This window comes from Stenotrophomonas sp. I18B00994 (assembly GCF_014145825.1).
Classification (GTDB): Bacteria; Pseudomonadota; Gammaproteobacteria; order Xanthomonadales; family Xanthomonadaceae; genus Stenotrophomonas; species Stenotrophomonas maltophilia.
The window spans coordinates 1-56,662 of sequence record NZ_JACIUW010000014.1 but is presented as its reverse complement, the minus strand read 5'-3'; the positions used below and the strand labels follow the sequence as shown (position 1 = coordinate 56,662).

Sequence of the window (56,662 nt, the reverse complement as noted above, 5' to 3'; positions counted from 1 at the left end):
ATCGGGGCGTATGGGAACCCGGGCGGCTTCGGCCGCCCGGGTTTTTTTCGTCATCGCCACCCCTGTATCCTTGGCCGATGAACACCTCCACGCCTGCGCCGTCGCGCGCCATCGGCCTGGTCGGTTTTGACGGTGACGATACGCTGTGGAAGAGCGAGGACTACTACCGCAAGGCCGAGCAGGATTACCTTGACCTGCTGTCGCGCTACGTCGACGTGCATGACACCCAGACCGCGCGCCACCTGCTGGAAGTGCAGCAGCGCCACCTGGGCACCTTCGGCTACGGCGTGAAGAGCATGACCCTGTCGATGATCGAAGCGGCCATCGACATCACCGGCCAGCGCATCGAAGCGAAGGACATCCAGCGCATCCTCGATATCGGCCACGACACCCTGCGCCACCCGGTCGAGCTGATCGACGGTGTGCGCGAAGCGGTGGCGGCCATCGCCGAGCACTACCCGGTGGTGCTGATCACCAAGGGCGACCTGTTCCACCAGGAAGCGAAGATCAAGGTCGCCAACCTGGGCGAGCTGTTCCCGCGCATCGAGATCGTCTCGGAGAAGGACCCGCAAACCTACGCCCGCGTGCTGGCCGAATTCGACCTGCCGATGCAGCGCTTCGTGATGGTCGGCAACTCGCTGCGTTCGGACATCGAGCCGGTGGTTACCCTGGGTGGCTGGGGCGTGCATACCCCGTACGCGGTGACCTGGGCCCACGAGACCCAGCACGGCGTGGCCGACGATGAACCTCGCATGGTCACCGCCGATACCGCCCACGACTGGCCGGCCGCACTGGCGGCGATCGAAGCCAAGGCCGCTGCGGCGGCCTGACAGGGCCCGGCGGCTGCGGCAGAATCGGGGCATGAATTACCGACTGCGCGTGTTGCTGTTGTCCCTGCTGCTGGCGCCGGCCACCGTGCTGGCCCAGCAGACCGCCGAGCGTTCGGCTGTGTATGAGGTGGCAACCGGCGACAGCTGGGTTGATGCCCAGCTGCAGGACATCAACCATTACGCCGAACGCTACCCGGATGCCTTTCTCGATGAGGTATCGCGCTATGCCGACGTGCCCCGTGGCTACATCAGCGCGCTGTTCACCACTCATGGCTGGCAGGCCGGGGACATCTATTTCGCCTGCTTCTGGGCCAAGGCCAGTGGCCAGACCTGCCGCGACAGCGTGCGCGCCTTCAGCCAGGACCCGGACGGCGGCTGGGAAGTGGTGGTAAAGCGGATGCCCACCAGGCCGGACAACCTGCATTACCGTGCCGTGCGCCACGCCATCGTGGCCAGTTACCAGCACTGGGACCGTCCGATCACCCTGGATGCCACCCTGAAGCGCCAGCTCAAGCGGTAGTGCCGGCCGCTGGCCGGCAATCGCACCCTTCCAGGCATCCGGAGATTGCCGGCCAGCGGCCGGCACTACCGGTTTGTTTCATGTTGCTCTGCATATCGCCGCCACCGCGCGCTCCGGCGACAATACGGGTCCGAGCTGTTCCCCCGTTCCCGTAATCGAGTGACTGATGAGCGCCTCTTTGGTTTCGCCTGATGTGATCCGCCGCCTGTTCGCACAGGCCATGTCCCGCATGTACCGCACCGAAGTGCCGCTGTACGGCACGCTGGTGGAACTGGTGGAGCGGATCAACGCGCAGGTGCTGGAGCAGGATCCGGCGCTGGCCGCGCAGCTGCAGCGCAACGACGAGCGTGCGCGCCTGGACGAAGAGCGCCATGGCGCGATCCGCGTCGGCACCGCGCAGGAGCTGGCGACGCTGCGCCGCCTGTTCGCCGTGATGGGCATGTACCCGGTCGGCTACTACGACCTGTCGGTCGCGGGCGTGCCGGTGCATTCCACCGCGTTCCGCCCGCTCACCGGCCTCGCGCTGGCGCAGAATCCGTTCCGCGTGTTCACCTCGCTGCTGCGTCTGGAGCTGATCGAAGACGCAGCGCTGCGTGCCGAGTCCGCGCGCATCCTCGAAGGCCGCCGCATCTTCACCGAGGGCGCGCTGGCGCTGATCGACCAGGCCGAGCGTGACGGTGGCCTGGCGCAGGCCGATGCCGAGCGCTTCGTCGAGGAAGCACTTGAAACCTTCCGCTGGCACGGCGATGCCACGGTCGACCTGCCGACCTACCACGCGCTGCACAACGCGCATCGGCTGGTGGCCGACGTAGTCAGTTTCCGTGGCCCGCACATCAATCACCTGACCCCGCGCACGCTGGACATCGACGCTGCGCAGGCGGCGATGATCGAACACGGCATGGCGGCCAAGGCGGTGATCGAGGGCCCGCCGCGCCGCGCCTGCCCGATCCTGCTGCGCCAGACCAGCTTCAAGGCACTGGAAGAGGCCGTGCATTTCCCGGGCGGCGAAGGCGGCGATGCCGGCACCCATACCGCGCGCTTCGGCGAGATCGAACAGCGCGGCCTTGCGCTGACCCCGAAGGGCCGCGCGCTGTACGACCAGCTGTTGTCGCAGGCCCGCGATGCCGGTGGCGAAGGCAGCACCGGTGGCGACTACGGCCAACGCCTGCAGGCGGTGTTCGCCAGCTTCCCGGATGACCATGACACGCTGCGCCAGGAAGGACTGGGCTATTACCGCTACCAGCTGACCGACGCCGGCCGTGCCGCGCCCGAGCGCGTGGCGGATCTGCCGGCTGAAGTGCTGGTGGCCGCCGGCCTGGCCACGGCCGACCCGATCGTCTATGAGGATTTCCTGCCGGTCAGTGCCGCGGGCATCTTCCAGTCGAACCTGGGTGGTGAAGAACAGCGCGCCTATGCCGCACATGCCAACCGCGAGGCCTTCGAGCAGGCGCTGGGCGTGGCGGTGCATGACGAGTTCGAGATCTACGAGCGGCTGCAGGCCGAATCGCTGGCGAGCCTGCGCATCGCGTGAAGGTAGAGCCGGCCGCTGGCCGGCTGTTGGGGAAGCCGGCCAGCGGCCGGCTCTACCCGATTCCGTAGCTGGGGTCAGATCCCTTTCTGGCAGAAAAGGGCTCTGACCCCCAACGCAATCAGCCCTTCATCGTTCCGGTATCCAGCCAACGCTGGTGCCACGACAGCGCTTCCGGCAGCAGGTGCGGGGTGTGCTTGCCGTAGCTTTCGCGGCTGGCACGGTCGAAGTAGTCCTGCAGCTGCGGACGGAAATCCGGATGCGCGCAGTTGTCGATCAGCACCTGCGCGCGCTTGCGCGGGGTCAGGCCACGCAGGTCGGCCAGGCCCTGTTCGGTGACGATCACCGACACGTCGTGCTCGGTGTGGTCGACATGGCTGGCCATCGGCACGATCGCCGAAATGGTGCCGTTCTTCGCGGTGGACGGGCTCAGGAACGCCGACAGGAAACCGTTGCGGGCGAAGTCGCCGGAACCGCCGATGCCGTTCATGATCCGCGTGCCCATCACGTGCGTCGAATTGACGTTGCCGTAGATGTCCACCTCGATCATGCCGTTCATGCCGATGCAGCCCAGGCGGCGCACCAGTTCCGGATGGTTGGAGATCTCCTGCGTGCGCATGATGATGCGCTCGCGGTAGAAATCGATGTTCTCCTTGAACGTCTCGTTGGCCTGCGGGCTCAGCGCGAAACCCGTGCACGAGGCATAGCTCAGCACGCCGTCGCGCAGCAGGTCGAGCATGCCGTCCTGGATCACTTCGGTGAACGCGGCCAGGTCGCGGAAACCGCTCTTGGCCAAGCCGGCCAGCACCGCGTTGGGAATGTTGCCCACGCCCGACTGCAGCGGCAACAGGTTCGGCGGCAGGCGGCCCTTCTTCACTTCGTGCTTGAGGAACTCGATCAGGTGCGAAGCGATCTGCTCGCTGGTCGCATCGATCGGGCTGAACGGGCTGTTGCGGTCCGGGCCGTTGGTGCGTACCACGGCCACGATCTTGTCCGGGTCGCAGCGCAGCGCGGTGTCGCCGATGCGGTCGTTGGCGTTCACCAGCGGAATCGGCTTGCGGTGCGGCGGCAGCGCGGTGCCGTAGTAGATGTCATGCATGCCGTCGACGCCGGCCGGCTGCCATTCGTTGACCTCGACGATCACCTTCTTCGCCAGGTCCAGCCAAGTCTTGTTGTTGCCGACCGAGGTGGAGGGCACCAGCGAGCCGTCTTCGCGGATGGCCGAGACTTCGATCACGGCGGTATCGATCTCGCCGTAGAAGCCGAACCACACGTGCTGGGCAACGTGGCTGAGGTGGATGTCGATGTAGTCCAGCTTGCCCTCGTTGATGCGGTTGCGCGCATCCGGGTCGCTCTGGAACGGCATGCGCATGGCGATGCCATCGGCCTTGGCCAGCGCGCCATCGAGTTCCGGCGCGGTGGAGGCGCCGGTCATCAGCTTGATCTGGAAAGGGTTGCCCTGGGCATGCACCGCTTCGATGCGGCGGGCCAGTTCGACGGGAACGGCCTTGGGATACCCGGAGCCGGTAAAGCCGCTCATGGCCACGGTTTCACCGGGCTGGATCAGCGCGGCTGCGGCCTCTGCGGAGACCACGCGGTCACGGAGACGCGCGTTGGCGATGCGATCAACAGACATGACGACACGTGTTGCTGGGGGGAATTCCGATTATCGGCCATCCTCATCCGTACGGGGGGTTCTACCTTCGTGGAATGGCTTTTCCCCGGGGGCTCACCCAAACCCGTCGGTTTTGTTTTGCAGTGCAGCGTGCAAAGTGCTTTCGCAGCCCGCACGATGGCCCTGCATCCCGACGTGGGGGAGGGAGCAGAGCCCGCTGGCAGTTCGCTGCAAGCGGGCTTTTTTATTGCCTGTCGCCCAGTATGAATACGCGGCCTCCATTGTTGGTAATGCCGGCCACTGGCCGGCAGATCCGTTGACTTGGTAGTGCCGGCCGCTGGCCGGCAGATCCGATGATGCTGCCGAAGGTTACCGGGGTTGCCGGCCAGCGGCCGGCACTACCGGGTCCGTTGCGTCCCGACCGGGTCGATACAATCAGCCCATGACCCTCGCCCCCGCTGATCTGCCCGCCTCCCTGCAGCCTCTTGTCGACCGCGCCCTGGCGCGCCTGGCCCAGGTCCTGCCCGAGCCCATCCCGGCCGACCTGCTGCCGTTGCTGACCCGGCTGGCGGTGACCAGCGACTTCGCGCTGGACACCCTGGTGCGGCAACCGGCGCTGCTGGCGCAGCTGGCCGCGCCCGGTTGCCCGCCGATCCCGGCGCCGGTGCTCGATCCGCTACAGCCCAGCGACTGGCCGGCACAGCTGCGGCGCTGGCGCACCGCCATGTCCACGCGGCTGATCTGGCGCGACCTGGCCGACCTCGACGACGTGCCGCAGACCCTCGCCGGCGCCACCACCCTGGCCGAAGACTGCCTGCGGCTGGCACTGGACGCCCTGCAGCAGGAATTCGCCCAACGCCACGGCGTGGTCCGCGATGGCGAAGGCACCCCACAGCAGCTGGTGGTGTTCGGCCTCGGCAAGCTCGGCGGCGGCGAGCTCAACTTCAGTTCCGATGTGGACCTGGTCTACGCCTACCCGCACGGCGGCGAATCCGACGGCGCGCGCGCGCTGGCCGCCGAAGAGTATTTCGCCCGCCTCGGCCAGCGCCTGGCCAAGCTGCTGGACGAAACCACCGTCGATGGCTTCAGCCACCGTGTCGACCTGCGCCTGCGCCCGTTCGGCAGCGCCGGCCGCGTCGCGCTGTCGTTCGCGGCGATGGACCAGTATTTCCAGCGCGAGGGCCGCGACTGGGAACGCTACGCGTGGCTGAAGGCGCGCGCGGTGGCCGGCGACATCGCCGCCGGTGAAGCGTGGCTGCAGACCCTGCGCCCGTTCGTGTACCGCCGCTACCTCGATTTCACCGCGCTCGATGGCCTGCGCGAAATGAAGGCAGCGATCACCGCCGAGGTCGCGCGCCGCGAGTTGCACGAGGACATCAAGCGTGGCGCCGGTGGCATCCGCGAAATCGAATTCCTGTGCCAGGCGTTGCAGCTGATCCGCGGTGGCCGTGAACCGGCACTGCGCGAGCGTCGCCTGCTGGTGGCGCTGGATGCACTGGTCGCCGCCGGACAGATCGCGCCCGAGGATGGCGCCGCACTGCGCGAGGCTTACCTGTTCCTGCGCCGGCTGGAGAACCGCTTGCAGATGCTGCGCGACGCGCAGACCCACGTACTGCCCAGCGACGCGCTGGACCGCGAACGCATTGCCGTCGGCCTCGGCTATGCGGACTGGAACGTGCTGCGCGCGGCGTTGGCCGAGCAGCAGCAGCGCGTCAGTACTGAATTCGCCGCGCTGCTGGCGCCGCGCAAGGGCCAGGCCGCGCCCGACGCGCTGGCCAATTACTGGCGCAGCCTGCCGGAAGGCAGCAATGCACCGCTGCTGGCCGAAGCCGGCTTCCTCGATGCCAACGGCGCCGACCAGTCGCTGCGTGATTTCGCCCAGGGCACCGGCGTGAAGTCCTTGTCCGATGCGGCGCGTGCGCGGCTGGATCGCGTGCTGCCGGCACTGCTGCATGCGGCCACGCGCTCGCCACAACCCGACGCCGCGCTCAAGCGTGTGCTTGGCCTGCTGCAGGCGGTGCTGCGCCGGACCAGCTATCTCGCGCTGCTGGACGAGCAGCCCAGTGCGCTGGCGCGGCTGGTGGATGTGCTGGCGCGCAGCGCGCTGCTGGCCGAGCGCCTGGCGGCGTATCCGCTGCTGTTGGACGAACTGCTGGACGTACGCGTGTCCGGGCCGATGCCGGATGCCGCCGGCATGCTGGCCGAGTGCCAGCAGGTGTTGGCGGTGGAGGATCCCGAATCCGCGCTGCGCTGGCTCAACGAAACGCGGCTGGCGCTCAGCTTCCGCATGGCGATGGCTACGCTGGATGGCCGCCAGGGCGCGGTGGACAGCACCCGGCAACTGGCCGAGCTGGCCCAGGCGGTGGTCACCACCGTGCTGGCGATGGCCGAAGCGGACATGCGTGCGGCACACGGCGTGATTCCTGGTGGGCGCTTCGCGATCATCGGCTACGGCAGCCTCGGAGGGCTTGAGCTGGGCTTCGGTTCCGACCTGGACCTGGTATTCCTGCACGACAATCCGGCCGGCGTGGAGGCCAGCGATGGCGCACGTCCGCTGGAACCGGGGCGCTGGTATGCGCGGCTGGCGCAGAAGGTGATGGCGCTGCTCGGTGCGGTCACCGCCGCCGGCCGTCTGTACGACATCGACGTGCGCCTGCGCCCGGATGGCGGCAAGGGGTCGCTGGTGTCTTCGCTGGCCAGTTACACCGAATACCAGCGCGAACGTGCGTGGACCTGGGAACACCAGGCGCTGGTGCGCGCACGCGGCGTGGCCGGTGATGCCAGCCTGCTCGCCGATTTCGAACGGGTGCGTTCGCAGACGCTGGGGCGTGAGCGCGACATGGGTGTGCTGTATGCCGACGTGCTGAAGATGCGCGGCCGCATGCGCACCGAACTGGACCGCAGCGATGCCGCGCGGCTGGACCTCAAACAGGGTGCCGGCGGCGTGGTGGACCTGGAGTTCCTGCTGCAGACCGGCGTGCTGGCGCGCAGTGCGCAGCACGTGGCGTTGCTGCAGCCTCGCGATACGCCGTCGTTGATCGATGCGCTGGCGGTTGTCGGTTTCCTGCCGGATGCGACCGCGCAGGCACTGCACGGGGCACATGCCACGCTGTTGGACGTGGGCCTGGCCTGCACGCTGGATCGGCGCCCGCGGTTGGCGCCGACCACGCCTGCGATTGAAGAGGCGTGTGCCGCGATTACGGCAGCGTGCAGAGCCGCGGAGTTGCCGTTCGCCTGACCGGCAGCGATGGTTGGGCAATGGCCTGCTTCTGGTAGGTGCCAACCTTGGTTGGCACAACCCATCAGCGTTCATGACCCCGGCAACAGCGTGCCAACCAAGGTTGGCACCTACCAGAGCTATGGCCTGGCGATGACCTGCCGTTGGTAGGTGCCAACCTTGGTTGGCACAACCCGTCAGCGTTCATACCCCCCCGGCAACAGCGTGCCAACCAAGGTGGGCACCTACCAGAGCATGTGCGGTCAGCTGGTGGCCCGCAGCGGCGCCATCTTCCACAACAACGCGCGGAACGGGGCCAGCAGGCAGACGCCGATCGCCAGCTTCACCGCCAGGTCGCCCGCTGCCCAGCTCACCCACGGCAGGGCGGAACCGGCAAACGCGATCGACCAGAAAATGGTGGTATCCACCGTCGCGCTGCAGGTGGTGGCCACCATCGGTGCGCGCCACCAGCTGCCACGACGCAGGCGGTCGAACACGGTGATGTCGAGCAGCTGCGCCACGATGAAGGCCGAGCACGAGGCAACGGCGATGCGCGGCGTGGCCACCCACACCGACAACACCACCGCCACCAGGAAGCCGATCCATGCCACGCGGCGCGCCGGGCCCGGGCCGAAGCGGCGGTTGATCAGGTTGCTGACCAGGAACGCGACCGGATAGCTGAAGGCACCCCAGGTCAGCCAATCGTTGATCGGGTACTGCACCAGTACGTTGGACAGCAGCACCACCGAGCCCATCGCCAGTACCGCCAGCACCAGGGCGCGGGCGGTCAGCGGGGCAAACACAGGGGCAGGACGCACGGACATGGCGAGCCAGGGGGACAAAGGGGATCGCCCATTATCCGCCCGGCCCGCGGCAAAGCCAAAACCGGTCGTTCAGCTTTACAGCGCTTCGCTCATCACGTCGCCAGCGGCGTAGGCGGTGGGCACGTAAGCCAGTGCCTGGCCCTGCGCGCTTTTCACGGTCCAGCCGGCACCGGCTTCGGTGGGGTCGAAGTGTACCTGCTGGCCGACCACGAAGCCTGCCGCCTGGTCTTCGTGCACGTGCGCCGGCCAGCGCAGGGTGGCGGTCTGGTCGGCCTTGTCCGGCACCTGCAGCTGTACCTGGCGCTCGCCCTCCGGCGTGGTCTCCACCTTCTTCACCTCCATCGGCGGCAGCGGCACTGCCTTGGTGCGCGTGGCCCGGCCGTTGCGTTCGCTGGCCTTGAACGGCGCCTTGGACAGTTCTGACAAGCCCATCGAGGCCGCCAGTGGCAACGACAGCACCACGAACGACGTCACGATCACGCTGGCCTCGCTGCTGTTCAACTGCGGCGCGGCGCCAGCATGGACAGTGGGCGCCAGCAGCGCCGAGAGCAGCAGGGCGGACGCGGGAATGCGCAGGCAACGGAACATGGAGACCTCCTGGTCAACGTGGGGGCGGCGGCTCAGCGCCGGGTATCGAAAATGTCGCGCGGGCCGGTGGCCTTGGGCAGGTATTCCAGCGGGCGGCCCTGGTTGTCCTTCACCTGCCAGCCCTGGTCGGTGCCGGTCGGCTCGAAGTTCACGGTCTGCCCCACGGTGAACTGCACGGCGGGATCGCCGGGGCGCTTCGGCCACTGCATCGACGCGGTGTTCTGCGGGTTGTTGGCATCGCGCAGCAGCACTTCGCGGCGGCCGTCGACGGTGGTGGCGATGGCGCTCACCTGCATCTGCGGCAGCTTCACCGATGCGCCGTGGCCGGGCGGCAGCCCGGCATCCCGGGCTTCCTTGGCAGCGGCGGCGCGCGCGGAAGCCACCAGGGGCGCGGACATTTCCAGGCTCGGCCCCTGCGGGCCCGGGTCCTGCAGGATGATGATGCGGCGTTCGGCATGGGCGGTGTTCGCGCCGAGCAGGCCGGCAATGATCACCATCGACATCAGGGAAACAGGCAGCGGACGCATGTCGTTCTCCTCGCGGGATTCAGGGTGTAGCGGCAGCAGCACCGGCCACCGGCACATGGGGGATCACCAGTTCCTGCTGCAGCTGGCTGCGCTGGTGCAGGAAGTCGAATACCGATTCCACCGTCACCACCGAATAGTTGCCGGAAATGCGTTCGCCGGCGGGGTGGTCGGTGGTGGTGGCGTTTGCAATGAACAGGCGTGCACCCACGCGCTTGCCCAGGCCGATATGCAGCACGCTGGGCTGGTACTTCTGCTGGCGCAGCCACTGCTGTGCCTGTTCGCGCTTGACGATGGCCGGCGCACCGTCGGCCTGTGCCATCGCTGCCGCCAGCACCTCCAGTACCCACTGGTTGGAGTTCTGGTAGTCGGTGGCGAACGGGTAGGCGACCACGTTGTACCTGGTCTCGTGCAGCGCCTTGGGCTGGATCGACGGCGACACCAGCATCGCCTTCAATGCAGCACGCAGCGGCGCCGACGGCACGCCGATGCGCAGGTCGGTATGCCCGCCGCTCTCGCCGACGAAGTTGCCCAGCCCTTCGTGGTACAGCTGCGAGCTGTCGGTCTTGCAGCGGTTGAGCAGGTGCATCGCGCGCCAGCGGCCATCGTCCTCGCGCAGCAGGAAGGCCAGGTGGCTGTGGCGCAGGCCGTAGCGGCTCAGATCCTGGCCGCCACGTGCGGCGACCACCACGTCCACATCGGGCAGCGCATCCAGGCGCTCGGCGGTGGTCCAGGCCACGTCCAGCATCGCCGCCTGCGAGGCGACGCTGGGGTAGCGTTCGCGGCACTCGGTGCTGTTGGCCCATGCCGGTGCGGTCGCCAGCAGGCTGGCGATCAGCAGGGCGGCGCGGGGCAGGCGGGAGAAACAATCCATGTCGATACCTTCAACGGCGGGCAGGCCAGCGCGCCGATCATACGCCGGTCAGCGCAGCAGGCGGTCCAGGCCCTTGCGCTGGAGTTCCTTGTCGCAGGCGTCGCTGATCGGGGCCACCGGCAGCGGCGGACGCTGGCCAGTCTTCGGATCGCGCAGCGCCGGCTGTTCGCGGTACGCGTCCAGCTGCTGCTGGCATTGATACGAGATCGGATCCAGCTCGGTGGGCGTGGTGGAGCAGGCAGCGAGCAGGGCCAGAGGCAGCAGGAGCAGGGTGCGCATGAAGACGTTCAGCGTGATGGGGGACGCTGGACTCTAACCGCACAGTCGGATCGAAATGTTCAGAAAACGCTGCGCACCCGGTAGTGCCGGCCGCTGGCCGGCAACGTCAGGATCTTCGGTAGCGCGTAGAGCATTGCCGGCCAGCGGCCGGCACTACCCCAATGCCAGACGCTGTTTCACTTCCGCGGCCACCCGCGCGGTCTCGCGCAGTGGTTCGATGCGGTCGTACTGCCAGTCCAGCCAATGCGCCTGCAGCCGCCCACGCTCGCGCAGCTGCTGCTGGAAGCGCGCCAGCCGGCCTTGCGCGGTATCGGCCAGCGCCACCATCACCGGCATGCGCGTGGCGCAGGCTTCAGACAGCAGGTTCACCGAATCGGGCGAAACCACCACGCGGTTGGCCCAGCCGAGCAGGCCGCCATAAGGATTCGTACCATCGCCGCCGTCGCCCCAGATCACATGCGGCAGGTCGGCGAACGTCGCGCGCAGGATCTCGGCCAGGGCGGGCGGAGTGCGTCGCGAGGTGGTCGCCAGCAGGCTGCCGCCTTCGCTGCGGATCTGCCTGGCCAGCGCCTGGAACACGCCCACCATCGCCGTTTCATCCCACGGCGCCAGCGGCGTCGGTCCACCGACAAGCAACGCGGTGCGCGGGCCGGGCAAGGTACTGAAGCCGGCGAACGCGGCGCGGCCCCAGGCCAGCCAGTCGTCGTCCACCGGGTTGAGGCTGCCGAGCAGGGTCAGCACGTTGCTGCCACGCAGGGCATCGTGTTCGGGCACCACCACCACATCCCAGTGGCGTGCGCCGATGCGCGGGTCGAGGATCTGCACCACCTGGCTGCCACGTGCGCGCAGCACGCGCAGTGCGCCGGCGGCCTGGCGGCCACAGCCGATCGCCAGCGCCGGGGCCTCGGCGGCCAGTGTCGCGAAGGCCTCGCCGTAGCCATTCACATCACCCGGCAGCCGCCGCGGCGACAGCCAGCGCCAGGGTGCGCGGGGCTGCAGGACCAGCGGTCGGTGGGTGCCCTGGCGCAGCGCCGAGGCCAGCGCGACCGCCTGGCGGACATTGCCCGCACGGCCGTCAGTGACCGTCCATGGCGCGCTCGATCGTTTCACCATTGGCATTAATTCGTTTCAGCCCTGCTGGGTGTTGCAACAGTCGCGACACTCTACACTGCGGCTCGTCGTTTCGCCCCGCGCCGCCCGCGGGCACTGACTTCCCTTAGCCGCCCTGGAGATCCACCGATGTCCCACGCGCTCGACGCTGCTGCCCTCGACCAGCTGTTCCGTACTGCCCGCACCCAGAACGCCTTCCTCGACAAGCCGGTCCCGGCCAGCCTGCTGCAGGAACTGTACGACCTGGTGAAGTGGGGCCCGACCGCCGCCAACACCACGCCGGCCCGCTTCGTCTTCGTCACCTCGAAGGAAGCCAAGGCCAAGCTGGCCCCGGCCCTGTCCGAAGGCAACCACGACAAGACCATGGCCGCTCCGGTCACCGCCATCATCGGCTTCGACCTGGACTTCCACGAGAAGCTGCCGTACCTGTTCCCGCACACCGATGCCAAGGCCTGGTTCGACGGCCCGCAGGAAGGCCGCCACGAAGCCGCCCTCCGCAACGGCAGCCTGCAGGGCGCCTACCTGATCCTGGCCGCGCGCGCGCTGGGCCTGGATGCCGGCCCGATGTCCGGCTTCGACCCGGCCAAGGTCGACGAAGCCTTCTTCGCCGGCACTTCGATCAAGTCGAATTTCCTGGTCAACCTGGGTTACGGTGACCCGGCGGGCCTGTTCCCGCGTCTGCCGCGCCTGTCGTTCGACGAAGCGGCGCGCATCGCGTAAGTCGCTGTATCGGTTTCGGGCCTGCTGTCCCGTGGCAGGCTCTTGCTGCACCGTGTACCCACCCTACGATCCGGAGAGTTCCTCAGATGAGCGCCACCCGTAAACTGCTGCTGCCGCTGGCCCTGACCCTGGCCATCGCCGCCTGCTCCAAGCCGGCCGACACCGCTGCCCCGGCTGCCGATGCCGCCGCCCCGGCCACCACCGAGCAGGCCGCCACCCCGGCCGCCGATGCCGCCGCTGCCGCGCCGGCCGCCGAAGCGATGAAGATCGCCTCGGGCACCTACAAGCTGGACCCGAGCCACACCGACGTGCTGGCCCAGTGGAGCCACTTCGGCTTCTCGAATCCGAGCGCGCACTTCGGCAACGTTGAAGGCACCCTGGTGTACAACGCCGAAGACGTGACCAAGTCCACCGTGGAAGTGAAGCTGCCGCTGAGCGGCCTGAACAGCTTCACCGCCAAGTTCGACGAGCACCTGAAGAGCGCCGACTTCTTCGACGCCGCCAAGTTCGCCGATGCCACCTTCAAGAGCACCAAGGTGGAAGCGGCCGGCACCAACAAGCTGACCGTCACCGGCGACCTGACCATCAAGGGCATCACCAAGCCGGTCACCTTGGACGTGACCGTCAACGGCGGCGGCGAGCACCCGATGGCCAAGGTTCCGGCCGCCGGCTTCGATGCCACCACCACCCTGAAGCGCAGCGATTTCGGCGTCGGCGCGTATGCCCCGAACGTCAGCGATGAAGTGAAGATCCGCATCACCACCGAAGCCACCGGCGAAAAGCCGGCGGCTTGATGCACCCCGCTCACTCGTCGTGAGAAGGCAGAAGGCCCGCTGAAAAGCGGGCCTTCTTTCTGGGTGCCGGTAGAGCCGGCCTGCATCTGGTGGGTGCGGACCGTTGGTCCGCACGATCCCTCAGCGCAATGCGCCCAACCATGCCACGCACGCTTCGCTCGGGCTCTGCTTGGCCTTCACTGCCAGCCCGCTCACGCGCACGAAGGTCTGTGCGGCCTGCGCCACCACCTGGCGTGCGATCAGCGCCGCCTGCTTGGTCGCGGCCTGCTGCTTGCGCAGTTGCACGATGTGCACCGACGGCCGGCCCACCGGCGCGTACTTCTGGTCGCGGCGCAGTACATCGGCCACCTGCGCCACTTCGAATTCGGCCTGCAGGTAGCGGTGCTGTGCCTCCACCAGCTCACGCAGCGGCGTGCGCAGTGCGGCGGTGTCGGCGAAGGCGGCCAGTGCCGCATCGCAGGCGGCGTCATCGGCAAAGCGGGTACGCAGCGCATCCACGCTGGCCAGGGTCAGTTTGGCCATGTGGGCCTCGTTGCTGCAGGAAAGGAGCGCGATTGTCGCATTGCTTGGCGTGTTCCGGAGCGGCGGTCTTCCGTTTGGTAGAGTCGACTGTTAGTCGACTGCTCTTGGCGCGATACGGGAAACCCCCGCGCTGCGCGCGATAGTCGACTAACAGTCGACTCTACTGGCTGGTGTTTGAGGCGCAGCCGCAACCACGGAAGGAAGACCCATGCAGGACGCGCAGTACTGGTTGAACGAATTCTGGTCGGGCCTGAGCGTGCTCGATCTGCTGGGCGGCAGCGTGCTCGGTACGCTGTTTGGCCTGGTGCTGGGCATCCTCGCCTGGCGCGGGCTGCACCGCCGGGGTTGGTTGCAGCGGCGCAAGCGCTGGCATCACTGGCTGCTGGCCAGCTATGTGGTGGTGCTGCCGCTGGCCACCGCCTTCTTCGGGCTGCAGCTTGGCTTCACCGCCGGTGCGCACCGCGCGCTGTTCAAGCAGCTCGATCATTTCCAGCCGCACCTGCAGACCCTGGTGGAAGGCTGGAGCGAGGGCTTCACCGACTCGCTGGACGACCCGCGCATGCGCGAGGCTTTGCGCAGCCAGGGCACGGTGGACGACGTGGCCGATACCATCGCTTTGGCCTACCTCAGCGAACATCCGTTGCCCGGTCTTGATCGTCTTGGCAACGGCCCGTTGGCACGCGGCACCGGCTGGGTGATCGGCAAGGTGCGCGAAGGCCTGCTGCGCGGCATGGTGGAAGACACGCTGGTGGACAAGGCCGGCACCCTCGGCCTGGAACCCAAGGTGATGCGTGAAGCGCTGACGATGCATGTGGATGAGCTGCTGCACACCCGTGGTGTGCTGCGGCTGGTGAAGGCGCAGATCAACGGCATGATGCCCGGCGTGTACTTCGGGCTGCTGTTGCCGTTGTTGATCATCGCGCTGTTGGTGGCGCTGGAGATCCGGGCCGCGCAGCGGTTCGGGTGGGCGCAGCAGGTGGTAGTGCCGGCCGCTGGCCGGCAATTTCAGGTTCCTGTCGAAGGTTCATGAGGTTGCCGGCCAGCGGCCGGCACTACCTGTCGGAGGGCGTGCGGATGCTGGCGCTGGAGATCTAGGCCGCGCAGCTGTTTGGGTGGATGCGGCCGGCACTACCTGTTGCAGGGCGTGCGGACCAACGGTCCGCACCCACCAAGCAGGGTCCGCACCCACCGGCTGCCCGGTCAATCGCCGTCGGTTTCGTCCGGGTGCGCCTTCCAGTAACCGGTCGAGCGGATCCAGTCGCGCGGCACGCCCAGGTGGCCTTCGATGAACTTGCGCATCATCCGTGCGCGGCGCGATTCGGTGGCGATCCAGTAGAAGACATCGCCGTCCGGGGCCTCGAAGTCGGTCAGCATGTCTTCCAGCAGCGTGCTGCTGGCGGCCGGGAAGCCATTGCGCTCCAGCCAGTGGATACGCACGTTCTCGTACTGCGGCAGGTCCTGGCGTTCGGCCTCATCGCTCACTTCAATGAAAGCCTGCACCTCGGCACCGTCCGGCAGCACGTCCAGCCAGCGGGCGATGGCCGGCAGCGCGGTTTCATCGCCGATCAGCACATAGGCGTCGTAACTGTCGGCCACCACGAACGAGCCGCGCGGGCCGCCGATCACCAGCACGTCGCCCGGCTGGGCCTGCTCGGCCCACGGCCCGGCAATGCCCTGGTCGTGCAGTACGAAGTCGATGGCCAGCTCGCCGGTCTCGTGGTCCCACCAGCGCGGGGTGTAGTCGCGGGCGGGCGAGGGCTCCTTGCCGTCGGGGTAGCTACGGCCTTCGGCGGTCAGCACCGGCAGCACCATCTCGCCCGCAGCGTTGGGGAAGAACAGCTTGATGTGGTCGTCGGCGCCGGGCGAATCGAAGCCGGCCAGCTCGTCGCCACCCAGCACGATGCGGCGCATGTGCGGGGTGACCTCTTCGGTGCGCAGCACGTTCAATTCACGGAAGCGCACATCCAGGCGCAGGCGCGTGTTGTTGTGTTCGGTCATGGGGGTTACCTGTAAAGGTGTCGCGCGGGGGCGCGCGGCGTAGGGAAGACCTGGCTGGAGTCAGTCTGGCTGGGTCATTGAAATCGGTGGGCTCTCGCTGCCGGCGGTACCGTTGAGCAGGGCCGAGGCCCGGGTCAGCAGCGCGGCCACTTCGTCCGCCTCGCCCTCGGCCCAGCGGCCGTGGTGGTGCACCAGCGCCCGCTTGAACTCGCGCAGGGCACTGGCCAGCGGCGGCGGCAGCGAGGCCTTGGTGATCTCGCGGGCACGGTCGAAGGCACGCCGCTGCGCCAGGCGCACCTGGGTGCGCTGCACCTTCAGCTCGAACTCGCCGGCGGCGGTGATGCGGAAGATCCGCTTGCCGTCCACTTCCTCGGCTTCGATCCAGCCGGCCTGCTCGAAGCTGGCCAGCAGCGGGTACATGGTGCCGGCGCTGGGCGTGTAGGCCTGCATGAACTGGTTGCTGATCAGCTGCATCAGCTCATAGCCATGGCGGGGTTGTTCGCCGATCAGGGCCAGCACCAGCAGGCGCAGGTCGCCGCGGCTGAGCACCCGCGGCTGGCCGTTGCGGCGCGGCACTTCCGGATTGGTGGAACGGGCTCTGGGAGAAGCGGTGCGGCTCATTTCGATATATCGGTAAACGAGTGTGCAAACGATATATCGATATATCGAAGACGACAATCACCGATCCGGCCACAAGCGGATCAGTTTTGGGCCACGGCCAGCCCCGCGCACGGCAAAAGGGGCGCCCCTTGCGAGGCGCCCCGGGCAACACTGTGGAAGGGAGCGAGGCAGGGCCAGACGGCGGACCGAAGCGGGCGAGGCCAACACTCGAGGCCTACCCTGAGGGCAGGGTGGGGGCCAATCCAGAGGCAGGTGCGACACGTTGTCGCCGGTTCAGCGCCCGCACGCGCAGCCGATACAGGTGGGCATGGCGCTGCCCTACAACCGTCATCGGCAGCGGTAACACTGCGTCCTGCACATGGGCGCAGCGGCCCGCAAGCGACAGCCCGCGCAGCCACCAAGGCCCGCCGCAGGGCCTTCAGCGGGCCCGGCAAGCCCCTTGCGGACACTGGCCGGTTGCATCCATACGCCTGCGTAGCCAAGTGACGAAAGCCCTTGGTGCGCTACACTTTGCGGTCTAGAAATCTATACAACAGTCGCGCGCGTGCGTGCGGTTATGGGAGCGCTAATGAACTGGTTGAACGAGGTGCTGAACAACGACCCGAATCCTGTGGAAACCCAGGAGTGGATCGAGTCGTTGAAGGCCGTTATTGATGTCGAGGGCTCCGAGCGCGCGCATCAGCTGCTGGAAGGCATGGTGGAACTGACCCGTCGTTCGGGCGCCTACCTGCCGTTCTCTCCCACCACCGAATACGTCAACACCATCGAACCGCAGTTCGAGGCCAAGAGCCCGGGCAATGCCGAGCTGGAATGGCGCATCCGTTCGATCATCCGCTGGAACGCGATGGCCACCGTGGTGCGCGCCAACCGCAAGCCGGGTGACCTGGGCGGCCACATCGCCTCGTTCGCCTCCGGCGCCACCCTGTACGACGTGGGCTTCAACCACTTCTGGCGCGCCCCGAGCGAAAACCACCCGGGCGACCTGCTGTTCATCCAGGGCCACAGCGCCCCGGGCATCTACGCGCGTTCCTTCCTGGAAGGCCGCATCAGCGAAGAGCAGCTGGACAAGTTCCGCATGGAAGTGGACGGCGGTGGCCTGTCCTCGTACCCGCACCCGTGGCTGATGCCGGACTACTGGCAGACCCCGACCGTGTCGATGGGCCTGGGCCCGCTGGCCGCCATCTACCAGGCGCAATTCATGCGCTACCTGGAAAACCGTGGCCTGATCGAGAAGTCCGACCGCAAGGTGTGGTGCTTCATCGGCGACGGCGAGAGCGACGAGCCGGAAACCCTGGGTGCCATCGCGCTGGCCGGCCGTGAAGGCCTGGACAACCTGATCTTCGTGGTGAACTGCAACCTGCAGCGCCTGGACGGTCCGGTGCGCGGCAACGGCAAGATCATCCAGGAACTGGAAGGCGTGTTCCGTGGCGGCGGCTGGAACGTGATCAAGCTGCTGTGGGGCGGTTACTGGGATGCCCTGCTGGCCAAGGACACCAACGGCGTCCTGAAGAAGCTGATGATGGAAACCGTCGACGGCGAATACCAGAACTGCAAGGCCTTCGGCGGCGCGTATACCCGCGAGCATTTCTTCGGCAAGTACCCGGAAACCGCTGCGATGGTGGCCGGCCTTTCCGACGACGACATCTGGCGCCTGAACCGTGGTGGCCACGACCCGCACAAGGTGTACGCCGCCTACCACCAGGCCGTGAACACCAAGGGCATGCCGACCGTCATCCTGGCCAAGACCGTGAAGGGTTACGGCATGGGCAGCGCCGGTGAAGCACTGAACCCGACCCACCAGACCAAGAAGCTGGACGACGAAGCGGTGCGCCACTTCCGCGACCGCTTCAACATTCCGGTGACCGACGCGCAGCTGGCCGACGGTCAGGTGCCGTTCTACCACCCGGGCCCGGATTCGCCGGAAGTGCAGTACCTGCAGGAGCGCCGTGCCGCGCTGGGCGGTTACCTGCCGCAGCGCCGCCGCAAGGCCGACAAGACCTTCGTGGCGCCGAAGCTGGACGCCTACGAGCGCCTGCTGAAGAGCAGCGGCGAGCGCAGCTACTCCACCACCATGGCCTTCGTGCAGAGCCTGAACATCACCCTGCGCGACAAGGAACTGGGCCCGCACATCGTGCCGATCGTGGCCGACGAAGCCCGTACCTTCGGCATGGAAGGCCTGTTCCGCCAGATCGGCATCTACGCGCCGTTCGGCCAGAAGTACAAGCCGGTCGATGCCGACCAGCTGATGTTCTACCGCGAAGACCAGAGCGGCCAGGTGCTGCAGCAGGGCATCAGCGAGCCGGGTGCGATCAGCTCGTGGATGGCCGCCGGTACCAGCTACTCGGTCAGCAACGTGCCGATGCTGCCGTTCTACATCTACTACAGCATGTTCGGCTTCCAGCGCGTGGGCGACATTGCCTGGCAGGCAGCGGACATGCGTACCCGCGGCTTCCTGCTGGGTGGCACCGCCGGCCGCACCACGCTGAACGGTGAAGGCCTGCAGCACGAAGATGGCTTCAGCCATCTGGTGGCCGGTGGCATCCCGAACGTGCGCAGCTACGACCCGACCTTCGGCTTCGAAGTGACGGTGATCCTGCAGTACGGCACCAAGCGCATGATGGAAGACCAGGTGGACGAGTATTACTACGTCACCCTGATGAACGAGAACTACACCCACCCGGAAATGCCGGAAGGCGCGGCCGAAGGCATCGTCAAGGGCATGTACCTGCTGACCGACGCCGGCAAGCCGAAGAAGGGCGAGCTGCGCGTGCAGCTGCTGGGTTCGGGCACCATCCTGCGCGAAGCCATTGCCGCGGCCGAGCTGCTGGACAAGGACTTCGGCGTGACCGCCGATATCTGGAGCTGCCCGAGCTTCAACGAACTGCGTCGCGATGGTTTCGACGTGGAGCGTGCCAACCGCCTGCATCCGGAAGGTGAGCAGCGCAAGGCCTACGTGACCGAGCTGCTGGAAGGCCGCCAGGGCCCGGCGATTGCCGCCACCGACTATGTGCGTGCGTATGCGGACCAGATCCGTGCGTTCGTGCCGATGTCGTACACCGTGCTGGGTACCGATGGTTTCGGCCGTTCGGATACGCGTGCGAACCTGCGTCGGTTCTTTGAGGTGGATCGCTACTACATCGCCCATGCCGCGATTGCGGCGCTGGCGAAGGAAGGGAAGATGACCGCGAAGGATGTGGCCCGGGCGATCAAGCAGTACAAGATTGATCCGGAGAAGGCTAATCCTGTTGGGGTTTAAGGGGACCCAAGCGATTGAGCGTATCAAGGGGAGGGCCAAATGGCCTTCCCCTTCTTCGTGGTGCCGCACCAACGTGAGATGCTGCGTCAGGCGAAAAGGAATTTCGAAATGAATGTTGATAAGAAAGCTGTCTTGAAGCTATTGGCACGCCTTCGGCGAGGAACCAAGAAGCTAATCGTTAACTACGTCAAATTGCCTTGGATCCTCCGTAGTGTCCAAGCGGGCTCACCTCCGTACAGGGCTACGGTACCGCGACGATTTGTCTCGAAGATGCAGGCACTCAAGACAGCTCTAGGCTCTCAGAGATACCGCGTGCGCGGAAGGATCGAGCCTCTGACGCCCGCGCATCTGATAGGCAGTAGTTATAAGCAATATAGGGCTGAATTACAGCGGGCGCTTCGACTGCCGAAGGTCCGGAACATTGCAATTACAGGCGGGTATGGTGCCGGGAAGAGTAGCTTTATTCAGACGTTTGCCTCAGAGCACACCGAATACAAGTACTGTTTCGTCTCCTTGGCTGCGTTCAATAGTGCTCAAGGTGGCTATCCTGAAAAGGCACCCGGCAGCTCGAGTGATTCAACATCTAAGGAATCTATAGAACAAATCGAGGCCACGATTGTCCAGCAACTACTGTACTCGGTGGAAGGTAAGACCGTTCCGCAAACACGGCACAAGCGGATCAGCCACGTATCGAAGTTGTGGGCGTCCTTCTACTCCGTGCTCGCGCTTGCAACAGTCTTGGCGCTTGTTCGACTCTTTGGGCTGCCCAAAGACCTAGTGCATCTGTCCAAAGAATTTCCCATATCTCAAGTCCTCGAGTCGAATCTGCTGTACACGATGACCGTTTTACTGCTGGTCGCATTCTTGGTGATTAGGAAGGCTGCGATCGCAGTGTTGGGATTCAACCTTCAGGGTTTGACTTTGAAGGGCGTGACGATGGCTCCAGCCTCAATCTCTTCAGTTCTCCATAAGCAGGTGGATGAAATCGTCTATCTCTTCGAAAGAAGCAAGATAGATGTTGTCTTCATCGAGGATCTTGATCGATTCTCAGATTCAAGTCCATTCACGCGGCTCAGGGAAATAAACTTCATCGTCAATACCTCGCCGGCGATTCGTCGCCCAGTTTATTTTGTTTACCTGATAAGGGGCGATCTATTTTCCGCGGAGGATGGTGTAAAGTTCTTTGACTACGTTCTTCCCATAATTTCGGTAATCAACACGGATAACTCCCGGCAGATGATGATTAACGTCATGCGGGAGCGAAAGTGGGCTGTGACTTCAAGGCCGAGTGAGGCGCTAATAGAAGCGGTTTGCTATTACGTAGATGATATGCGGCAGCTCTTAAACATAGTTAATGAGTATGACCTGTTTAGGAGAGTTGCCGGTGGAAATGAGTACCTGAGCGTCGACAAAATGTTCGGTGCAGTGGTGGCCAAGTGTCTCTATCCGAGGGAGTACTCCAGGCTTCTGAAAGGCGAAGGCCCAATCTATGATATGATAAAGAGCTACATACCTTGGTCAGTGAATAGAGAGCTTGAAGGGGCTGCAGAGGTCGCGGCACTTGAAGCCGAGATTGACAATTACACCGCGGGTCTGTCGCGATCCGAGAGGGAGTACAGAGCGCTGGCATGGATGGCTGCCTCTGACCAAGAGCAAGCATATGAGCTAGAGACAATTACGATCCCGAGTGGAGAAATGCTGGGCTTTGCTGCTTTCGTGAATCGGGAATCCGTAGTGAGCATTCTCGAACAGAACGCCTTGCTCAGCCTCAATTTCCAGTATGTCGGGGTTAGGTCTGTAGAATCCAGGCGATTGATCGGTGATGGGGTGGGCTCGCTGCGTGCACGCATTGCTTCTGCAAGAGAGGTTGCAAATGGAGCGCATCGCCGGCTTTCGATTTTGCGAGGAAAGTTGGCAGATGAGCGAGTAAGCGCGCTCTCCCAAGCAATTGTCCATCCTGAGTTTGCAAACCACGTTGCCACTCTCGAAGGTGCTAGGGCGCTTGGGCCACTGCCCTACTTAGTATCTTCTGGTGTATTGGGCGAGGACTACTTCGACTACTCGGGGTTCTTTTACGAGGGATCCGTGTCCCGTTCCGACAAGGCGGTGTTGCTGCGGATAAAGGCCGGTGAGTTGCTGCCTGTGGATACTAGGCTGGACAGTCCTGTGGAGCTTCTGAAGCGTCTCACGGTTGCGGATCTCAGGGCGGGGAGGGCGCTTATCACTTCCTTGGCGGAGCGGGTGTTCAATGTCGACCCGATTCAGACCCCTATGACGGAGCACGAGCGAGCGACGCTTGCTGATGTCTCCACGCATTCTGGAAGGCTGGACTTGGCATTAGTTGGGCTGTACGGGAGCGCGAGTTTCCACCGCCTAATCCGCTCCGCTCTTGCCGATAATGGAGCTGTCTTGATAAGACTTCTAACAGGCGAGTACCAATGCGCCAGGAGTCCTTGGAGGGAGCGCGTGTCTGCCTCGATGATTAGCTCCGGTAGGGCGGGTCCCGCAAACTTGGACGACTTTGATACAAGCGCGCTTGACTCAATCATTTCAACCACCGCGGACGCGACTTCATTTGCAAAGGGAATAACGAGTGAACCGGAAGCTAAAGAATGGTTGGATGAAAACGATACGTGGATAAACTCGCTTGATGAGAATATTGATAGGGACGATGTCGAGACGCTGCTTCGACTCGATGTTGTACGGATCAACCTTCACAACCTTAGAGTGTTAGCGAAGTCATTTGAGATGAGCTGGTTTGATTCGGCTATATCACTTCGAGAGCTACGCCAGCTACCACGCGGTCCACTACGTAAGAGCATTCTCCGCAGTGCTGCTACGCTGGTAGAGGCCCTGTTGGAGCAGGACGGGCCAGTGGACGATGATCCTGTCGATGTTCAATGGGCACTGTCCAAGCTGGGCAGGCATCCAGAGTTGCGAGAAAGGTTGATTGAGCATGCTGCATTCTTGCTTCCGACGCTGAGTGAAGTGGAGCAAGGGTTATGGGTCCCACTTGCATTGAAGCATCGCATTAAGCCGACTTGGGGAAATATCAATCTGATCACGGGGACGCTCAAGGATCAGGAGTTGCGTGATTCCATTAGCGGTATGCTCCGAAGTCCTGGTGTAGAGGCTGGACTGACCGGCGACATCGATAGCCTCATCAGCATGAGCCACGGACAGGTTGGATCAATGATCACAACGATGCTGGACCTCGAAGGTGAGGTCCAGCTCTTAGTAGCGAGAGCGCTCGGTGAGACCGGCGCGATACGTTTCGCCCCAGAGTCCGCCGTTCCAGAGCTTGAAGGGGAGGCGCTAGAGGCGCTTGCTACAAGTCTTAACGGCAGGTGGTTGAGCTGGCTTTTTATGAGGCTTCAGCTGACTAACGGGCTTGCAGCGGCATCCTATCTCGCAAGTTGTGCAGATGATGTAGCTCTGACTGAAGGAGGATACGAGATTGTCTCAGAACTATTGATTGAAGCGATGGGACTAGTCAGCAGCCCCCGCAGCTGGCTCCACCTCGCGCAGAGTTGCCTCGGCCGGACGACTGGCTGGACGCAAGCGACTGGGGAGCGTTTCCTTGAGTCTATTCAGATTATGGACTTGCAGGTGGCTGGGGCAGCCAACTCGGTACTCGCGTTGCCCGGAGCTCGAGAAGTCTTCACCAGGGCCGCATTGAAAAGCTCCTTAGGGATTCTCAGTTCAATGGTGTCGAGCTTGGATTGGTCCTTGGTGAGGCCAATTGTGACGGGGGCTGCCAACGGTGCCATGTCCAAGCTCCTTAGTCCAGGAGGTCAAGTTTCAATTGAGAACAGTGAAGCTGGCAGAAATTTTGTTGACGCGCTTTACAGAAAATCGCTGATCAGGAAGCCGATAAACAAGGCGAAGAATATTTCGATTCAGTCATCTGCTAAATTCTGAAGCTTTCATGCCGATTCTCAACTTGCAAGCGAAAAGCATGATTTCAAGGCCAGTACTTCAACATTAATTATGGATTGCTGCAGGAGTTCGTCCCGCTACACTGCTCGCAGCACAACGGAATGGTGGAGCGGGTCTTTTGAACAATGAAGACGCATGTGTGTATCGGCATTGCGTCGAGAACCAGGTGCACGCCACGCGGGTAATCACTGACTGGATTCCCTTCTACAATAAAAAACCCCCTCACTAGGAGCTGAAGATGACGACTCCGGATGTAATTTGTGTTGATGCATCAACCGCATTACCCGAGCAGAAGCCGGTGGGTCATTGCAGCCCCAAGCTGAACTCAACTGGGGCGGCAACTAGTTTGAAGTGAGGGTCGGCTACGAATGCCGGAACCCGGCTTCCTCGCACCGTTCGGCAATGGTCCGCAGTCTCCTGAGATCTCGGTCAGCGACAATCATCGCGGCTGTCTGGATGGAGATAGCTCTACCAAGCAAGCTGCGCTCCTGACCAGACACATGTCCGTCCAATAACGGCCAGTTGTAAAGTGCTTGCCAATACCCACTGGTAGATCGGAACACAACCTCCTGTTGCAGGCTGATGCCGTCGTCCATCAATCCTTCGGCTCGAGCCAGTCGCTTCCGCTCTCGGTCTTCAGTCTGGTCGACAGACCACGCCAGGACGGCTTCTCCCAAGGCAAACTTCGTCGAGGATAGCTTGGCCCAGCAGGCCTCCTTCTTCGCCCACTCGCCGACGTTCGAAGAGCCCTCGGGAAGATCCTTGATGGCAGACTGAGCCATCACCGCTGCGCGAGTGAAGGCCTTCATGAGAGTTGGATCAGCCTCCTGTCTCTCCCAGACACGAACAAGATTCGGTTCTCGACCGGCACTTCTAATGCAATGGAAGATCAGTGACCACGCGTATGCCACGATCTGAGGTCTGTAGTCGCCTTCATACCATGTGCCTCGCCCACTCGAGACAGCGGCCTCCCCGGCCTTCCACAGAAGAGCCATAGCTGCCACGCGCTGGTAGTAACCGTCGCCGTAGTTTGGACTGATCTCATCCCAGTACTGGGCATCAGTCTTGTCGCGCTTCGAGGAAAATTTGCCAGCAAACTTGATGAAGTTCTTCTGTGCACCCAATGCGACCCAATGGGGCTTCCCATCTAGAACGCTATCGAACTTTGCCAGGTCAGTCTTGTTGACTACCTGCGAGGCGGGGTACTCAAGATCAAACTTTGTCTTGCCGGCACCAGTCAAGTACATGCGCTCGTTCTGATACTGGCCCCGTGCGCGCTCATAGAACCATTTGCTTTGAACGCGTGTGTCTGCTCGCGCTGGAACCATCATCCGGCGAGATATTTCCTCCATACGCCTGTGTACGGGGTGATTCGCAAAGAAATCTGCGATTGCGACCTTATTCTGAGTATTCGCGTACTCGGCAATCTTGGGTACAAGTTCATTGGTTTCATTCGAGCCGATAATCGTCAGCTTCATGGGGACTGAAACCTGTGCAAGACTCAGTCGATCCTGTCGCCTCGCTCTAAGTATGCTGGCAGTAGTCTGGCCTCCATTCACGATCTGCAGATCGCTGATGGAGGTTACGCGTGTGCCAAGCGGCCCGACCTCCACCGTTGCCGAGGCTGCAGTGGCGGCGATTCCGTTGTTATAGGCGAAGAAGAGCTCGGGCGCGTCCTGAATAGTTCCCCTTATCCCCTTGTTGACGCCGCCCTTCATGCCAAGAAATGATCTGACGTTACCTTCGAGCAGTCTGCTACCGAAATGCTCGAAGAGGTTCGCCAGCACATCACCGTCGACTACACACAAGTAGGAGTTGAGAGATTCAGTCTTGGAGGCTTGTATGCAGGGAATGCCGGCGGTACCAAAGTCGGCAAGCTCTATCTGCACTATCTCGCGTTCACGCGATGAGAGATAGACCGCCTTGAGGCGGCTCAGGTCCCAGATATGCAATTCCGTCGGAACGCCAGACACGATCGATCTGGATTCACGCCGGTAGCCCTTGCTCAGAAGCTGGTTGGAGAGCACATGTAGGCGAATACAGGAGATGGAATCACAATAGGAGCGCAACGTAGTCGCAAGTTCGTACGCCGGGCTGGACTCTGTAATTTCCTGATCCAGCCCATCGTTGAGCGACGCAGACACAAAGTTCTCCAGCCAGCCGCGCATCTGGTCAATCTCTGCGGTGGACAGGGAGCCTGCTTCCGGGTCGTCGTTCCACTTTCCTACGACCACCGAAATGGACCTGTCGGACTCATCGAGAGCGGAAAAGCCATGGATCTTGCTCTGACGCGACTTGGAGAGCTGCCGAGTATCGTCGGCAAGAATCATCTCGCCGAATGCCGGATCTTCCTGCAGCCTATCGGCAACTTCGGTCACGAATGCAAGTGTGTCGACAAGATGATCGGAGGCTGCGCGCCTTACCACCAGCTGCCGTAGCTCGATGCCAAACTCCGAGTCATCCATGTGCTGGGCTCCGAGCTGCACGGATTGAGTGGAGCGAGATAGAGTAACTCGCGGTGACGATGCCAGTAGGAACATCCGACTCGGTTATCCGGGGAAAGTCGCCTTCTACCTGGAACGTCTCCTCGGCAAGCGACTCATACGCAATTGAGTCGTATAGTGCGTGATGGACGTACCCCGCCGACAGAAGACGATCCCGGAATGTGCCGAGGGCGGTGGGACTGTCGGCCAGATGACTTTCAGCCTTCAGTACCAGTGCGTTCAACGTCCACGCTTGGGGCTCAGTCGGAGCTGCCTGTCGGAGTGTCCAGATGCTGAGGCTTAGAGCGCGATCAGACTGCAGTTGTTGAAGTGAGCTGATTGAGACGAGCTCTGCACTTGGGCTAACCGCCTTGATCTCGAATGACTCTGTGGAGAATATGTAGTCCTGATCGCTGCCGGTAGGTCCCAGCCAGGAGAGCACGATTTCATCAGACTGAAGTCGGCCTGCTCTTAATTGCTTCAGTAGGAATAGAAGCTCTGCCGTAAGGCCCTTGACTTCGTGCGGGTCAAGAAGGCCATCAGGACGAAGATTGAAGAGCTTCTGCCAAAGGCGAATTCGCGACACTGTCTCTGCTATGACCGCCTTATCGTCAGGGCAATCTGATATGGACTCGATCAGATCACAGCACAGTCTGGAGAAGACACTTCTCAGCTCAGCATCCTTGAGCCGAAGGAACATAAGCCACGATCCGACTTCTGGCCGTTGCTGGCGGAAGTAATCGATGGAATTTGAACGGATATCGACTGCAGGTGGGGGGGAGGTGGTCTCGACTGCAAACAGGAGGTTTCCAGACGAGTCCACTCCTCCGAACGTCCCGACTCGGGAGCTGTCATCCGTACGGAAGATGACGTGAGCATGCGACGATGGCGCTGCGGCTGCCTGACGAGTGACTGCAGAGTGCCACACCTCCTCCAAGCTACTATTCATCGGCGTCATCCTCGTCCTCACTCAGGCCAATGTTGTCTAGGTAGACCTTGTTCACTCTGTAGGTGACTGCAGTTGACTCGGTATCGGTGTAGGAAGGGAACGAAAGGCTGACGGCAACCTTGACGTCACCGCCCACGTCATCAACAGGAGCGGTCTTCTTCTTCGGGTCATCGCTCCCTGATTTCGCTTCGATCAGGTGGATGATGATTAGAGGCGAAGGCCGGTAGAGACGATAGGCTCCGCCAGGAATGGATTTGGTGCCAGTCTCCTGCTGTTGCTTCCACGCTTGCTCGGCTTCAGCGACTACCTCCGCTTCAAGACCTGCCCGTTCATCGCCCGCCTCGCCAAGGCGATGCTTGTTGATGCGCGCACTCGTTGCGGCCTTTGAGCGCAGACGCTCAAAGGACCTCTTGCGCGTGGTTGGCTGGGCGTGCGATCCATCTTTGAGGGCGATGGAGACGGCATCGACAGGGGCGCCGCTCCCTTGGACAACGCATACATCCCATTTATCCAGTGCCGGAACCCGGGCGTCCTTGATGAACGAGATCAACGGTTGCTCGCCTGTCTTTGCGTCAGGCAAGAATCCCTGATTGATTGGGGAAATTGTAAGTGCAGACAAGTACAGCGCAACATCGGCGGAACTCACGCTCCTCCACACGAATCTGTTGCTCTCTTCTGACGCAACTCCCAATCGACTGACGAACTCCGCAGTAGCTTCCAGGTTTCTCCGATTGACAGTGGAATCCCGCAGAAGTGCGGTCGTCTCGATCAGTGTGCTGCTGAACGAGACGCTCAGATCAACATCGGATGAGTTCCGCATTTTGTTCTTGGCGGTGACGAGCAAGAGCTTTGGATGGGAGCGTACTCGTATTCCGAAGCGGCTCGGTGGAAGGCGATTGACGTACATGTGGCGGAGGTCAGCTCTGAGTTCGGAGACAGCCTCGGCGATATCTGCAAACCAGTCCTGCGCGTCCTCATGCATCCACACGCGGCAGAGGTCATCATACCCAGTCCGATAGCCAAACCAGCGGGCCATCTGGAGAAGGGTGTCATAGGCTTTGGAGTGTCTATAGAAGTAGCTGACACATAGCCCCTCCAATGTCAGGCCACGCGAAAGCGTCAGTCCGCCGACCGCGATGACTCTGCGGCCCTTCTCGGTGTTCTTGTACTTCCGGTAGTTGAGCTTGCTCTCCAACTCGGTCTTCTGATTGATGGTCAGCACCTTGATGGAGGCAATGGAGTCATGGAGCTGCCGCCTCACGACATCCCAGGAGAACTCAACTGAGAGGTACTGATCATCGAAGACCCTTCGAAGATCCGCCAGAACAGGGTGCTTAGGCCAGAGATCATCCGCCGAAAGATACTGACGTACGTCATTCAGAACAGAGTAGAGATGCCCTTCAATTGATTCCGCTATCCGACCCTGCACGTCTGTAAATCGAGAGACATTGACGAGCATGGATCGATGTTTGAGTGGCTCTTCCCTGAGATCTCGAATCGCGCAGGATAGGAGGAAAGTCGAGACCGCGTCCTTGAGTGACTGGGGGAGCGAGTCGACTGCCAGCTCCTTGGTATGCCGCGCAGGAAAATGATCTTCAGCGTCATCCATCGTCACTAGCTGATGCTGCTGGCTGCCTTCGTCAGTGAAGATCGCGCTTGCGCCAACGTAGTTGGTAGGGGCCTTGAGGCTGTAAATGAAGTTGCTGGGGAACAGATCGTTCCGCTCTGAATCCGGGTTGATGAAGATGTTCGCAAACGGAGTCGCGGTATAGCCCACGTACGAAGAGCGCCTGAAGAGCCCGATCAGTTCCCTGATCAGAAGGTTTATCTTGGCTGGGTCTTCGTCTTTCTTTGCATTGACGGAAGCATTGTCAGCTTCATCGTCGATCAGCAACAAGGGGAGATCAAGCTGGCCACTGGCTTGGGCTCCTCGCTGAGACTTCATGAACTCAATGAGGCGCTTGAGCGGAGTCATGTTCTTCTTCATCACCAGAAGAACCGGCTGCGAAAGGTTCTGGAGCGGTATGCCCTTGAGCGATCTTTGATTCGCGGTCAGGAAATCGGAACTCACAGACGTCAGAACATTTGGCACGATGTTGTCGCGGAAACGGCCGGCACCGAGGACCTTCGTGCGAACACCATCCATGACATCGTTGCTGTCCTCTCCGACAAAACCCTCGTCCATTCGTTCCTGCGACTGTGAGCGGAGCTCCTCGATTGTTCCCGTGAGAAGCACGATGATCTTGTAGCCTGCGTCCGCGGCTTTGTTGATCAAACCGCAGTAGTTTCCAGTCTTTCCTGACTGGACATCGCCCATGACCAGGCCATACACCTTCCACGGCTCAGAGTTTGAGGGATTTCCGCACTCGGTCAGGACGTTCTCTGTATCTTCGTCGATGGCACGAAGAATTGAAGGTGTCAGACCCTGGCTTTTGAGCTGCTGCTGATAGGCCTCCCAGTAGGCCCACTTGATCGAAGCCTTGGCATCAGCAACCCATGGCTCCTGATCGCCACTGGTCAATCCTTCGCCGGGACTCATGGTCAGGCCGATTTTTGCCTCAAGAATTTTGCGGGTTGGCTCAAGGTCTATCCCCGGAAAGACCATGGAGAGCTTGACCATGATGTCGTTGAGGAGATCGTCCGTGAGATCGCGGTCCCCGAGAATGCCCATTGCGGTCACAGAAAAATCAGACATTTTCAACTCTCTCCTTGAGAAGGCCGTGCAGATTTGGGTGCCGTGCCAGCGGGTCTATCTGTAGAACTGCATCAATTCCGCGACCTGTGATGTCCATCAACGTAGTGGCAATGCGGGTGAGCTCATCCAGTTCTGACGCCGGAAGCCCCTTCCTTTGGTCGCTGCACATGTCTGCATAGATGGCTTCGTAGGGCAGAGATACTGATAGAGACTTCAATAGTGTTAGCAAGGCGTTGCTGGTTGCGTGTGAGCCTGGATCCAGAGCTGCGTCAACAAGGGGATGCTGGACATTGATCTGATACGTGAAGTTGCCATGGGACGGCTCGACGCGTTCCCAGAGAGGCACTATTCCAAGTCCTTGCTTCTTCCTGCCGGCGTACTGGATCGCCTTTCTGCTCTTGTCGGCAAAATGCGGAATGAGCTGCCTCAGTCTCTCCCGGATGACATCCGGTGGGTAGGCTGCCGACTTCTTGATATCAAGAGACCATAGTTCGTCAAACGAATTTGGTATATCTACCTGGACTCTAGTCAACTTGTAGAACTCTTGCTTGGGGACGAGTCCGAACCAAGTACCCCAGATGACCAAACGACGTCCGCGATACACATAGAATCCTTGGGTTCCCCGTAGCCCCTCTGATCCACCCGCCATCTCCAACTCGTCCAGCGACAGACTTCCCACAGGGGGAAGGATGAACGGGGCCACCGATACGACTCCTTTGGCATGAGAGATCGTTTGGCCTTCGAGCTCCTGTCGGTGTGAATTACCACCAAGAAATGGGTCGCGTTGCGGAAGACGAAGCCCGTTGACGGAAATGGACACCGCAGGCTGGCCTCGCTCTCCCTTTGTGAAGCGGTGGAAGACCAACGCGAGGTGCTCATAGAGCGGTGCCATCCGCGTTGTCATCTCTTTCCTTGCGTCGGCAGCACCCGAGGTAAGGCGGTCAAGCTCCTGCCACACGACGAGGGTGCCGGACGCTTGATCCTGGAGATTCCGGTACAGGGGAAGAGTCAGAAGGTCATCTTCATCAGGGACGACCACCCTCCAGGCAGACAGGTCTCTTACTACATCGAGATCCCACGCCCTCGCACTTGTCTGCCCGTCCTTCTTGCTGACGACAGTGAGCTTTCTCGACTGTGACAAGGAGGCGGTCTTCAGGCCAAGTCCAAACCTTCCGAGGTCGGCTGACCTCCGACTATCCGTTGGATTGGTGCTGCCATGGCGCATCGCATCAGTCAGTTCCGACGCTTCCATCCCGTAACCGTCATCAAGAATGGCTACGTATGGACTGCTGGATGCATCATAGTGGATGCCGATGTTGAGTGCGCCTGCGGAGAGGCTGTTGTCAATGATGTCCGCGATCGCAGCTTCCACGGTGTACCCCACCGCCCGCATTGATTCCATCAGTGAAACCGGGTCCGGGATCACTAGAAGTGTCTGAGGCTGTTTCATCTCAATATCCGTTGAAATGTCTGGGCGCCAGTTCTGATCGGGGCAGTATTGTTGCCGTCAGCCTTGGGTCTGGCGCGCTCGTGCTAGTGCTATGAATTCGCGCACGGAAATCAGCTCAACACGCTGTTCTGGCTTGAACGAGCTCTGCAAGGGCGTAGGGATGACCAAAGTCAGCGACTTCACGCGCATCTCATCCGTCTGGTGCTTGGAGATGGGGGCCTCCAAGGTCAGCAGATGCTTCTCTGGAATCCGGTCAGCTTCGGCGAGAACCTGTCGCCATCTATCCTTGCAGGTTGATTTGACTCCAAGCATCAGAAGGCGGCTCGGATCAAATCCCGCATCCTGGTAGCTGCTCTGGCTTGGGAACAGGAAGTCCGGTTTTGAGCGGTTCTCTGTTCTGCCGGTCCTTGAGTAATGAATGCTGTTCTGAGTGAATATCTGTTCGAGGTGATTCTCAAGGGTCAGCCCGACGCGACTTTTACGTCGGTTCTGTACCGAGAGGGAGTAGGACACGAATGCATCCACGTCAGCCTCGCCGCGAGAGGTGACGAATCCAGCCGTGAGCCGCTGCGAAACAATGTGCCGCTCCAAGGCCCTGAAAAGCTGCTCCTCTTTTTCCATCCACGTCAGAAGCGTGCTGTCTGGATCAAGTCGTGCATCGATCCCCGCGCACTTCGACCTGCTGAAAGCAGAGAATTGAAGTGTGGTAGGGAAACCTCCCTTGAATACAGCGAGCATCTCGTCGAGATGGCTGTCATCCAGCCACCCGATATCAATGCCAAGGCTCTCAAGAATGAATCGAGACGCATAGCCTAACTGTTGACTATCAAAGTCACCCTCAGACTTGATGTCGTAATTGGATCCGTCTGCGTGGATGGCGAAAAGCCACTGAACCTGTTCGGCAATGCTTGATCCTGCCTTCGCAACGATCACAAGTAGCGACTTGTCTTGGCAGAGCGCGATGACGAGGAGATCTCCTGCCGCGTAGCTCGCTGATACCGCTGTACTCGGGAAGTAGAGGCGGTACTCATCGCGCATTACGCCGCGCTCCTCTCTCGCCTTCTGTCGTGCGTCATACCAGGTGAGTACGGCATCTTCCACAACGGGCTCGTTCTGGCCGTCGGTGAGGTACATCATCTTCGCAGGGTAGGGCACCCGTTCGCTAGGCTCCCCGAGCATGGCGCGTAAAGCTTTGACGCCATTGAACTCGTGCTGATTGGAGCGGAGAACATTAGCCTCCACCTCAGTCAGCCTCTTTGCCGCTACACCTTGAAAATACTCCGACAAACGTCCCTGTTGCATGTCGCCCCCTGTTGGCGTCAATTCAACCTGTCAGCTGAGAATATCACTTGCGAGTTGGTCAAACACTCGTTGCTGCACTGCTTCAGACTGACCCCTTAGCGAACACTCCCAGACTGTCAGAACGCGCCAGCCTATGGCCTCAAGCTCAGAGGTAACGCGCTGGTCTCGCGCTCTGTTCTTGCCAATCTTATCTGCCCAGAACTCCGGGCGCGTCTTCGGCAGTCGGTATAGCCGGCAATCATGCCCATGCCAGAAGCAGCCGTGCACGAACACAACGGTCCGATACTTCGGCAGCACGATGTCGGGCCGGCCAGGCAGCTTCGCACCACCCAGTCGATACCTCAGCCCTCGAGCATGGAGGGCCTTGCGGACAAGGACCTCCAGCTTGGTGTTCGAACCACGGATCCGCGACATCTGCGCGGACCGCTGCTCCGGGGTAAGGCTGTCGACCAAGGTCAGGCCTTGGCCTTCTTCTTAGCCGGCTTTGCCGGCTCCGAATCAGCCTTCTGGAGCAGGTGAGGAACCATGATGCGGGCGACTTCAGCGACCACCGGCACAACCACCGAGTTTCCGAACTGCTTGTAGGCACGGGTATCTGAAACTGGAATGCGGAAGTTGTCATCAAAGCCCATCAGACGGGCGCACTCGCGCGGCGTCAGTCGGCGCGGGTTCTTCTTCGGCCCTTGGGAAATGAGGATCTCCGAACCATCCTTGTAGTAGCGCGCGGAGAGCGTACGGCAGGTGCTTTCAGGGGTCACCAGGCCGAAGCCGAAACCGTTGCCCTTGTCCCGGTGCTTGGTCGCATAGTTCTGCAGGTACTCCCAGAGCTTGTCCGACAGCGTGTACTTGTCCAGTACCTTGCCCTTTGCACCACCGATGTAGGGCTGATCCTCCCCCTCACTACCATCCTGCTTGTGCAGAACGGAGGCCATACGGGGCGAAATACTAAAGTCAGGCAGTTCGAGGTCGTCGAAAGTGAATGCGGTCTCTTCGCGGAAGCCTACGATGATGATTCGCTCGCGATGCTGAGGGCCGAAGTGCTTGCCGTTGATGACCTTGGCTTGCACGTGGTAGCCCAGCTCGTTCTTCAGCACGTCCATGATGGTCGAGAACGTGCGGCCCTTGTCGTGGCTCATCAGATTCTTCACGTTCTCCAGAAGGAAAGCGCGAGGACGCTTGGCGTCAATGATGCGCGCCACGTCGAAGAACAGCGTGCCTTGGGTCTTGTCTGAGAACCCGTGGGGACGGCCGAGGGAGTTCTTCTTGGACACGCCCGCGATGGAGAATGGCTGGCAGGGGAACCCCGCCAGCAGCACGTCGTGATCCGGCACGTCGTTCTCATGGACCTTGGTGATGTCCGAGGCGAAGACGTGATCAGGACCGTCGTGGAAGTTGGCCTTGTAGGTCTTTACGGCGTAAGGATCCCATTCGCTGGTGAACACACAGCGGCCACCCTGCTTCTCGAACGCGGTACGGATGCCACCGATGCCTGCGAACAGATCGATGAATCGGAACTGGCCCTCGCCGGACGGCGGCTCGCCGAAGGGCAGAAGGCGCTGGCGGATCGCATCGGCGATGTAGGGCTTGGGTTCTGTCTCGCGCAGCTGCCAGCGGCGGACCGTCTTCGGATCAACTCCCAATGCCTGGGCGACCTCCTTGGGGCTGAAGCGCTGGAGGGAGAGGTCGATCAGTTCGTACGCGTTCATGAGTGCTCCGGGAATTCGGGGGACAGTATGTCCAATTTCTTCCCGTGGGGAAAGCGATCCTTCCAGCGGGCTGGCTCTTGGCAACTTAGTGATCCGTCCTGCTGGATCTGGTCACCAAGCCACCCCGCGGGTGCGAACGATCTCCGGCTCGTTGAGATCGGGCGAACCATAGCTGTTGCCGATCTCAAACGGTGCGACACCGCTGCGTGAGGATTCGTCCTGGAGCAGACATCAGTGGCACATCGACCGGCCGGGAGATCGGTCTTGTAGGCAGCAGAGAGCATGAGCGCTGGGGCCTTCGCCGTACAGCACGGTGCTAAAGGTTCCGCTGTTTCGGCCGTAACCACCAATACGGCAACTTGGATGTTGCCTATCAATTCACATTGAACTGAAGAAGGATGGATATGGCTGTTTTTTCATCGTTGGGCGAATTGGTCAAGCGCTTCAAGTCATTGGGTGCGAGGACAATCGTGTTCAAGCCGCTTGAGGAGAACGACAACAGAAAGCAGCAGATCTACGTCGGAGACTCTCTAGAAGCTGTCTATCATCTTCCAACGCATTGGAGACACGAGAAGGGTACCGATGGAGAAATCCAGAAATCGGATCTCAACCTGCGTTGGGTGGACACGACGAGAGAGGAGCGGGCTCCCGAAGCGAAGCTGATCTTCTATCCGCAATATCCCGAAGTGAGACTTTCAGGGGTCCTGTCAGGCTGCCGCCTCGCGCCGCGAGAACACTTGCAGCCAGTGGCAAAGCCGGACCGGAAGGGATACGACGAACGGGTGCTGTTCCTCGGTATCAGCAGTGACGGCAGGGTAGTCGCTCATCTCGCTCCTGCCGGAAGTGCACTCTCGGCCGAAGCGCGGGGAATAGAGGACCAAGACTCACTGTTTACACAACTGATCTGACAGCACAGTCTTCGCGTCGCGCCTGCGACGCTGTCGAGGTGAACGGCTCCCGTGCGTGTAAGCAGCGCCAAGGTGGTATCAGCCTGGTGGCACACGCTGCTTTGTCATCCTGGATGCCAGTGACGGCTTTGCCTCTGTGCCAATCGATACGCACTATAGTTCCGGCACAATCCGCGAACTCCAATGCGACAGCAGCGGCAAAACGCACGGAACACCAATCTCCCTATCCGCATACAGCACAATCACAAGCTGCTCCAGAGAGTTGTCCACCATCATCACAGGTGCACCGTTACAGCTGACCTCAAAGTACCTCTCTCCCGCGTAGCGCGCGTCCTGTACCAGACCCTCGTGCACAAGTCGAACGGCTTCCTCGCGCATGACAGCAAACTCAGCGTCGGATACCTTCCGAAACGTCCGCAGATCCAAGCCAGCCTTGGGTACATGCCGGCTCGCGATCGCCGCAGCCACCGCCGCTAGCAGCACAGCGCCATAGATCACAGGCTTCATTGGATGCTCTGCAGATGAGGGGCGGACTAGAAGGCGAACGGTCAGTCGGTAGCCCGTTGATTACCGGCAGTCACGCGACAGGTGACCAGGTCCAACTGGGCTACTCCCGCACCTGCAACCGCTCAGCCACCTGCGCAGTCAACGCCACACACGCCATCTTCAACCCTTCCATCACCCGATCCCCCAGGTACTCCTCGGGCGCGCCGTTCTGTCGCGTGCGCTCCGCAGCCAGCATCAGCTCCGCCACCACACGGAGCCCGGCCAGCGCGCAATCCGCATCCGCCAGCTGAAGACACCGTCCAGGCAGTTGATGCCGTTCCGGCCAAGGCTGGCCGTCCGCAGCCGCACCGGTTCCGATGCGGTGTAGCGTGGCGACGAAGGCGTTGGGATCGACGGATGGTTCGCGCTCGGGTTCGGCGTTGTCCGGATCGTACTGCGCGTGCAAGGGACGGAAGTCCGATGTGTTCATGGCAATGCTCCGTACAGGACAGATAGCAGCGCCACCAGACAAAGGTGGCGGACGGTGCGTGGCTCGAAAACCGGTAAATGCCAGACCGGCGGGCCCGAAGGCCCCCACGCACCGCCCGCCATGGAACGCGAACGGATTGCCAGCCGGCGCCACCCGAAGGTGACGCCGACTGACAAGCGCATACAGCTGGCATAAACACGGGTTTTCGAGTCCCGCGCCACCCTTTTCCGGTGGCACGCCAAGAGATACCCGCGCAGCTGCCAAATGCCAAGAAACTGCAGAACCGACGATTGCCAGTCCTGACGCTTTCGGCATTGTCGCACACGGTGTTAAGCCGGCAAGCGATTGCGCCGCAAGGGTCTTGAAGCGCTTGGCGCTATTAGCTCCAAGCGCAGGAACGCCCGCAGCCAGGGCAATGGCCTAGGGCCAATCGCGACAGATTAAACCAGCGGTTCAGCCGGGCGGCGCTTCGGCCGTGGGCGCGAAGGTCAGGCGGACCCGAACTCGCGCATGCAGCGCGACGCCCTCAACCACGACCGGACCAAAGCGCCACCTGTCCACCGCGGTAAGGGCCGCACGATCAAGCTCCCGTAGTCCGCTGGACCGCGCCACCATCACGTTGGAAACGTGGCCCAGCTCATCCAGTTGAGCAACCCGCACCACCTGCATGTGAGCCTGCAGGAAGGTATCGGGCGGCGTGGCAGGGGCCGTTGAATACTCAATGGCAGGCGCCTGCCGCAGCTCGAAGCTGAGGTTGTCACCGCGCTCTACGAACACTTCAGTGGAAACCTGCGGGTCTGCCGCCACGGTCATGGCGGGTGTAGCGCCCAGCAGCATCAGAACGAGGTTCAGTGCCAGGGCGGTGTTGAAGCGGGGCATGCGTGGTTTCCATTCCGGCGCGCTGCCAGCATAGCGGCCATCCCTTGGCATCGCTTGCCTTGAATTCCGGCGTGCGGGATTTCTGCGCGGCTCACATAGGCGCGCCCGGCCGTGGCCTCAGCGCATCGTCGCGCTCCAGGTCGTAGTCGCTGCCGAACGCCAGCGCCGCCTCGCGCGGCGGCAGGTCTGCGTAGCAGCCCAGCAGGTACTCATCCATGCCGGCATCGCTATGGTCGATGGCGAACAGGTGGAGGAGCTCCTTGTCAAAGGCTTCCAGCCATGTGGGGTGGATCTTGGTCATGGGCATCCTCCAGTGGGGACGGGGGGAGGCTTAGGCCTGTCTCAGCGGCTGTGACGGTGCGGCCCCGCCCAAATTTGGCGGGGCCGCATCCGCTTCGCTTTCGGCCGTTGATCAACTCGTATGGCAAGCTGCAGCGCAAGTGGCACAGCCATTCGACTGCCGGTACCACCTCCGGGCTTCAGCCACAGCCGTCCTGCAGCTGGTGTGCAAGCCGAGGTCCTGTGTGGACTGGGCGCGAGCAAGCCAATAGCATCCCTGTTTATGCACCTCATGGTCTCCATTGGCCTGCGGCGTTCTGTTCACAAAGTAGCGGTCCATTTACTACCCCCTATGCGTGTACGGTAAGCGCACCATTGCGCGTGGTCGACTTTGATCACTCCCAGTCGCAAGAGCCGCGACGCAGCGAACTTCGTCGCAGAATCATCTGCGGCCGGGGTGTATAAGTACGGGCGAAGGCGACTTCAACGGCTTCGATGAGCCTTGGAAGAGGAAAAGCGATGTTTCGACAAGGAAGATGGTTGGTCTGCCTGGCCTTGGTACTGTCAGGTTCCCTGCTGGGTGGCTGCCGAGCCAGCTCCGAGGCGGTACCCGGGCCGCGCGCCCCGGTAGAGAACGGGACCCTGGTGCCCTTCGTCAGGTCGCTGCCGCTGGTAGCGATGACCACACCCATGGTGGTCGAGTTCACCCTACCGCCCCCAGGGAAAAGTTCCTCGCCAACCTTGTTTCTTGGAATCCGGGTGGGTGGAGAAGACGGGCTGAAATCACTGAATACGAGCCGTGAGATCCGCAGTATGGGCCTACCCGCCGAGGTGAAACTGGAGCGGCTGGAGGCGCAAAAGCGCATTCCTGTTCCGTTGGTGAGGGTGGAGTCGGTGGCAGGCACGCCCGCGCGTATTGAGCCCATCGGACCCACGGGCCGGGTGGAAGGCGGGTGGTTGGATGACGTCGATCATCAGTCTCTGCAGTCAGCAGGATTGGAGGCGCCTGACAGGCACCACACACAACTTGCCCTCGCTTGGGCTCAGGAACTGCAGCCTGGCCACTACAGGCTGAGTATGCAGATACTGAAGCCTGATGATCGATTGGCGGCCACGCAAGCCGAGTTGCTGGTGGCCTACGTTAACAAGTCGAAATAGGAGTGCGTCATGGACGACAAGTACACAGTCACAATCTTCGTTGCCGCTCCCGGCACGCCGCTGCTGGCGGGAGGGACATCCAGCGCCGGCCACGTCTACTACAAAGTGGCGCATGGCAAGGACGAGGTGAGCTTTGGCTTTGCACCCATCGAGCATGGCGTCGTGACTGGGCCTGGAATGGTCTACAACAATGACGCCGAGCAGTACAAAGACCCGTACTACACGCGGACGATGGAAATCAGCCAGCGGCAGTACGACAAGCTGGTGGAATTTGGCACAAAGCCCGGCGAGCATGGATTCAATACCGAGTATCACGGGGTGGAAAACAGCTGTATCGACTACACGTGGGGCGCACTGAATCACGCCGGCCTTCATCGAACCAACCTTCTCTTCATGCAGGACAAGAGCTTCGAAGGTGGCCTGAAACCGCTCAGCAATGTGGAGTACATCCGCAGCATCCGCGCGCCCTTTCCAGATAGCGCGCTGAATAGCGAGCACTACAACAAAATGCCGGAGAGAACGTTGATGCAGCGAATCATCAGCGATGAGCAACTGCCGCGGGGCGATCGCGATATGCTCGATTCCATCCGCAAGGGAATAGCGGGCATTGATGAGGCGCATGGCCGCTCCTACGATGGGACCAGCGAGCGGATCTCAGTGGGCTTGTTGGCCACGGCCAAGGAGAGCGGGCTGGAGCATGTCGACCATGTGGTATTGGGCAATGCTCCAAGCGATGGTTCGCCGCAGCGACTGTTCGTCGTGCAGGGGGAGCTCAACGATCCTGCCCATGTGCGAGCTTCGATGACGGCGGAGGAGGCTGCGCGAACACCGGTGGAGCAGTCATTCGCCAAGGTCGAGCAGATTGCGCAGGCCCAGCAGGAGCGCGCCTCGTTGGCGCCGCAGGAGCCGGCCCTGGAACAAACCCGGGCGCCGCTGCAGATGGGCTGACTTCCAGCGACTGCACGGAAGATCACAGTTTCGAGCGCCTCGGCCTCGAAACTGCCTCCATCTCTACCTGTCCCCCATCCCACCTATGCCATCATCCGCCCAGGACCGCAGTACCCAACAAGGCTGAGCAGGCATGGAGCAGGCAACACGCTACACCGCAACGCTGTACCTGGCCGCCCCCGGCACACCACTTAAGAGCGGGGGTATCTCGCCGCGCGGCCACATTTACCTGCAGGTGGCAGCAGGCGACGAGGCCCACAGCTACGGCTTCGCACCGCCGCGCTACGCGCCGGGCGAAGCCCCCACGGGTGCGCAGTACGCGCAGGTGCGCCACGACGATGCCGACGAGCATCTGGACCCGTATTACAGCCGCACCCTGGAAATCACCGAGGAGCACTACGGCTGCCTGCGTGATTTCGCCGAGGAACCGGCCGAGTTCGAGTTCGATGTGGATCGCCCGGCCACCATCAACCGTTGCAGCGATTTCGTCTGGGCGGCGCTGCACTATGCGGGCCTGCATCCGCTGCCGGCGCCGCTGGATGGCGGCAGCAACCTGGGCGAGTTCGCGGTGCTGTTCAACCTGCCGGAAATCCAGTGCATTGCTGCGCCGTTCCCGGGCAGCGATCTGAATGCCGAAACCCACCACGCGATGCCCGAGCGCGAGGCCGAGCATCATCGCCAGGGCGACCGTGCCAGCGATGAGCCGCCGCCGACGCCGATTGAAGTGGCCGGTACGTTGCTGGATCCCTCGCATCCCGACCATCGTCTGTTCTCGCAGCTGATCCAGAAAGTGGCCGAACTGGATGCGGCGCATGGCCGCACGTTCGATGCCGCCAGCCAGCGCATCAGCGCCAGCCTGCTGGTGCTGGCCAAGCAGAACAATCTCTCGCGCGTGGACCACGTGCTGCTCAGCCAGTCGACCCAAAGCAGCCATGCCGCCGAGAGCATCTTCATCGTGCAGGGCGATCGCAACGACCCGGGGCACCGCCGGGCCAGCATCGCCACTGAAGTGGCGGCCAAGACGGATGTGGCCGATTCGCTGCGGTTGAAGGAGCAGTAAGCCGCGCGTCTGCCATGCCCGCGCCGGCGCACGCCACGCCCCCCACCTGCTACCATTCCCCCCGCAACCCCAGCCAGCCCACCCCGCGCAGACAGATGCGGGGCGGGCCGTCGCAGTACGGCCCAGCGAGCCAGGACACCTTCCCGTGCCCATTCAAGGACGCTCGCATGTTCCGTACTCCTCTCTTCCGCTCGGCCGCGCTGGCCGTTGCCGTTTCGCTCAGCCTCGGCGTGCCCTTCGCATTCGCCGACAACGCGCCCGCCGCCAGTGCCACCACCGCCGCTGTGCAGCGCCAGGCCGTGGCCAAAGGCCTGTACGAGCTGGCCTACAGCCCGAAGCAGAACGCCGTGTTCGTGGCCTCGTCCGGCGGCTTCGGCGATGACGCCGGCCCGGCCCAGGTGCTGCGCCTGAACCCGGCCACGCTGGCCGTGGAAACCCGCATCCCGCTGGAGCGCAAGGCGTTCGGTGTGGTGCTGGATGACGCCCACAACCGCCTGTACGTGGGCAACACCGTGGACCTGTCGGTGACCGTGGTCGACACCGCGCAGAACAAGGCCGTCGGCACCATCCAGCTGATGGAGAAGAAGACCGGCAAGGACGGCAAGGCCGCCTACACCCACGACCTGCGCGAGCTGGTGGTCGACAGCGCCGCCAACCGCCTGTACGTGACCGGCCACAGCAGCCAGCCGGACGTGAGCAGCGTGCTGTTCGTGATCGATACCACCACGCTGAAGGTGATCAACACCATCGACGGCCTGGGCAATGCCAAGGCGCCGGGTCTGGCGCTGGATGCGGCCAACAAGCGCGTCTACACCAGCAACCTGCTGGCCGACCTGGTGGTGGTGGGCACCGAGTCGAACAAGGTGGTGGCGCAGCACAGGATCGCTGCCGAGCAGCCGATGAACATCGCGCTGGACCCGGCCGGCAAGCGCCTGTTCGTGACCGACCAGGGCTCGGAATTCCTGCGTGGCTACCAGGCCAAGAGCAGCGGCCTGGTCAGCAAGCATCCGGGCCAGCGCGTGCTGGTGCTGGACCGCAGTACCGGCAAGGAACTGGCCAGCATCCCGACCGATGCCGGCCCGCTGGGCATCCTGCTGGATGCACCGCGCAAGCGCCTGTACGTGACCAACCGCGAAGCCGGTACGGTGACCGCGTACAACAGTGACAGCTACCAGAAGGTGGCGACCTACAAGGTGCCGACCCACCCGAACAGCCTGGCGCTGGATGCTAAGAACAACGTGTTGTTCGTCAGCATCAAGAACGGCGAGAAGGACGACAAGGGCGCTGACGAGAGTGTGGCGCGGATTCAGTTGTAACCGGCTACGGGGCCGCCCGTGCGTCTGGCACGGGCGGCCCTGCTCGGATCAGGGCATCAGCTTCCTTATGTCCCGGGTGACTTCTCGGTGTCTGTTTCCCGCGGGCACGGGTTGAACTCGGTAACCTGGTCCATGGGGATGCGATGGATGGTCCTGCTGTCGTCATCCTTCAAGCGTACAAGCAGCACGGAACTGGTCGAGTAGACAACGTTGACCGGATGGGTAGCGGTACCATCACCGATCAGGAGCTTGCGGGATGCGCTGTCACGCGATCGCAGATCCAGCGTCATGCAGCCGCGGGATTTTCCGCTTGGCGGATTGACAACCTGCGAGGCCAGGTATGCACCGGTCGGAGGGAAGAGCATGGCCACGGTGACCATGATCGAGGCGAACGAGAGTGCAAGTACACCAACGCCGTATCGTCCACTCAGTTCATCGACCACTCTGATGACGATGGACTGGAATATGCCCAATGCTACTGCGGCCGTGAGCAGGCACATGCCAATCACCAGATCACTTTCCCTGGAGACCAGGCCGAGCATGAGCCGCATGATCGTGTTGATGGACAGCAGTTGCATGAGCCCCATGCCCAGCAGGAAGTAGCTATCCAAGGAAAGCCATTTCTGCTTCCTGTCATCGGGCTTCGCCCAGCGGGAAAGGAGAACGAAGATCAGCAGGCAGCCAATCGTACTGAACCACAGTGCTGCATCTGAAATCTCGGTGTAGAAGGATGCGACATAGATTCCGCTGAAATGCAGTACGCCCGGAGTGATCAGCGCAAGGCTCCAGCGCCAGAGCGTCCTGTTCCGGCTCGCCGGAGCGTCCGGCAGCAGTTTGATTCCGTGGCCTGGGATATACGAGAACCGATTGGGGGACAGTACGATGGGGGAAAGGAACATGACGGCCAGGGCAAGGACGCGCAGCCCGGTCACCGCAAGCATCATGGGGAGTGCGGAAACGGCATCGGACGAAAGCAGGCTGAGAGGCAGCTCTTCCCTGACGGCGTAGTAGAGGATGCCTGCGCTGGGCAGAAGTACGGCAATCGACGCAATAAGGACCGGATGGCGCTCGATCCAGGCCAGCACCGGGCGAAGTTCTGCGACGACATTGTCAATGAAGATCACGAGCTCGGAATGACGCTTGTTCATCAATCTCTCTTTTGGGGGTTCCATCATCCTGATCTGTGTTCCCTCGCTGTCCGGTGAGGGGATTGCCTGCTGTCGACCGCTGAGGTCGTCCGGGTCTCGACAGGAGTAAAGGTCTACCTCGTGTCACGTACTTCGTGGCTGTCACGTACCCAGCATCCCAGGCCATACAGCGCGAGCCCGTACACCACGGTTGCACCGATGATTCCGAACATGGCGTTCCTCGTCAGGTGATGGAAGGAAGGGAGGCCCAGCACCTGCGTGGCCTCCCCGGAGAGGAATATGCGGATTCCTCCGACAATCTGTGTCGCAGTGCGATGTGTCGTCGCAATCGGCCACGAAAAGTTCGCAATAGGCCTAAAGTTTTCGGAAGTGCTGTCGATGATCCGGGGGATCAGGCGTTACGACATGGTTTGTCGCTATGCACGCCGAAGATGGATCTCCCAGCCAAACCCGCCGGCGAAGCATGCCTGGGTATTGGCCCACAGCTGGATGCTTTGCGTCACGGAGGAAAACGCAATGGAACCCAATGCAAATGCAGATGACAGTGCCCGCGAAACGTCGGGCAGGCAGATCCTGGACGCAGCGACGACGATGTCAACGCTGGAGACTGTCCAACGCTATGGCAATGCTAATGCCGAATACATCAAAGGGTATACCGGAAGAGACGAACTGACCGGTCAGACATTTACCCATGGCCTGAAGAAGATCTCCGGGTACAAGCTTGATCCGGTACGTCCGGAAAACAGCATTGCCCAGCAGGCCGGCTATGCGGCTGAGGTCGCAGCGACCAGTCGTGACAATGCCGAGGCCATCATCAGTGGGTCACCCGTTCGCACGGTGCGCAGTGATGACCATCCCCAGTACCGGCGGAACGATGATCGCGTTGACCGGGTAAGGGTGCTGGATGGCCAGATCATTGAAGGCAGCCAGTCACAGATGAAGTTCGTGGGCAACCGTGACCGGCTCCTTGAGAAGATCGCTGCGCCCGATGGAGAGTTCTCGCGCTATCGTGGGCTGAAGTTGGAGCTGCCCTCGGAGCAGTACGTCGATGCCGAGGCATATTGCCGGGCGCAGGCAGCAGATCTGCGCCGTCAGGCGGACGTGGTCGACGCGAGGGGCAAGCCTGAGGTCGCACTGCATCTTCGTGCGAAGGCAGACAACTATGAGCAGCTGGCCGGCAACCTTCTGGATACGGGGCTGACCAGTGACGATGCGAAGTTCTATCGTACCCATCCGCGGATGGCGACGGTGCGCGATATCGCGCATACCAGCCACAGGGCAGGTCTTGAAGGCGCGCGCGGGGCGTTCATGGTTGGCGCGGCGATCAGCATGGCGACCAATGCCTATGCGGTGGCAACCGAGCGCAGGGGGATGATTGATGCGGGCCGCGCAGTCCTGGTGGATGGTGCCGTCTCTGCCGGCATGGGCTACGCAACGGCTGCGTCCGGGGCCGCATTGACCGCAGTGATGCAGCAGTCAGGCCGACAGAGCCTGCAGGTCCTTTCCCGTACAGCCGCTCCGGCCATGGTGGTCGACGTCTGCGTGACCATGACCGGCTGCATACGCCGCTACGCCAGGGGTGAGATCGACGGCGTCCAGTTCCTGGATGAGATCGGTGAGAAGGGTTCCGGCATGATGGCTTCGGCCATGATGGCGGCATTGGGCCAGATCGCGATTCCGGTCCCGGTGGTTGGCGCCGCCATCGGCGGGATGATTGGCTGCACGCTTTCATCGATCTTCTATCGGGAAACGTTGGAGGCGGCCCGGAGTGCAGATCTGGCTGCCGAGAGGCTGGCCTTGGCAATCGAGCTCAATAAGGCTGCCCGTGAAGAAATTCTGGCGCAGCGCTTGGCGCTGGCGCAGTTCATTGCGGCCGAGCTTCCAGTGCTGAACGACGAGACGGCCCAGTTGCTGTGTGCACTCGATACCACCCAGCCGGAGATTGACGCCGATGGATTCGCGGCTGCAATCAACCGCTTTGCCCTTCTGCTGGGCAGCCGCCTGCAGTTTGCTTCGCTGCAGGAGTTTGATCTGTTCATGACGGGTGACGAGCCGCTTCGGCTTTGATCAATCGAACCCATTTCTGGTCGTGGCCTTCCGGGCAGGTTGGCCACGCCGGCTTCCGTGTGTGATCCCAGGACCTTGGAGATACGATGTTCCTTTATCTGCTTCCAGACACCGAGCAGGCAACCTTCCTGAAGGTTGCGCGCCTGCTGAGCGTGAGTGACAACCCGATGCTGTGGGACGGAAAGACCCACGAAGAAGTGACTGGCGATACCAACCTGAGCAAGGTTTCGCTGGATGAATCCGAACACGAACGTGCGATCTTCGACAGCTTTTCCCGTGAGTGCGGCAAGGTATATCGGTCCGACGGGGTGACGAAGGAACTGTTGACGCGCCTGCAGACGATGCCGCTGGTGCGCCAGAGCGACCCGGTGGAGCGGGCGCGGGTGGCGTGCGAGGTGCTCGACTCGCTGATCGACAAGGCCATGGTCGAAGCCGCGCAGCCGGCCGTACCGAAGGTGATGCTGTATGAGTTGATGCTGCTTGCACTGGCCGACGGTGAAGTGTCGAGTGTCGAGGAAGCACAGCTGCGTCGCCTGGCCGATATCTTCGGTATTGACGACTACATCTACAACGACCTGCTTGAGCGCGCGGAAAGTATCAATCGCGAGGCCAGCCGTACCGTTGCCATCATTCTTGAGTAAAAGGAGTTACGCATGATTCCAATCGTAGTCGGGGCCGCGATGGCGGCCAGCGCGCTGTATGGCATCTACAAGGGCGGCAAGGCCGTGGTCGATCACAAGGATGCCGGCATCGCCAACGCCGATGCAAAAGGGCTGATCGAGAAGGGCTCGTCGTTGCTGGAGACGCAGCGCAAGCGTACCAACACGGTGCTTGAGGACTATGGTGCACGCAAACTGCGTGCTTTCAATGGGGGGATCGCAGACTTCATCGATGCATTTGGCCAGCTCAAGAACGTTGAGGGGATCGGCTCACCCGAACTGGACAAGCTGGTGCAGGGCGATTTCACCACGGCGTCGCTGGAAGGCCTGAAGCGGGACTACCAGTTGCTGATGGACTCGGGCCTGGGCCTGGGCGCCGGGCTGGGAAGTGGCGCCGCGTTGGCATTTGGTGCGTACAACGGGACGATGCTGCTGGCCAGTGCCAGCACCGGCACTGCCATTTCGACCCTCAGCGGTGTTGCAGCAACCAACGCAACGCTGGCGTGGCTGGGCGGCGGTTCGTTGGCTGCGGGCGGATTCGGAATGGCTGGCGGCACCCTGGTGCTGGGTGGCCTGGTTGCCGGTCCGGCGCTGGCGATCTTTGGCTACGTGGTGGGCAGCAAGGCTGAAGCCGCGCTGGCCGATGCACGCCGCAACAAAGAGGTTGCTCGAACCCATTACGACGAGGCCGTGTTGGCCGCCGAACAGTTGGCAGCGGTCGAGGCCGTTACAACGCTCGCCAACAGGACGTTCTCCAAGCTGTGCATGTCGCTGCGTCGTGGTGTAGCCGATATCCGTGATGTCATCCGGGAGCACGGCTGCGATTTCAGTAGTTTCCCCCAGCAGGCGCGGGAGCGGGTTTTCCGTGCCGTGAAGATTGCCCAGCTGATCAAGGTGATGATCGATACCCCGATCCTGGATGACGCAGGAGCGCTGGTGCTTTCGACCGAGAAGACCGTGGCCGATGTGGATGCGGCGATGGTGGTGATGAAGGGCGAGGAGCCCGCCAAGGCGGCTTGACGATGGGCAGAGCCCCACGCCGTTCTGGTGGGGCTCTTGTTGCCTGTTGGCTCTGGAAGGGAAGATTGATATGAAGATCCGTTCGAACGACACGTTGATGCGGCAGTGGGAGATGCTGCGCATGATTCCGCGCGCTCCGCGCAGGATATCCGTCAGGCAGATACTGGAGAATCTGGAGCCGCTGGGCTTCAGGACCAGCAGTCGCACCATTGAACGGGACCTCCAGAACCTTTCCACGCGGTTCCAGCTCATTGCCGACGACAGTGAAAAGCCCTTTGGCTGGAGTTGGTCCAGGGAAGCGAACTTCGCCTTCACGCCCAGGCTGTCGATTTCGCAGAGCGTTGCACTGCTGCTTTCGCATGCACATCTGCGTCAGCTGCTCCCGGCAACGGCCATGAATGAGCTGATGCCCGTGTTCGACATGGCGCGGGCGGAAGTCTCGACGTCGGGCTGGGGGGAGTGGGCCAGCAGGACCGCGATCCTGCCCATGGGCCCGAACCTGCTCGCCCCCGAGGTGGAAACGGCCGTACAGGTGGATGTCCACAGGGCATTGGCATCCCGACGCTGCCTGTCAGGCTGGTACCGCAGCAAAGGCAAGGACGAGCCGAAGGAGATGATCATGCATCCTCTGGGGCTGCTGATGCGCGGTTCTGCGCAGTACCTTGTCTGCATGCTGCGGGACTATACGGACATCCGCCACCTGGCGTTGCATCGCCTGAGTGGAACCCGGGTGCTGGAGATGGAGGCAAGGAGCCTGCCGGACTTCGACTTCCAGCGCTATGCGACGACCACCGCCACCGCGTTCCAGGGGCAAGGACGCATCGTGCTGGAGGCGCGCTTCCGGGCGCAGGCTGCGGAGCATCTCAGGGAGACGCCCCTGTCCGAAGATCAGACGATCAGTGATCTGGGTGATGGATGGATCCGGCTGCGCGCTACGGTGGAGGACGACCAGACCTTGCGTTGGTGGCTGATGGGCTTCGGGAGCAACGTACGGGTCGATTCCCCAACGCACCTGTGCGACGCCATCGGCGCGGAGTTGGCTCAGGCAGCAAGCTACTACGCCCGCGATCTGGAGGAGACCGTGGGCTGAATGGTCTTGGTCAGGGCGAGTGAACAGTCGCCGACGGGTTCATTTCTTTGCCGGCCGATGGTCATAGCTGATCACCCGCTCGGCCAACCAGCGCCCGTCCACGCGACGCCAGACCTGGATGAAGCGGGCCTGGCCCAACCAGCGCTCCACGCCGTCCTTGCCGCGCTCATGAAAGCGGTGGTCGCCGATCTCCAGCGCCCGCTCGTCGTGTAGCGGGAACACCTGCAACGAAGACTCCACCAGCTCGCGGCGCAGACTCCAGCCGCCCTTGCGCGCATTGCTGCACATGTTGGCCACGCTGCGGCGGAAGTCTTCGCGGCTGCTGGCCGACTTGCCATCCTTGTCATGGAAGAACTCCATGTCCTGGGTGGTCATCGCGGCGGCCTTGTCGGCATCGCAGGCCTCGAAGGCGGCGGCGAACAGCTGGGTGTCGGCCTGGCGGATCTGCTCGCGCAGGTCATCGGAGGGCGCGGGTGCGGCGGCGAGGCCGGCGGCCAGCAGGGGCAGGGTGAGCAGCAGCATGGCGAAGCTCCAAGGAGGGTTCACGCAGGCTCGCATGGCGTTCGGGGCGCTGCAGCCGGCGTCTGACGAAACGGCCGTTCCATGGAGTGAACGCCCGCATTGGCAGCTCGGCTTCAGCGTTGGGGCCGTCATCTGTGCAGGGGATGTCATGGCGACCGGCGATTCCATCACGGTCGCGATAGGGGCCGGCTCATAGTCTGAAATCCTCCCCTTCCACAGGAGCTCCCATGCCTGCTTCCCGCATCCGTCTGCACGTTGAAGACACCGGTGGCGACGGCCGCCCGGTCATTCTGATTCACGGTTGGCCGCTGTCCGCCGATGCCTGGAAGACGCAGGTGTCGATCCTGCGCGACGCGCAGCACCGGGTGATCAGCTACGACCGGCGCGGCTTCGGCCGTTCCGACAAGCCCGCCGAGGGCTACGACTACGACACGCTGGCGGCGGATCTGGCCGGGGTGATCGAGGAACGTGACCTGCGCGACGTGACCTTGGTCGGTTTCTCGATGGGCGGCGGTGAGGTGGCGCGGTATGTGGCCAATCACGGGCAGGGGCGCCTGCACAGCGTGGTGTTTGCAGCAGCCGTGCCGCCGTATCTGCTGCGCGGCGAGGACAACCCGGAAGGTCCGCTCACACAGGACAAGGCCGATGAAATGCGCAGCGGTCTGGAGAAGGATCGCGAGGCGTTCTTCGATGGCTTCACTCGCGATTTCTTCAGTGCCAATGGCAAGCTGATGGTGACCGAGGATGAGCGCCAGGCCGCAATCTCGCTTTGCCATCAATCCGACCAGACGGCGGCGCTGGGTTGCATGAAGGCGTTCGCCACCACCGACTTCCGCGAAGACCTGAAGAAGATCACGGTGCCAACCCTGATCCTGCACGGTGACAGCGATGCCATCGTGCCGTTTGAAGGCTCGGGCAAGCGCACGCACCGGGCCATTCCGGGCAGCGAAGTGGTGATCCTGGAAGGCGCACCACATGGATGCAATACCAGCCATGCGGACCGCTTCAATCTGGCGCTGCTGAACTTCCTGAAGCGGTAAGCATGCGGCCATGCGCCAGACCAAGACACCCCCGTGGAAGAAGCCCAACCCCAAGGGCCAGACCTCGCAGCCGCTGTCGCCTGCGCAGAAAGAGGCGGCGCGACAGCGGGCGGAAGAGAATGGGCGACGTTATCCGAATCTGGTGGACAACATGTGGGCCGCGAAGCTGCCGCGGGGAGTATGATCTGTAGAGCCGAGCCATGCTCGGCTTGCGCGCGCAGCGCGTGCCTTTGGTCGGCGGGCAACAGCAGCCGAGCGCAGGCTCGGCTCTACCGGTCGGCTAGCGGCGTCCAACCCGATTCCGCCCACGGCGCAATCGTCATCTGTTGAACCGTGACCGCCTCCGTCGGCAGCCCGGCCGAGCGCGCAAGCTCTGCACGCAGCAGCGCGGAATCCACCGGGGCGGCCGTAGCCACCTGCAGCCGATCACCCTGATGCCTCACCTGTACCGGCAGCATGGCGCGCGCGTCATGCTGGCCGCCGGTGCGCCCGATCGGGTAGCGCATCGCTACCGGCCGCGACAGCTGCGCCAGTGCGGGCTGCCACGCCTGCAGCACGAGAGGCTGCCCGGCAGCGGGAACCTGTACTTCTGCAATCGTGGCCGGGTAGCCAGTGAGGCTCTCGACCATCACCTGGAAGCGCGCGCCATCCGGCATGACCAGCACGGTGGCGATCAATGCGGAGAACGAGACGAACACGGCCGCGAGGTTCCAGCTGCGCGGCGCGGTGGCCGGGCGCGTTGCGGTGCGCAGGCCCGGTCTGCGCCGCAGTTTGCGTGCGTAGATGCGCCGGTCCTTCCGGCGCGGGCTGGTGCTGTGCTCGGGCAGGTTCAAGGGAACCCGTGGAAGGCGCGCTACGCGGGCTTTGATCAGGCGCGACAGCAGCATCCACGCGATCACGAATGCCAGCAGCGGAAGCAGCGTTCGCACCCACAGATACAGCGTGACCATCCACAACACCTCTACATGCGACCATCCATGCTCATCCACATCCTACCGGGACCACGCGACGGTTGTCGTATCCGCCAGCCGACAAGCACAGGGCGCTTGGTTAGGATGGTCCTTTGTTGTCACGGATGAACCGATGGTCTCTGCTGCTGCCCGCTTCTGTCGTATCTGTGGTCCTGGCCCGATTCTGCTGGCACTGCAGGTGGTGGCGCTGCTGGCGGTAGCCCTTGCAGCCGGCTTCTTCCACTACCGCGTGGGATTGCTGCTGGAGCCGGTGGATGACGCGTGCGGTGGGCCCGACCCGGTCGCGCGCATGCAGGTGGCCGAACAGCTGCTGGCGCGGTCCACTGCGCTTGCACCGTGGCAACCGTTGCAGTGGATTCCGATGGCGGGCCTGGTACTGGCGCTGCTGGGCGCGATGTCGATCAGCGTTTACCGCCTGGGCCGCCTGTCCGAACGCCTGCGACGCGCCAACTGGGGGGTGATGGCCCTGCACGCCGCGATCCTGGGGCTGGCGCTCAGGGCATTGCATCTGTACGACATGGCATGGACCAGCGTGGCCAAGCTGTCTCCGGCCGCATGCTTGGTTGAACTGGGCGAGCAGGGCCGGCTGCCGCTGGCACAGGCGCAGCAGGTGGTGTTCGAGATCCTCACCCATGAGCATGCGCCGCTGCTGCGCAATCCCGATGACCTTGCCCTGGTGCTGGTCGCGTTGATGCTGGTGGCAATGGCTGCAGGATTCATGCTGTGGCGGGCGATCGTGCGCGAACGTCAGGTGCAGTCGCCCAGCCCCTGAGGGGTGTGTGACCGACCACGCGCCCGCAATCGCGCTACAGTCTGCGCTTCGCTCCTGCAAGGATGTGCTGATGCGTTGGTTGCTGCGTGCTGTACCGCTACTGCTCTGTTCGCTGGCGGTACACGCCGCCGAGGTGGACCGCCGGATTGCGGTGACCATCGACGACCTGCCCTGGGCGCGGGTGGACGAGATCGTTCCGCCGGACCTGCAGTCGCGGCACGAAGCGCTGATGGCGCAGCTGCACCAGGCGGGTGTGCCGGTAGTTGGCTTCGTCAACGAGAACAAGCTAGAGATCGATGGGCAGGTGCAGCCGGCGCGGGCGCAGATGCTGCGCGACTGGCTGGACGCCGGTTATGTGCTGGGCAACCACACCTACTCGCACATGGACCTGAATGCCAAGGGCGTGCCTGCGTTCCAGCAGGATTTCCTGCGTGGCGAGACGGTGCTGCGGCCGTTGCTGGCCGAGCGTGGGCTGAAGCCGCAGTGGATGCGTCACCCCTATCTGCGTGCCGGGCGCACGCCGGAAGAACGCGCGGAGATGGACGCGTTTTTCAAGCAGCATGGCTACCGCGTGGCACCGGTGACGGTCGACAACGGCGAGTGGGTGTGGGCGTTCGCCTACGCCAACGTGATGAACGAGCAGCCCGATTCCCTGGCGCGCGAGGCGACATTGGCGCAGCTGCGCAAGGGCTATGTGCCGTACATGCTGAACAAGCTGGACTACTACGAGAAGCAGTCGCAGGCACTGCTGGGCTACGCGCTGCCACAGGTCTGGCTGATGCACGCCAACGAACTCAATGCAGCCACGTTTGCCGAACTGGTGGCGGCGACGAAGCGCCGCGGCTATCGCTTCATCTCACTGGATGAAGCGATGCGTGACCCGGCCTATGCACGTGGTGCCGAAGGCTACAGTGGCCGTTACGGCCCGAGCTGGTTGCACCGCTGGGCGATGGCGGAGAAGAAACCGAAGGAGTTCTACGCCGGTGAACCCGAGGTGCCGGCGTGGGTGATGAAGCTGGCCAAGGTGGATTCGGAGTGAGGCTCAGCGCTTGACGGCCAGCACACCGTCAAGCGCCAGCTCGGCCTTGAAGCCGGCCTTTTCCAGACGTTTGGCCACTTCACGTGGCACGTCGCGGCCGCTGGTCAGCTTGTTCGGCGCGCCGGTGTAGTGAAACAGGCGCCCGCCCTTTCGGATGACGCGGGCGAGGTGGTCGTAGAACACCTGCGAGTACAGTTCGCCGGCGATGCCGAAGCGCGGCGGGTCGTGCAGGATCGCGTCGACGCTGCTGCTGGCCACCTGTTCGATCTGCTGCGAGACATCGCCGTGGCTGAACTGCAGGCGGCCACCGGCCGCAGCCGATTCCGGGTCCGGCGACCACGGGTTGAGCGTGCGCAGCCACATCACGTCGGCGTTCTTCTCGAACGAGCGGATCTGGCCGACGCCGGCCTCCAGCGCGCAGGCGGCGAAGTAGCCCAGGCCACCGCAGGTATCGAGGATGACCTTGCCGGCCGGGGCGACCAGCTCGACCTTGCGGCGCGCGTCCTCGAACGGTGACAGCTTGGAGGTCGGCAGCATCTTGATGCCGTCGATCTCGAAGGTCGGTGCGCCCCATTCGGTCGGCACCAGCTTGATCAGCGAACCGCTGTAGCGCGAAATCGGTGCGAAGTCCTCGCCGTCCCAGTAGTACAGCGTGCGGTCCTTCAGCTTGCCCGGCCACGGGTAGGGCTGGCCACGGAAGCGGAAGCCGTCGGCATCCAGCGCCACGCTGTCCTCGCTGCGGCCGAGGTCGAGCGAGCCCTGCCAGTCGGCAGCGCCCTTGTCATGGGCACGGCGCAGGCTGTCGGCGCTGTCGCGGGTCAGCAGGGGGCCGGTGTAATGGGACACGGCGGGTACCGGGGCGGTTCGGGGGAGGGCATGGTACCGCAGGGCGTTGGCCACCATCATGGAGTTCGGTAGTGCAGGCCCAACCGGATGAGGGCGTTGGTAGCAATGCTGCCCCCAATGAAGGCGTCATGCCCATGGCAGCGCAGAGTTCTTCATGGAAGTCTCGTGCCGCTGAGGGTTGAAGGGCGTAGTGATAGGTCAGTACCCCTTCTTCATTCCTGATAAGAAGTTGTTGGATGCACGTCATGTTTCCAGAGCTGTCAGGGGCCGATGTGTTGCGGATGACAATAGGCGTCCCTGACAGGCTGTAGTCCGCGCTCAGTTGGCCCGGAAGGCAGGATACCGATAAGAGAGCAAGGAATTGAATAGTAGAGGCGATCATCAGGATAGGATCATGAGCCTGAGCAGTGAGGGCGGCTTCATCACCCTCACTGCCACGTCAAAGGGTTTTGACCTCAGTAGGCTCTGATGGAGCCACGATCGCTTGCGCAGGCCCGCGGCACGCATCCTTCCATCAACGTATTCATCGTCTGTGGCGCATGAGCGAAGCAGAGTATTCTGGCAGTGTGACTTCCCACAGTGTTGGGTGGGTAATACTCGCTATAGAAGGTCTGGCACCTTCCGTTGTCGATTTGCGCACTACCTTGGATGTTTCCGCTGACTGAACTGTTGAATCTTACGGTTCCGTAGGAAACGAAGTTCTGGCCGGCGGATACCTGTCCATTTGGCGCATAGGCGATTACATAGTCAGTACTCTTTTCGTCGATAACACTGTTCGACTCGATGCTTGAGCAATGCCACGCGGCGCTTCCTGGACCCACTGTGATTGACTCACCCTTGGCCGGATTCATCCCGATATCCGCGCAGGATGCCTCGTGATATTGTTTCGTAGCTGCCGATTGATCGTCGTAGCGATATACATATTGCCCCTTCGAGTTGCGGATGAGGGACTGCTCTACAATTACCGCTCCTCCCATGAAGTCGGGCCATTCTGCGGTGCGGACGATTCTTGATGGGGTCTTCGCTTCGTCAGCGGTTTGTCCATCAGCTGGAGTTCCGCCTCCTGCCTGCACAGATGTAGAGACGATGAGCATGAGAATAGCTACCTGCATTTTCATTTGAGCCTCTCAGAATTGGGTGAGGCTCCATCTTCATTACTTGCTCCATAGAATTTTGGGGCACACCAAGCAATTCTTCAGATTTCAAATAATTCTCAGTCTTTCCTGTCGCTAATGGCACTTCACCGCATACACCGGCCCAGCCCCGATCAGCATCAGCGCCATGTAGTCACTATCACTGGCCTTGCCCTTCAACGTCGCGCCCTTGTTGAAGTGGAAGATGCCGAAGCCACCGGCCATGCGGATCAACGCGCTGTCGATCTGCTCGGCGTCATCGCGGAAGTAGCGGCTGATCTCGCTGCGGGTGGCCTTGTGCAGCGCATTGGGCTCGCGCTGCCACTGGTCGCCGCGGCTGAAGGAGACGAAGTACTGGCCGCCTTCCTTGTCGATGCGGAAGTCGGCCGGTTTGCGCGCGCCGGTGGCGAAGCAGCCCTGCAACGGGTCGGCGCTGAAAGGAAGCCCGGCGTCGCCACCGCAGGCCGTGAGCAGGAGGAGGGCACCGGGCAGCAGCAGGCGGAGCGTGCGCATGGGATGTCCCTACAAGGCAGGTGCGGCTAGTGTAGGCAGCATGCGGGCACGGCCCGTACAGAAATTCGGCAAGAACACAGGGGTTTTCGGATGGCGCAGGGCAAGGCACCGTGGTGCGGCGTGGCCAGTTGGCTGGGGATCGCTGTGGGTTGGGGCGCGGGCACATTGGCTGCTCAGGCAGCAGTGGCTGCAGGCGGTAATGGCATGGCTGCGGGATTGGGCGTGGGCGTGCTGGGTGCGGCACTGGTGGGCTGCGGTCTGGCGGTGGCTTCGCGCGTGCGCGGCGAGCGCTGGCCGTGGATCGGTATCGGTGGCGCAGTGCTGAGTGCGCTGCCGCTGCTGATGTATCTGCTGCGGATGATGTTGAAGCTCTAGCGGGTAGTGCCGGCCGCTGGCCGGCAACGCTGGATTGTTTCCGGAGCCCATGAGGTTGCCGGCCAGCGGCCGGCACTACCGGATGCGGGTCAGGCGCTGCGGTGGATCTCCACCGTTACATGCACCAGTTCTTCGTGGATGGCCAGAGCATTGCGCACGGTATCGGCATCCAGCGTGACGTCGCTGGTGACCACGCTGGCGCTGACCGCGTACTTGCCGCGACCGACCTGCCAGACGTGCAGGTCGGCCAGGCGTGCCGGCCACGGGCCCTGTTCGATCACCTCGCGTACTTCGGCCACCACCGGCGCGTCCATCTGCGCGTCGAGCAGGATGCGGCCGCTGTCGCGCAGCAGGCCGATCGCCCACACCGTGACCAGTACGGCGCCGACCAGGCCCATCACCGGGTCCAGCCAGGTCAGGCCCAGCAGCTTGCCGCCGAGCAGGGCGACGATGGCCAGCACCGAGGTGGCGGCGTCGGCCAGCACGTGCACGTAGGCAGAGCGCAGGTTGAGGTCGTGACCGTGTGCATGGTCGTGATCGTGGTGTTCGTGGTCATGCCCGTGGCCATGGCCATGCCCGTGGTGGTGATGCGCGTGGCCCGGGCTGTCGTGCAGCCACCATGCGCAGAGCAGGTTCACGCCCAGGCCCACCGCAGCGATGGCGATGGCTTCGTTGTAGTGGATCGGCGCCGGCACCCACAGCCGCTCCAGTGACTGCACGGCCATCAGCGCGGCGACGCCGAGCAGGGCGATGGCGCTCGTATAGCCGGCGAGGATCTCGATCTTCCAGGTGCCGAAGGCGAAGCGCGGATCGTGCGCGTAGCGGCGCGCGCAGCGGTAGGCGAATACCGAGAGGCCCAGCGCCAGCGCGTGCGAACTCATGTGCCAGCCGTCGGCGAGCACGGCCATGGAGTTGAACCACCAGCCGCCGACGATCTCCACCAGCATCATGCCGACGGTGAGCCACAGGGCGCGGCGGGTATTGCGTTCGGCCAGCGGGTTGCCGTCGTCGAAGCGGTGTTCGTGGCGGCGGGCGGCGGCGAGGGCGTCCAAGTGCATGGGGGGACCAAGAGGGATGGAGTGGATACCCCCATAGGGTATATGATCCCGCCATGGCCCATGTACACAGGAATCGAAAGCAGCTGCTGACCCGGGTACGCCGCATCGCGGGCCAGGTGGCGGCATTGGAGCAGGCGCTGGACAGGCCCGAGGGTGAGGCCGGCGACTGTGCGGACGTGCTGGTGCAGGTTGCCGCCGTGCGCGGTGCCGCCCACAGCCTGCTGATGGAGCTGCTGCACGAGCACCTGCAGGAACACGTGGTGGGTGCCGATGACCCGCAGCAGCGGGCGGACGAGGCCGAAGTGCTGGTGGAGCTGCTGCGCCGCTACGGCAAATAGGCCGGGGGGCGGTAGAGTCGACTGTTAGTCGACTATCGCGCGAAGCGCGGGGTTCTATGCAGCCCGAGCGAAGAGCAGTCGACTAACTGTGTAAACCCACCACGTTGTTCAGCAGGACTCTGGAAATAGGTGGCTGGCCACCGATCCCCATGTGAGGGCGGTGCCAGTTGTAGTGGTGCAGCCATTGGGTCAGCACGGAATTG

General features: G+C 62.5%; 52 protein-coding genes. 24 read left to right on the top strand and 28 right to left on the bottom strand.

Translation table 11 applies throughout. The features are described 5' to 3' along the window. Positions 1-77: 77 nt before the first annotated feature. The 3 genes from H4O10_RS15570 to H4O10_RS15560 all read left to right on the top strand — a co-directional run bounded on the left by H4O10_RS15570 (position 78) and on the right by H4O10_RS15560 (position 2,881). A complete protein-coding gene (locus H4O10_RS15570; RefSeq protein ID WP_033833656.1) occupies positions 78-830 on the top strand; it encodes an HAD family hydrolase in 753 nt (250 codons plus the stop codon). 31 nt (positions 831-861) lie between these two features. After that, a complete protein-coding gene (locus H4O10_RS15565; protein ID WP_033833657.1) occupies positions 862-1,350 on the top strand; it encodes a hypothetical protein in 489 nt (162 codons plus the stop codon). Positions 1,351-1,516: 166 nt separating this feature from the next. Beyond that, positions 1,517-2,881, top strand: coding sequence for a VOC family protein (locus H4O10_RS15560; protein ID WP_033833658.1), 1,365 nt, complete (start codon positions 1,517-1,519; stop codon positions 2,879-2,881). A gap of 118 nt (positions 2,882-2,999) precedes the next feature. Here H4O10_RS15560 and H4O10_RS15555 read toward each other — a convergent pair whose 3' ends face one another. After that, on the bottom strand, positions 3,000-4,514 hold the full coding sequence (locus H4O10_RS15555; RefSeq protein ID WP_005407828.1) for an acetyl-CoA hydrolase/transferase family protein: 1,515 nt from the start codon (positions 4,512-4,514) through the stop codon (positions 3,000-3,002). 421 nt (positions 4,515-4,935) lie between these two features. Here H4O10_RS15555 and glnE point away from each other — a divergent pair, with 421 nt between their 5' ends. Continuing rightward, on the top strand, positions 4,936-7,731 hold the full coding sequence (glnE, locus tag H4O10_RS15550) for a bifunctional [glutamate--ammonia ligase]-adenylyl-L-tyrosine phosphorylase/[glutamate--ammonia-ligase] adenylyltransferase (protein ID WP_049453004.1): 2,796 nt from the start codon (positions 4,936-4,938) through the stop codon (positions 7,729-7,731). Positions 7,732-7,973: 242 nt separating this feature from the next. Here glnE and H4O10_RS15545 read toward each other — a convergent pair whose 3' ends face one another. From H4O10_RS15545 to H4O10_RS15520, 6 genes are all read right to left on the bottom strand, one after another. Continuing rightward, positions 7,974-8,534 carry a queuosine precursor transporter gene (locus H4O10_RS15545; protein ID WP_049453006.1) on the bottom strand — a complete coding sequence of 187 codons (561 nt, stop codon included), beginning with the start codon at positions 8,532-8,534 and terminating at the stop codon, positions 7,974-7,976. 75 nt (positions 8,535-8,609) lie between these two features. Next, positions 8,610-9,122: a hypothetical protein gene (locus tag H4O10_RS15540; RefSeq protein ID WP_033833660.1), complete on the bottom strand. Its 513-nt coding sequence runs from the start codon at positions 9,120-9,122 to the stop codon at positions 8,610-8,612. A 32-nt stretch (positions 9,123-9,154) separates the two neighbouring features. Continuing rightward, a complete protein-coding gene (locus H4O10_RS15535) occupies positions 9,155-9,649 on the bottom strand; it encodes a hypothetical protein (RefSeq protein WP_049453061.1) in 495 nt (164 codons plus the stop codon). Positions 9,650-9,668: 19 nt separating this feature from the next. Then, the gene (locus tag H4O10_RS15530; protein ID WP_049453007.1) at positions 9,669-10,520 is read right to left on the bottom strand and encodes a DUF2145 domain-containing protein; all 852 of its coding nucleotides are present in this window, start codon (positions 10,518-10,520) and stop codon (positions 9,669-9,671) included. 48 nt (positions 10,521-10,568) lie between these two features. Beyond that, positions 10,569-10,799 (bottom strand): hypothetical protein, encoded by a 231-nt coding sequence (locus H4O10_RS15525; protein ID WP_049453009.1) that lies wholly within the window; start codon positions 10,797-10,799, stop codon positions 10,569-10,571. A gap of 153 nt (positions 10,800-10,952) precedes the next feature. Beyond that, positions 10,953-11,912 carry a mitochondrial fission ELM1 family protein gene (locus tag H4O10_RS15520; protein ID WP_049453011.1) on the bottom strand — a complete coding sequence of 320 codons (960 nt, stop codon included), beginning with the start codon at positions 11,910-11,912 and terminating at the stop codon, positions 10,953-10,955. A 126-nt stretch (positions 11,913-12,038) separates the two neighbouring features. On the opposite strand from H4O10_RS15520, the gene H4O10_RS15515 reads away from it, so the two are divergent. After that, a complete protein-coding gene (locus tag H4O10_RS15515; RefSeq protein ID WP_005407836.1) occupies positions 12,039-12,629 on the top strand; it encodes a malonic semialdehyde reductase in 591 nt (196 codons plus the stop codon). A gap of 86 nt (positions 12,630-12,715) precedes the next feature. Continuing rightward, complete coding sequence (locus H4O10_RS15510) at positions 12,716-13,423, top strand: YceI family protein (RefSeq protein WP_080353435.1); 708 nt, start codon at positions 12,716-12,718, stop codon at positions 13,421-13,423. Between the two features lie 120 nt (positions 13,424-13,543). On the opposite strand, the gene H4O10_RS15505 is transcribed toward H4O10_RS15510, so the two are convergent. Continuing rightward, on the bottom strand, positions 13,544-13,945 hold the full coding sequence (locus H4O10_RS15505; RefSeq protein ID WP_049397243.1) for a hypothetical protein: 402 nt from the start codon (positions 13,943-13,945) through the stop codon (positions 13,544-13,546). A 208-nt stretch (positions 13,946-14,153) separates the two neighbouring features. Between H4O10_RS15505 and H4O10_RS15500 the strand changes: the two genes are divergently transcribed. Further along, positions 14,154-14,975, top strand: a complete 822-nt coding sequence (locus tag H4O10_RS15500) for a hypothetical protein (protein WP_049453013.1) — start codon at positions 14,154-14,156, stop codon at positions 14,973-14,975. A 170-nt stretch (positions 14,976-15,145) separates the two neighbouring features. Here the strand turns inward: H4O10_RS15500 and H4O10_RS15495 are convergent, their stop codons facing one another. Both H4O10_RS15495 and H4O10_RS15490 read right to left on the bottom strand, forming a co-directional pair. Beyond that, on the bottom strand, positions 15,146-15,943 hold the full coding sequence (locus tag H4O10_RS15495) for a siderophore-interacting protein (RefSeq protein ID WP_049453016.1): 798 nt from the start codon (positions 15,941-15,943) through the stop codon (positions 15,146-15,148). Between the two features lie 60 nt (positions 15,944-16,003). Then, a complete protein-coding gene (locus tag H4O10_RS15490; protein WP_049453018.1) occupies positions 16,004-16,564 on the bottom strand; it encodes a PadR family transcriptional regulator in 561 nt (186 codons plus the stop codon). Between the two features lie 568 nt (positions 16,565-17,132). Between H4O10_RS15490 and aceE the strand changes: the two genes are divergently transcribed. Beyond that, on the top strand, positions 17,133-19,820 hold the full coding sequence (gene aceE / locus H4O10_RS15485; RefSeq protein ID WP_049453019.1) for a pyruvate dehydrogenase (acetyl-transferring), homodimeric type: 2,688 nt from the start codon (positions 17,133-17,135) through the stop codon (positions 19,818-19,820). A gap of 108 nt (positions 19,821-19,928) precedes the next feature. Then, the gene (locus H4O10_RS15480; protein WP_146256973.1) at positions 19,929-23,741 is read left to right on the top strand and encodes a hypothetical protein; all 3,813 of its coding nucleotides are present in this window, start codon (positions 19,929-19,931) and stop codon (positions 23,739-23,741) included. 380 nt (positions 23,742-24,121) lie between these two features. Here H4O10_RS15480 and H4O10_RS15475 read toward each other — a convergent pair whose 3' ends face one another. The 6 genes from H4O10_RS15475 to dcm all read right to left on the bottom strand — a co-directional run bounded on the left by H4O10_RS15475 (position 24,122) and on the right by dcm (position 34,344). Further along, the gene (locus H4O10_RS15475; RefSeq protein ID WP_161801834.1) at positions 24,122-26,224 is read right to left on the bottom strand and encodes an AIPR family protein; all 2,103 of its coding nucleotides are present in this window, start codon (positions 26,222-26,224) and stop codon (positions 24,122-24,124) included. Positions 26,225-27,183: 959 nt separating this feature from the next. Beyond that, the gene (locus tag H4O10_RS15465; protein WP_049453027.1) at positions 27,184-29,886 is read right to left on the bottom strand and encodes a Z1 domain-containing protein; all 2,703 of its coding nucleotides are present in this window, start codon (positions 29,884-29,886) and stop codon (positions 27,184-27,186) included. Next, positions 29,879-31,336 carry an ATP-binding protein gene (locus H4O10_RS15460; protein ID WP_049453029.1) on the bottom strand — a complete coding sequence of 486 codons (1,458 nt, stop codon included), beginning with the start codon at positions 31,334-31,336 and terminating at the stop codon, positions 29,879-29,881. The genes H4O10_RS15465 and H4O10_RS15460 overlap by 8 nt, the downstream gene beginning before the upstream one ends. Before the next feature lie 57 nt (positions 31,337-31,393). Next, a complete protein-coding gene (locus tag H4O10_RS15455) occupies positions 31,394-32,638 on the bottom strand; it encodes a type II restriction endonuclease (protein WP_049453032.1) in 1,245 nt (414 codons plus the stop codon). Positions 32,639-32,668: 30 nt separating this feature from the next. Continuing rightward, positions 32,669-33,091, bottom strand: coding sequence for a very short patch repair endonuclease (locus H4O10_RS15450; protein WP_049453034.1), 423 nt, complete (start codon positions 33,089-33,091; stop codon positions 32,669-32,671). Between the two features lie 2 nt (positions 33,092-33,093). Continuing rightward, on the bottom strand, positions 33,094-34,344 hold the full coding sequence (dcm, locus tag H4O10_RS15445; RefSeq protein ID WP_049453036.1) for a DNA (cytosine-5-)-methyltransferase: 1,251 nt from the start codon (positions 34,342-34,344) through the stop codon (positions 33,094-33,096). A 398-nt stretch (positions 34,345-34,742) separates the two neighbouring features. On the opposite strand from dcm, the gene H4O10_RS15440 reads away from it, so the two are divergent. Next, a complete protein-coding gene (locus tag H4O10_RS15440; protein WP_049453037.1) occupies positions 34,743-35,252 on the top strand; it encodes a hypothetical protein in 510 nt (169 codons plus the stop codon). Positions 35,253-35,405: 153 nt separating this feature from the next. Here the strand turns inward: H4O10_RS15440 and H4O10_RS15435 are convergent, their stop codons facing one another. From H4O10_RS15435 to H4O10_RS15420, 4 genes are all read right to left on the bottom strand, one after another. Beyond that, positions 35,406-35,759 carry a hypothetical protein gene (locus tag H4O10_RS15435; RefSeq protein WP_049453039.1) on the bottom strand — a complete coding sequence of 118 codons (354 nt, stop codon included), beginning with the start codon at positions 35,757-35,759 and terminating at the stop codon, positions 35,406-35,408. 100 nt (positions 35,760-35,859) lie between these two features. Beyond that, on the bottom strand, positions 35,860-36,228 hold the full coding sequence (locus H4O10_RS15430) for a hypothetical protein (RefSeq protein ID WP_049453041.1): 369 nt from the start codon (positions 36,226-36,228) through the stop codon (positions 35,860-35,862). A gap of 453 nt (positions 36,229-36,681) precedes the next feature. Further along, complete coding sequence (locus H4O10_RS15425) at positions 36,682-37,107, bottom strand: energy transducer TonB (RefSeq protein WP_049453043.1); 426 nt, start codon at positions 37,105-37,107, stop codon at positions 36,682-36,684. Positions 37,108-37,198: 91 nt separating this feature from the next. Next, positions 37,199-37,408, bottom strand: coding sequence for a hypothetical protein (locus H4O10_RS15420; protein ID WP_180845722.1), 210 nt, complete (start codon positions 37,406-37,408; stop codon positions 37,199-37,201). Positions 37,409-38,064: 656 nt separating this feature from the next. Here H4O10_RS15420 and H4O10_RS15415 point away from each other — a divergent pair. The 4 genes from H4O10_RS15415 to H4O10_RS15400 all read left to right on the top strand — a co-directional run bounded on the left by H4O10_RS15415 (position 38,065) and on the right by H4O10_RS15400 (position 41,868). Next, a complete protein-coding gene (locus tag H4O10_RS15415) occupies positions 38,065-38,544 on the top strand; it encodes a hypothetical protein (RefSeq protein WP_239667809.1) in 480 nt (159 codons plus the stop codon). 9 nt (positions 38,545-38,553) lie between these two features. Next, a complete protein-coding gene (locus H4O10_RS15410; protein WP_049453048.1) occupies positions 38,554-39,492 on the top strand; it encodes an XVIPCD domain-containing protein in 939 nt (312 codons plus the stop codon). A gap of 133 nt (positions 39,493-39,625) precedes the next feature. Continuing rightward, complete coding sequence (locus tag H4O10_RS15405; RefSeq protein ID WP_049453051.1) at positions 39,626-40,552, top strand: XVIPCD domain-containing protein; 927 nt, start codon at positions 39,626-39,628, stop codon at positions 40,550-40,552. Positions 40,553-40,719: 167 nt separating this feature from the next. Beyond that, positions 40,720-41,868, top strand: a complete 1,149-nt coding sequence (locus H4O10_RS15400; protein ID WP_088470660.1) for a YncE family protein — start codon at positions 40,720-40,722, stop codon at positions 41,866-41,868. Positions 41,869-41,933: 65 nt separating this feature from the next. Here H4O10_RS15400 and H4O10_RS15395 read toward each other — a convergent pair whose 3' ends face one another. After that, the gene (locus tag H4O10_RS15395; RefSeq protein ID WP_049453055.1) at positions 41,934-43,016 is read right to left on the bottom strand and encodes a hypothetical protein; all 1,083 of its coding nucleotides are present in this window, start codon (positions 43,014-43,016) and stop codon (positions 41,934-41,936) included. Between the two features lie 369 nt (positions 43,017-43,385). Between H4O10_RS15395 and H4O10_RS15390 the strand changes: the two genes are divergently transcribed. The 4 genes from H4O10_RS15390 to H4O10_RS15375 all read left to right on the top strand — a co-directional run bounded on the left by H4O10_RS15390 (position 43,386) and on the right by H4O10_RS15375 (position 47,852). Further along, positions 43,386-45,083, top strand: coding sequence for a hypothetical protein (locus tag H4O10_RS15390; protein ID WP_146256910.1), 1,698 nt, complete (start codon positions 43,386-43,388; stop codon positions 45,081-45,083). An 86-nt stretch (positions 45,084-45,169) separates the two neighbouring features. Further along, positions 45,170-45,724 (top strand): hypothetical protein, encoded by a 555-nt coding sequence (locus H4O10_RS15385; protein ID WP_033833675.1) that lies wholly within the window; start codon positions 45,170-45,172, stop codon positions 45,722-45,724. A 12-nt stretch (positions 45,725-45,736) separates the two neighbouring features. Further along, positions 45,737-46,762, top strand: coding sequence for a hypothetical protein (locus H4O10_RS15380; protein ID WP_049399110.1), 1,026 nt, complete (start codon positions 45,737-45,739; stop codon positions 46,760-46,762). 70 nt (positions 46,763-46,832) lie between these two features. Further along, complete coding sequence (locus tag H4O10_RS15375) at positions 46,833-47,852, top strand: WYL domain-containing protein (protein ID WP_049397217.1); 1,020 nt, start codon at positions 46,833-46,835, stop codon at positions 47,850-47,852. A 39-nt stretch (positions 47,853-47,891) separates the two neighbouring features. Here H4O10_RS15375 and H4O10_RS15370 read toward each other — a convergent pair whose 3' ends face one another. Further along, complete coding sequence (locus tag H4O10_RS15370; protein WP_049453057.1) at positions 47,892-48,374, bottom strand: nuclear transport factor 2 family protein; 483 nt, start codon at positions 48,372-48,374, stop codon at positions 47,892-47,894. Between the two features lie 227 nt (positions 48,375-48,601). Between H4O10_RS15370 and H4O10_RS15365 the strand changes: the two genes are divergently transcribed. Both H4O10_RS15365 and H4O10_RS15360 read left to right on the top strand, forming a co-directional pair. After that, complete coding sequence (locus H4O10_RS15365) at positions 48,602-49,414, top strand: alpha/beta hydrolase (RefSeq protein WP_005412081.1); 813 nt, start codon at positions 48,602-48,604, stop codon at positions 49,412-49,414. Positions 49,415-49,424: 10 nt separating this feature from the next. Further along, on the top strand, positions 49,425-49,598 hold the full coding sequence (locus H4O10_RS15360; RefSeq protein WP_088470663.1) for a hypothetical protein: 174 nt from the start codon (positions 49,425-49,427) through the stop codon (positions 49,596-49,598). Positions 49,599-49,683: 85 nt separating this feature from the next. Here H4O10_RS15360 and H4O10_RS15355 read toward each other — a convergent pair whose 3' ends face one another. Continuing rightward, complete coding sequence (locus H4O10_RS15355; protein WP_033833678.1) at positions 49,684-50,364, bottom strand: hypothetical protein; 681 nt, start codon at positions 50,362-50,364, stop codon at positions 49,684-49,686. 133 nt (positions 50,365-50,497) lie between these two features. Here H4O10_RS15355 and H4O10_RS15350 point away from each other — a divergent pair, with 133 nt between their 5' ends. Further along, complete coding sequence (locus H4O10_RS15350; RefSeq protein ID WP_049454006.1) at positions 50,498-51,157, top strand: hypothetical protein; 660 nt, start codon at positions 50,498-50,500, stop codon at positions 51,155-51,157. Positions 51,158-51,227: 70 nt separating this feature from the next. Continuing rightward, positions 51,228-52,196 carry a polysaccharide deacetylase family protein gene (locus tag H4O10_RS15345; protein WP_049454004.1) on the top strand — a complete coding sequence of 323 codons (969 nt, stop codon included), beginning with the start codon at positions 51,228-51,230 and terminating at the stop codon, positions 52,194-52,196. Between the two features lie 3 nt (positions 52,197-52,199). Here the strand turns inward: H4O10_RS15345 and H4O10_RS15340 are convergent, their stop codons facing one another. The 3 genes from H4O10_RS15340 to H4O10_RS15330 all read right to left on the bottom strand — a co-directional run bounded on the left by H4O10_RS15340 (position 52,200) and on the right by H4O10_RS15330 (position 54,688). After that, on the bottom strand, positions 52,200-53,099 hold the full coding sequence (locus H4O10_RS15340; RefSeq protein ID WP_049454010.1) for an MnmC family methyltransferase: 900 nt from the start codon (positions 53,097-53,099) through the stop codon (positions 52,200-52,202). 398 nt (positions 53,100-53,497) lie between these two features. Then, the gene (locus tag H4O10_RS15335; RefSeq protein WP_141097870.1) at positions 53,498-54,160 is read right to left on the bottom strand and encodes a hypothetical protein; all 663 of its coding nucleotides are present in this window, start codon (positions 54,158-54,160) and stop codon (positions 53,498-53,500) included. Positions 54,161-54,271: 111 nt separating this feature from the next. Beyond that, positions 54,272-54,688 carry a hypothetical protein gene (locus H4O10_RS15330; protein WP_033833681.1) on the bottom strand — a complete coding sequence of 139 codons (417 nt, stop codon included), beginning with the start codon at positions 54,686-54,688 and terminating at the stop codon, positions 54,272-54,274. Between the two features lie 90 nt (positions 54,689-54,778). On the opposite strand from H4O10_RS15330, the gene H4O10_RS22420 reads away from it, so the two are divergent. Beyond that, positions 54,779-55,063 carry a hypothetical protein gene (locus H4O10_RS22420; protein WP_049436996.1) on the top strand — a complete coding sequence of 95 codons (285 nt, stop codon included), beginning with the start codon at positions 54,779-54,781 and terminating at the stop codon, positions 55,061-55,063. Between the two features lie 89 nt (positions 55,064-55,152). On the opposite strand, the gene dmeF is transcribed toward H4O10_RS22420, so the two are convergent. Then, positions 55,153-56,121 carry a CDF family Co(II)/Ni(II) efflux transporter DmeF gene (gene dmeF, locus H4O10_RS15320; RefSeq protein ID WP_049454002.1) on the bottom strand — a complete coding sequence of 323 codons (969 nt, stop codon included), beginning with the start codon at positions 56,119-56,121 and terminating at the stop codon, positions 55,153-55,155. A gap of 53 nt (positions 56,122-56,174) precedes the next feature. Here dmeF and H4O10_RS15315 point away from each other — a divergent pair, with 53 nt between their 5' ends. Beyond that, positions 56,175-56,459, top strand: a complete 285-nt coding sequence (locus H4O10_RS15315) for a metal-sensing transcriptional repressor (protein WP_049454000.1) — start codon at positions 56,175-56,177, stop codon at positions 56,457-56,459. Between the two features lie 82 nt (positions 56,460-56,541). On the opposite strand, the gene H4O10_RS15310 is transcribed toward H4O10_RS15315, so the two are convergent. Then, positions 56,542-56,662, bottom strand: a 121-nt coding sequence (locus H4O10_RS15310; RefSeq protein ID WP_157806712.1) for an integrase core domain-containing protein, incomplete at its 5' end; no start/stop codon positions are given.

Coding starts and splice junctions, on each gene's coding strand:
- H4O10_RS15570 (WP_033833656.1), top strand. CDS start 78: ATGAACACCTCCACGCCTGCGCCGTCGCGCGCCATCGGCCTGGTCGGT.
- H4O10_RS15565 (WP_033833657.1), top strand. CDS start 862: ATGAATTACCGACTGCGCGTGTTGCTGTTGTCCCTGCTGCTGGCGCCG.
- H4O10_RS15560 (WP_033833658.1), top strand. CDS start 1,517: ATGAGCGCCTCTTTGGTTTCGCCTGATGTGATCCGCCGCCTGTTCGCA.
- H4O10_RS15555 (WP_005407828.1), bottom strand. CDS start 4,514: ATGTCTGTTGATCGCATCGCCAACGCGCGTCTCCGTGACCGCGTGGTC.
- glnE (WP_049453004.1), top strand. CDS start 4,936: ATGACCCTCGCCCCCGCTGATCTGCCCGCCTCCCTGCAGCCTCTTGTC.
- H4O10_RS15545 (WP_049453006.1), bottom strand. CDS start 8,534: ATGTCCGTGCGTCCTGCCCCTGTGTTTGCCCCGCTGACCGCCCGCGCC.
- H4O10_RS15540 (WP_033833660.1), bottom strand. CDS start 9,122: ATGTTCCGTTGCCTGCGCATTCCCGCGTCCGCCCTGCTGCTCTCGGCG.
- H4O10_RS15535 (WP_049453061.1), bottom strand. CDS start 9,649: ATGCGTCCGCTGCCTGTTTCCCTGATGTCGATGGTGATCATTGCCGGC.
- H4O10_RS15530 (WP_049453007.1), bottom strand. CDS start 10,520: ATGGATTGTTTCTCCCGCCTGCCCCGCGCCGCCCTGCTGATCGCCAGC.
- H4O10_RS15525 (WP_049453009.1), bottom strand. CDS start 10,799: ATGCGCACCCTGCTCCTGCTGCCTCTGGCCCTGCTCGCTGCCTGCTCC.
- H4O10_RS15520 (WP_049453011.1), bottom strand. CDS start 11,912: ATGGTGAAACGATCGAGCGCGCCATGGACGGTCACTGACGGCCGTGCG.
- H4O10_RS15515 (WP_005407836.1), top strand. CDS start 12,039: ATGTCCCACGCGCTCGACGCTGCTGCCCTCGACCAGCTGTTCCGTACT.
- H4O10_RS15510 (WP_080353435.1), top strand. CDS start 12,716: ATGAGCGCCACCCGTAAACTGCTGCTGCCGCTGGCCCTGACCCTGGCC.
- H4O10_RS15505 (WP_049397243.1), bottom strand. CDS start 13,945: ATGGCCAAACTGACCCTGGCCAGCGTGGATGCGCTGCGTACCCGCTTT.
- H4O10_RS15500 (WP_049453013.1), top strand. CDS start 14,154: ATGCAGGACGCGCAGTACTGGTTGAACGAATTCTGGTCGGGCCTGAGC.
- H4O10_RS15495 (WP_049453016.1), bottom strand. CDS start 15,943: ATGACCGAACACAACAACACGCGCCTGCGCCTGGATGTGCGCTTCCGT.
- H4O10_RS15490 (WP_049453018.1), bottom strand. CDS start 16,564: ATGAGCCGCACCGCTTCTCCCAGAGCCCGTTCCACCAATCCGGAAGTG.
- aceE (WP_049453019.1), top strand. CDS start 17,133: ATGAACTGGTTGAACGAGGTGCTGAACAACGACCCGAATCCTGTGGAA.
- H4O10_RS15480 (WP_146256973.1), top strand. CDS start 19,929: ATGAATGTTGATAAGAAAGCTGTCTTGAAGCTATTGGCACGCCTTCGG.
- H4O10_RS15475 (WP_161801834.1), bottom strand. CDS start 26,224: ATGGATGACTCGGAGTTTGGCATCGAGCTACGGCAGCTGGTGGTAAGG.
- H4O10_RS15465 (WP_049453027.1), bottom strand. CDS start 29,886: ATGTCTGATTTTTCTGTGACCGCAATGGGCATTCTCGGGGACCGCGAT.
- H4O10_RS15460 (WP_049453029.1), bottom strand. CDS start 31,336: ATGAAACAGCCTCAGACACTTCTAGTGATCCCGGACCCGGTTTCACTG.
- H4O10_RS15455 (WP_049453032.1), bottom strand. CDS start 32,638: ATGCAACAGGGACGTTTGTCGGAGTATTTTCAAGGTGTAGCGGCAAAG.
- dcm (WP_049453036.1), bottom strand. CDS start 34,344: ATGAACGCGTACGAACTGATCGACCTCTCCCTCCAGCGCTTCAGCCCC.
- H4O10_RS15440 (WP_049453037.1), top strand. CDS start 34,743: ATGGATATGGCTGTTTTTTCATCGTTGGGCGAATTGGTCAAGCGCTTC.
- H4O10_RS15435 (WP_049453039.1), bottom strand. CDS start 35,759: ATGAAGCCTGTGATCTATGGCGCTGTGCTGCTAGCGGCGGTGGCTGCG.
- H4O10_RS15430 (WP_049453041.1), bottom strand. CDS start 36,228: ATGAACACATCGGACTTCCGTCCCTTGCACGCGCAGTACGATCCGGAC.
- H4O10_RS15425 (WP_049453043.1), bottom strand. CDS start 37,107: ATGCCCCGCTTCAACACCGCCCTGGCACTGAACCTCGTTCTGATGCTG.
- H4O10_RS15420 (WP_180845722.1), bottom strand. CDS start 37,408: ATGACCAAGATCCACCCCACATGGCTGGAAGCCTTTGACAAGGAGCTC.
- H4O10_RS15415 (WP_239667809.1), top strand. CDS start 38,065: ATGACCACACCCATGGTGGTCGAGTTCACCCTACCGCCCCCAGGGAAA.
- H4O10_RS15410 (WP_049453048.1), top strand. CDS start 38,554: ATGGACGACAAGTACACAGTCACAATCTTCGTTGCCGCTCCCGGCACG.
- H4O10_RS15405 (WP_049453051.1), top strand. CDS start 39,626: ATGGAGCAGGCAACACGCTACACCGCAACGCTGTACCTGGCCGCCCCC.
- H4O10_RS15400 (WP_088470660.1), top strand. CDS start 40,720: ATGTTCCGTACTCCTCTCTTCCGCTCGGCCGCGCTGGCCGTTGCCGTT.
- H4O10_RS15395 (WP_049453055.1), bottom strand. CDS start 43,016: ATGAACAAGCGTCATTCCGAGCTCGTGATCTTCATTGACAATGTCGTC.
- H4O10_RS15385 (WP_033833675.1), top strand. CDS start 45,170: ATGTTCCTTTATCTGCTTCCAGACACCGAGCAGGCAACCTTCCTGAAG.
- H4O10_RS15380 (WP_049399110.1), top strand. CDS start 45,737: ATGATTCCAATCGTAGTCGGGGCCGCGATGGCGGCCAGCGCGCTGTAT.
- H4O10_RS15375 (WP_049397217.1), top strand. CDS start 46,833: ATGAAGATCCGTTCGAACGACACGTTGATGCGGCAGTGGGAGATGCTG.
- H4O10_RS15370 (WP_049453057.1), bottom strand. CDS start 48,374: ATGCTGCTGCTCACCCTGCCCCTGCTGGCCGCCGGCCTCGCCGCCGCA.
- H4O10_RS15365 (WP_005412081.1), top strand. CDS start 48,602: ATGCCTGCTTCCCGCATCCGTCTGCACGTTGAAGACACCGGTGGCGAC.
- H4O10_RS15360 (WP_088470663.1), top strand. CDS start 49,425: ATGCGCCAGACCAAGACACCCCCGTGGAAGAAGCCCAACCCCAAGGGC.
- H4O10_RS15355 (WP_033833678.1), bottom strand. CDS start 50,364: ATGGTCACGCTGTATCTGTGGGTGCGAACGCTGCTTCCGCTGCTGGCA.
- H4O10_RS15350 (WP_049454006.1), top strand. CDS start 50,498: ATGGTCTCTGCTGCTGCCCGCTTCTGTCGTATCTGTGGTCCTGGCCCG.
- H4O10_RS15345 (WP_049454004.1), top strand. CDS start 51,228: ATGCGTTGGTTGCTGCGTGCTGTACCGCTACTGCTCTGTTCGCTGGCG.
- H4O10_RS15340 (WP_049454010.1), bottom strand. CDS start 53,099: ATGGTGGCCAACGCCCTGCGGTACCATGCCCTCCCCCGAACCGCCCCG.
- H4O10_RS15335 (WP_141097870.1), bottom strand. CDS start 54,160: ATGAAAATGCAGGTAGCTATTCTCATGCTCATCGTCTCTACATCTGTG.
- H4O10_RS15330 (WP_033833681.1), bottom strand. CDS start 54,688: ATGCGCACGCTCCGCCTGCTGCTGCCCGGTGCCCTCCTCCTGCTCACG.
- H4O10_RS22420 (WP_049436996.1), top strand. CDS start 54,779: ATGGCGCAGGGCAAGGCACCGTGGTGCGGCGTGGCCAGTTGGCTGGGG.
- dmeF (WP_049454002.1), bottom strand. CDS start 56,121: ATGCACTTGGACGCCCTCGCCGCCGCCCGCCGCCACGAACACCGCTTC.
- H4O10_RS15315 (WP_049454000.1), top strand. CDS start 56,175: ATGGCCCATGTACACAGGAATCGAAAGCAGCTGCTGACCCGGGTACGC.